This window comes from Pseudomonas sp. LBUM1678, from assembly GCF_059695575.1.
In genome coordinates this window covers 228622-285275 of record NZ_CP166775.1, presented here as the reverse complement: position 1 = coordinate 285275, position 56654 = coordinate 228622, and the positions used below count along the sequence as shown (strand labels likewise).

The 56654-nt window shown below is 59.0% G+C and carries 56 protein-coding genes and 2 pseudogenes (2 of these 58 only partly in view); 39 read left to right on the top strand and 19 right to left on the bottom strand.

Annotated elements, in window-relative coordinates:
* Positions 1 to 1936: the 5' portion of an aminotransferase gene (locus tag ACA070_RS01310; RefSeq protein WP_497449746.1), read on the bottom strand. 977 nt of this gene lie to the left of the window's left edge; only the first 1936 of its 2913 coding nucleotides appear in the window; the start codon lies at positions 1934 to 1936; its stop codon lies off the left edge, out of view.
* A gap of 176 nt (positions 1937 to 2112) precedes the next feature.
* Between ACA070_RS01310 and rfbB the strand changes: the two genes are divergently transcribed.
* Genes rfbB through ACA070_RS01275 form a run of 7 tightly spaced genes read left to right on the top strand, consistent with a single transcriptional unit; the run spans position 2113 to position 9207 of the window.
* The gene (gene rfbB / locus ACA070_RS01305) at positions 2113 to 3195 is read left to right on the top strand and encodes a dTDP-glucose 4,6-dehydratase (RefSeq protein WP_497449745.1); all 1083 of its coding nucleotides are present in this window, start codon (positions 2113 to 2115) and stop codon (positions 3193 to 3195) included.
* The gene (gene rfbA, locus ACA070_RS01300; protein ID WP_497449744.1) at positions 3192 to 4067 is read left to right on the top strand and encodes a glucose-1-phosphate thymidylyltransferase RfbA; all 876 of its coding nucleotides are present in this window, start codon (positions 3192 to 3194) and stop codon (positions 4065 to 4067) included. Before rfbB ends, rfbA begins: the two co-directional genes overlap by 4 nt.
* A complete protein-coding gene (rfbC, locus tag ACA070_RS01295) occupies positions 4064 to 4609 on the top strand; it encodes a dTDP-4-dehydrorhamnose 3,5-epimerase (RefSeq protein ID WP_497449743.1) in 546 nt (181 codons plus the stop codon). The genes rfbA and rfbC overlap by 4 nt, the downstream gene beginning before the upstream one ends.
* On the top strand, positions 4606 to 5475 hold the full coding sequence (gene rfbD, locus ACA070_RS01290) for a dTDP-4-dehydrorhamnose reductase (RefSeq protein WP_497449742.1): 870 nt from the start codon (positions 4606 to 4608) through the stop codon (positions 5473 to 5475). Before rfbC ends, rfbD begins: the two co-directional genes overlap by 4 nt.
* Positions 5476 to 5511: 36 nt before the next feature.
* Positions 5512 to 7320: a sensor histidine kinase gene (locus tag ACA070_RS01285; protein WP_497449741.1), complete on the top strand. Its 1809-nt coding sequence runs from the start codon at positions 5512 to 5514 to the stop codon at positions 7318 to 7320.
* Positions 7317 to 8711: a sigma-54-dependent transcriptional regulator gene (locus ACA070_RS01280; protein WP_497449740.1), complete on the top strand. Its 1395-nt coding sequence runs from the start codon at positions 7317 to 7319 to the stop codon at positions 8709 to 8711. The genes ACA070_RS01285 and ACA070_RS01280 overlap by 4 nt, the downstream gene beginning before the upstream one ends.
* 40 nt (positions 8712 to 8751) lie before the next feature.
* Entirely contained in the window at positions 8752 to 9207 is a 456-nt protein-coding gene (locus tag ACA070_RS01275) for a thioesterase domain-containing protein (RefSeq protein ID WP_497449739.1), read from the top strand.
* Between the two features lie 97 nt (positions 9208 to 9304).
* On the opposite strand, the gene cysQ is transcribed toward ACA070_RS01275, so the two are convergent.
* Together cysQ and nudE are read right to left on the bottom strand one after the other, a co-directional pair.
* Entirely contained in the window at positions 9305 to 10129 is an 825-nt protein-coding gene (gene cysQ / locus ACA070_RS01270) for a 3'(2'),5'-bisphosphate nucleotidase CysQ (RefSeq protein ID WP_497449738.1), read from the bottom strand.
* Positions 10126 to 10692 carry an ADP compounds hydrolase NudE gene (gene nudE, locus ACA070_RS01265; RefSeq protein WP_109627374.1) on the bottom strand — a complete coding sequence of 189 codons (567 nt, stop codon included), beginning with the start codon at positions 10690 to 10692 and terminating at the stop codon, positions 10126 to 10128. The genes cysQ and nudE overlap by 4 nt, the downstream gene beginning before the upstream one ends.
* A 90-nt stretch (positions 10693 to 10782) precedes the next feature.
* Between nudE and yrfG the strand changes: the two genes are divergently transcribed.
* Positions 10783 to 11445: a GMP/IMP nucleotidase gene (gene yrfG, locus ACA070_RS01260; protein ID WP_403104387.1), complete on the top strand. Its 663-nt coding sequence runs from the start codon at positions 10783 to 10785 to the stop codon at positions 11443 to 11445.
* Positions 11446 to 11569: 124 nt separating this feature from the next.
* Here yrfG and lysM read toward each other — a convergent pair whose 3' ends face one another.
* The gene (gene lysM / locus ACA070_RS01255) at positions 11570 to 12019 is read right to left on the bottom strand and encodes a peptidoglycan-binding protein LysM (RefSeq protein WP_438661610.1); all 450 of its coding nucleotides are present in this window, start codon (positions 12017 to 12019) and stop codon (positions 11570 to 11572) included.
* A 137-nt stretch (positions 12020 to 12156) separates the two neighbouring features.
* Between lysM and ACA070_RS01250 the strand changes: the two genes are divergently transcribed.
* From ACA070_RS01250 to ACA070_RS01235, 4 genes are all read left to right on the top strand, one after another.
* Positions 12157 to 13044 (top strand): LysR family transcriptional regulator, encoded by an 888-nt coding sequence (locus tag ACA070_RS01250; protein WP_497449737.1) that lies wholly within the window; start codon positions 12157 to 12159, stop codon positions 13042 to 13044.
* A gap of 94 nt (positions 13045 to 13138) precedes the next feature.
* Positions 13139 to 13978 (top strand): formate dehydrogenase accessory sulfurtransferase FdhD, encoded by an 840-nt coding sequence (fdhD, locus tag ACA070_RS01245; protein ID WP_497449736.1) that lies wholly within the window; start codon positions 13139 to 13141, stop codon positions 13976 to 13978.
* Complete coding sequence (locus tag ACA070_RS01240; protein ID WP_497449735.1) at positions 13975 to 16323, top strand: FdhF/YdeP family oxidoreductase; 2349 nt, start codon at positions 13975 to 13977, stop codon at positions 16321 to 16323. Before fdhD ends, ACA070_RS01240 begins: the two co-directional genes overlap by 4 nt.
* A 351-nt stretch (positions 16324 to 16674) precedes the next feature.
* The gene (locus tag ACA070_RS01235; protein ID WP_109627361.1) at positions 16675 to 17163 is read left to right on the top strand and encodes a glycine zipper domain-containing protein; all 489 of its coding nucleotides are present in this window, start codon (positions 16675 to 16677) and stop codon (positions 17161 to 17163) included.
* Positions 17164 to 17232: 69 nt separating this feature from the next.
* Here the strand turns inward: ACA070_RS01235 and ACA070_RS01230 are convergent, their stop codons facing one another.
* From ACA070_RS01230 to ACA070_RS01220, 3 genes are all read right to left on the bottom strand, one after another.
* Complete coding sequence (locus ACA070_RS01230; protein WP_497269890.1) at positions 17233 to 17664, bottom strand: acyl-CoA thioesterase; 432 nt, start codon at positions 17662 to 17664, stop codon at positions 17233 to 17235.
* Between the two features lie 173 nt (positions 17665 to 17837).
* Positions 17838 to 19064: a 3-hydroxyacyl-CoA dehydrogenase gene (locus ACA070_RS01225; RefSeq protein WP_497449734.1), complete on the bottom strand. Its 1227-nt coding sequence runs from the start codon at positions 19062 to 19064 to the stop codon at positions 17838 to 17840.
* A gap of 151 nt (positions 19065 to 19215) precedes the next feature.
* Positions 19216 to 21150, bottom strand: a complete 1935-nt coding sequence (locus tag ACA070_RS01220) for a RecQ family ATP-dependent DNA helicase (protein WP_497449733.1) — start codon at positions 21148 to 21150, stop codon at positions 19216 to 19218.
* Between the two features lie 233 nt (positions 21151 to 21383).
* On the opposite strand from ACA070_RS01220, the gene ACA070_RS01215 reads away from it, so the two are divergent.
* Positions 21384 to 21560, top strand: coding sequence for a hypothetical protein (locus tag ACA070_RS01215; RefSeq protein ID WP_497449732.1), 177 nt, complete (start codon positions 21384 to 21386; stop codon positions 21558 to 21560).
* An 18-nt stretch (positions 21561 to 21578) separates the two neighbouring features.
* On the opposite strand, the gene ACA070_RS01210 is transcribed toward ACA070_RS01215, so the two are convergent.
* Positions 21579 to 22082, bottom strand: a complete 504-nt coding sequence (locus ACA070_RS01210; protein WP_497449731.1) for a polysaccharide deacetylase — start codon at positions 22080 to 22082, stop codon at positions 21579 to 21581.
* 270 nt (positions 22083 to 22352) lie between these two features.
* Between ACA070_RS01210 and ACA070_RS01205 the strand changes: the two genes are divergently transcribed.
* The 9 genes from ACA070_RS01205 (at position 22353) to ACA070_RS01165 (ending at position 27604) form a co-directional block, all read left to right on the top strand.
* Positions 22353 to 22610, top strand: a complete 258-nt coding sequence (locus ACA070_RS01205; RefSeq protein WP_497449730.1) for a hypothetical protein — start codon at positions 22353 to 22355, stop codon at positions 22608 to 22610.
* A 95-nt stretch (positions 22611 to 22705) separates the two neighbouring features.
* The gene (locus ACA070_RS01200; RefSeq protein ID WP_497449729.1) at positions 22706 to 23833 is read left to right on the top strand and encodes a hypothetical protein; all 1128 of its coding nucleotides are present in this window, start codon (positions 22706 to 22708) and stop codon (positions 23831 to 23833) included.
* A gap of 53 nt (positions 23834 to 23886) precedes the next feature.
* Positions 23887 to 24069 carry an antitoxin PaaA2 family protein gene (locus ACA070_RS01195; RefSeq protein ID WP_497449728.1) on the top strand — a complete coding sequence of 61 codons (183 nt, stop codon included), beginning with the start codon at positions 23887 to 23889 and terminating at the stop codon, positions 24067 to 24069.
* A 332-nt stretch (positions 24070 to 24401) separates the two neighbouring features.
* Positions 24402 to 24698: a hypothetical protein gene (locus tag ACA070_RS01190; RefSeq protein WP_462029035.1), complete on the top strand. Its 297-nt coding sequence runs from the start codon at positions 24402 to 24404 to the stop codon at positions 24696 to 24698.
* A 149-nt stretch (positions 24699 to 24847) separates the two neighbouring features.
* Positions 24848 to 25018, top strand: a complete 171-nt coding sequence (locus tag ACA070_RS01185; RefSeq protein ID WP_497449727.1) for a YhfG family protein — start codon at positions 24848 to 24850, stop codon at positions 25016 to 25018.
* Positions 25018 to 25632, top strand: a complete 615-nt coding sequence (locus tag ACA070_RS01180) for a Fic/DOC family protein (protein ID WP_497449726.1) — start codon at positions 25018 to 25020, stop codon at positions 25630 to 25632. The genes ACA070_RS01185 and ACA070_RS01180 overlap by 1 nt, the downstream gene beginning before the upstream one ends.
* Before the next feature lie 51 nt (positions 25633 to 25683).
* Positions 25684 to 26055, top strand: a complete 372-nt coding sequence (locus ACA070_RS01175) for a DUF1493 family protein (protein WP_497449725.1) — start codon at positions 25684 to 25686, stop codon at positions 26053 to 26055.
* Positions 26056 to 26117: 62 nt separating this feature from the next.
* Entirely contained in the window at positions 26118 to 26606 is a 489-nt protein-coding gene (locus ACA070_RS01170; RefSeq protein WP_497449724.1) for a helix-turn-helix domain-containing protein, read from the top strand.
* A 143-nt stretch (positions 26607 to 26749) separates the two neighbouring features.
* Positions 26750 to 27604 carry an EamA family transporter gene (locus tag ACA070_RS01165; protein WP_497451892.1) on the top strand — a complete coding sequence of 285 codons (855 nt, stop codon included), beginning with the start codon at positions 26750 to 26752 and terminating at the stop codon, positions 27602 to 27604.
* Positions 27605 to 27666: 62 nt separating this feature from the next.
* On the opposite strand, the gene ACA070_RS01160 is transcribed toward ACA070_RS01165, so the two are convergent.
* Positions 27667 to 29208 (bottom strand): phosphoenolpyruvate carboxykinase, encoded by a 1542-nt coding sequence (locus ACA070_RS01160; RefSeq protein WP_497449723.1) that lies wholly within the window; start codon positions 29206 to 29208, stop codon positions 27667 to 27669.
* A gap of 179 nt (positions 29209 to 29387) precedes the next feature.
* A complete protein-coding gene (gene hslO / locus ACA070_RS01155) occupies positions 29388 to 30290 on the bottom strand; it encodes an Hsp33 family molecular chaperone HslO (protein ID WP_497449722.1) in 903 nt (300 codons plus the stop codon).
* Between the two features lie 102 nt (positions 30291 to 30392).
* On the opposite strand from hslO, the pseudogene ACA070_RS01150 reads away from it, so the two are divergent.
* Positions 30393 to 30610 (top strand): annotated as a pseudogene (locus tag ACA070_RS01150) (phosphatase PAP2 family protein); the annotation flags it as partial.
* Positions 30611 to 30783: 173 nt separating this feature from the next.
* Here the strand turns inward: ACA070_RS01150 and ACA070_RS01145 are convergent.
* Entirely contained in the window at positions 30784 to 31191 is a 408-nt protein-coding gene (locus tag ACA070_RS01145) for an RNA-binding S4 domain-containing protein (RefSeq protein ID WP_461983513.1), read from the bottom strand.
* Between the two features lie 116 nt (positions 31192 to 31307).
* On the opposite strand from ACA070_RS01145, the gene rimA reads away from it, so the two are divergent.
* Genes rimA through rimK form a run of 3 tightly spaced genes read left to right on the top strand, consistent with a single transcriptional unit; the run spans position 31308 to position 33486 of the window.
* Positions 31308 to 32087 carry a S6 modification regulatory phosphodiesterase RimA gene (rimA, locus tag ACA070_RS01140; protein ID WP_497449721.1) on the top strand — a complete coding sequence of 260 codons (780 nt, stop codon included), beginning with the start codon at positions 31308 to 31310 and terminating at the stop codon, positions 32085 to 32087.
* Between the two features lie 17 nt (positions 32088 to 32104).
* On the top strand, positions 32105 to 32584 hold the full coding sequence (gene rimB, locus ACA070_RS01135) for a retropepsin-like aspartic endopeptidase RimB (protein WP_010464766.1): 480 nt from the start codon (positions 32105 to 32107) through the stop codon (positions 32582 to 32584).
* Positions 32581 to 33486 carry a 30S ribosomal protein S6--L-glutamate ligase gene (rimK, locus tag ACA070_RS01130; protein WP_007949201.1) on the top strand — a complete coding sequence of 302 codons (906 nt, stop codon included), beginning with the start codon at positions 32581 to 32583 and terminating at the stop codon, positions 33484 to 33486. The genes rimB and rimK overlap by 4 nt, the downstream gene beginning before the upstream one ends.
* 169 nt (positions 33487 to 33655) lie before the next feature.
* On the opposite strand, the gene ACA070_RS01125 is transcribed toward rimK, so the two are convergent.
* A complete protein-coding gene (locus ACA070_RS01125) occupies positions 33656 to 34969 on the bottom strand; it encodes an ATP-binding protein (RefSeq protein ID WP_461978476.1) in 1314 nt (437 codons plus the stop codon).
* A gap of 101 nt (positions 34970 to 35070) precedes the next feature.
* Complete coding sequence (gene ompR, locus ACA070_RS01120) at positions 35071 to 35811, bottom strand: osmolarity response regulator transcription factor OmpR (protein ID WP_462029042.1); 741 nt, start codon at positions 35809 to 35811, stop codon at positions 35071 to 35073.
* A gap of 359 nt (positions 35812 to 36170) precedes the next feature.
* Here ompR and ACA070_RS01115 point away from each other — a divergent pair, with 359 nt between their 5' ends.
* From ACA070_RS01115 to ACA070_RS01075, 9 genes and pseudogenes are all read left to right on the top strand, one after another.
* Positions 36171 to 38495 (top strand): Tex family protein, encoded by a 2325-nt coding sequence (locus tag ACA070_RS01115; RefSeq protein ID WP_497449720.1) that lies wholly within the window; start codon positions 36171 to 36173, stop codon positions 38493 to 38495.
* Positions 38495 to 38878: a PaaI family thioesterase gene (locus ACA070_RS01110; protein WP_008019061.1), complete on the top strand. Its 384-nt coding sequence runs from the start codon at positions 38495 to 38497 to the stop codon at positions 38876 to 38878. The genes ACA070_RS01115 and ACA070_RS01110 overlap by 1 nt, the downstream gene beginning before the upstream one ends.
* 272 nt (positions 38879 to 39150) lie before the next feature.
* Complete coding sequence (gene gshA / locus ACA070_RS01105) at positions 39151 to 40734, top strand: glutamate--cysteine ligase (RefSeq protein WP_497449719.1); 1584 nt, start codon at positions 39151 to 39153, stop codon at positions 40732 to 40734.
* Positions 40735 to 41077: 343 nt separating this feature from the next.
* Complete coding sequence (gene tauA, locus ACA070_RS01100) at positions 41078 to 42055, top strand: taurine ABC transporter substrate-binding protein (RefSeq protein WP_497449718.1); 978 nt, start codon at positions 41078 to 41080, stop codon at positions 42053 to 42055.
* A gap of 16 nt (positions 42056 to 42071) precedes the next feature.
* Positions 42072 to 42866 carry a taurine ABC transporter ATP-binding subunit gene (gene tauB / locus ACA070_RS01095; RefSeq protein WP_497449717.1) on the top strand — a complete coding sequence of 265 codons (795 nt, stop codon included), beginning with the start codon at positions 42072 to 42074 and terminating at the stop codon, positions 42864 to 42866.
* Positions 42863 to 43696 carry a taurine ABC transporter permease TauC gene (gene tauC, locus ACA070_RS01090; protein ID WP_497449716.1) on the top strand — a complete coding sequence of 278 codons (834 nt, stop codon included), beginning with the start codon at positions 42863 to 42865 and terminating at the stop codon, positions 43694 to 43696. The genes tauB and tauC overlap by 4 nt, the downstream gene beginning before the upstream one ends.
* A gap of 134 nt (positions 43697 to 43830) precedes the next feature.
* Positions 43831 to 44667: pseudogene (gene tauD, locus ACA070_RS01085) on the top strand (taurine dioxygenase); the annotation flags it as partial.
* Between the two features lie 142 nt (positions 44668 to 44809).
* A complete protein-coding gene (locus ACA070_RS01080) occupies positions 44810 to 45487 on the top strand; it encodes a hypothetical protein (RefSeq protein WP_497449715.1) in 678 nt (225 codons plus the stop codon).
* A gap of 3 nt (positions 45488 to 45490) precedes the next feature.
* Positions 45491 to 46693 carry a helix-turn-helix domain-containing protein gene (locus tag ACA070_RS01075; RefSeq protein WP_497449714.1) on the top strand — a complete coding sequence of 401 codons (1203 nt, stop codon included), beginning with the start codon at positions 45491 to 45493 and terminating at the stop codon, positions 46691 to 46693.
* A 95-nt stretch (positions 46694 to 46788) separates the two neighbouring features.
* Here ACA070_RS01075 and mgrA read toward each other — a convergent pair whose 3' ends face one another.
* The 4 genes from mgrA to ACA070_RS01055 form a co-directional block, all read right to left on the bottom strand.
* A complete protein-coding gene (gene mgrA, locus ACA070_RS01070; RefSeq protein ID WP_102593420.1) occupies positions 46789 to 47826 on the bottom strand; it encodes an L-glyceraldehyde 3-phosphate reductase in 1038 nt (345 codons plus the stop codon).
* Positions 47827 to 47962: 136 nt separating this feature from the next.
* Positions 47963 to 48364, bottom strand: a complete 402-nt coding sequence (locus ACA070_RS01065) for a type II toxin-antitoxin system HicB family antitoxin (RefSeq protein ID WP_497449713.1) — start codon at positions 48362 to 48364, stop codon at positions 47963 to 47965.
* 57 nt (positions 48365 to 48421) lie between these two features.
* Entirely contained in the window at positions 48422 to 48604 is a 183-nt protein-coding gene (locus ACA070_RS01060; RefSeq protein ID WP_497449712.1) for a type II toxin-antitoxin system HicA family toxin, read from the bottom strand.
* A gap of 129 nt (positions 48605 to 48733) precedes the next feature.
* Entirely contained in the window at positions 48734 to 49624 is an 891-nt protein-coding gene (locus tag ACA070_RS01055; RefSeq protein ID WP_497449711.1) for a LysR family transcriptional regulator, read from the bottom strand.
* Between the two features lie 130 nt (positions 49625 to 49754).
* Between ACA070_RS01055 and ACA070_RS01050 the strand changes: the two genes are divergently transcribed.
* Positions 49755 to 50495, top strand: a complete 741-nt coding sequence (locus tag ACA070_RS01050) for an SDR family oxidoreductase (protein WP_497449710.1) — start codon at positions 49755 to 49757, stop codon at positions 50493 to 50495.
* A 152-nt stretch (positions 50496 to 50647) separates the two neighbouring features.
* A complete protein-coding gene (locus ACA070_RS01045; RefSeq protein ID WP_497449709.1) occupies positions 50648 to 50908 on the top strand; it encodes a hypothetical protein in 261 nt (86 codons plus the stop codon).
* A gap of 18 nt (positions 50909 to 50926) precedes the next feature.
* Here the strand turns inward: ACA070_RS01045 and betT are convergent, their stop codons facing one another.
* Both betT and epsC read right to left on the bottom strand, forming a co-directional pair.
* On the bottom strand, positions 50927 to 52882 hold the full coding sequence (gene betT, locus ACA070_RS01040; protein WP_461959415.1) for a choline transporter BetT: 1956 nt from the start codon (positions 52880 to 52882) through the stop codon (positions 50927 to 50929).
* Between the two features lie 537 nt (positions 52883 to 53419).
* Complete coding sequence (gene epsC, locus ACA070_RS01035; RefSeq protein WP_438661639.1) at positions 53420 to 54346, bottom strand: serine O-acetyltransferase EpsC; 927 nt, start codon at positions 54344 to 54346, stop codon at positions 53420 to 53422.
* A gap of 190 nt (positions 54347 to 54536) precedes the next feature.
* On the opposite strand from epsC, the gene ACA070_RS01030 reads away from it, so the two are divergent.
* Entirely contained in the window at positions 54537 to 55535 is a 999-nt protein-coding gene (locus ACA070_RS01030) for a D-cysteine desulfhydrase (protein WP_497449708.1), read from the top strand.
* 349 nt (positions 55536 to 55884) lie between these two features.
* Positions 55885 to 56654, top strand: the 5' portion of a protein-coding gene (gene tcyJ, locus ACA070_RS01025) for a cystine ABC transporter substrate-binding protein (protein ID WP_010464802.1). 31 nt of this gene lie beyond the right edge of the window; 770 of the gene's 801 nt are visible here — the first part of the coding sequence; the start codon lies at positions 55885 to 55887; its stop codon lies off the right edge, out of view.

Here is a 56654-nt window from a genome sequence, read left to right as displayed (position 1 = left end):
TGACCAGAAACACCCGGTCCATGCCTTCCGGCGACAACTTCAGCAAGCGCTCGGAAAACTCAGCCACCGCCGCGTAGTTGAAGCGTGAATTGGTGTTGAGCAACGACCACTGACGACGGGCCACCGCCGCCATGCGCGGATGACCGTGGCCAAGCACTGCGACGTTGTTGAGCATGTCGAGGTAGGAGCGGCCCTGCATGTCGATCAGGTGATTGCGCCAGCCGCGTTCGATGCGTGGCGGGTCGACGTAATAGTGCTTCTGGGTGCGCGCGAAACTGGCGTCGCGACGCGCCAGCAATGTCTGCGAATCGAGCTCTGCTTCCGCATCGCAGGCTAGCCCCAGCAATGCCGCCGGTGACGGGCACAACGCTTGCCAGGCTGCAGCGCGAGACGGCGTGCAAAACAACGGTGCATTGAACGTAGCGCCTCGGCACAACTGCACAATCAACGGCCCACTGACCACACCCAGCACCTGACCTTTGACCAGCGCCGCACCGGTATGCAGCGACGGCGTCACGCCCCACAACCGCACGCTCAGTTGCGGACCGTCCAGTTGCAGCACACCCGCCGCCGGCTGATGAACCACGCCGGCAAACGGCGATTCGACCGCCGTGCCGTTTGGCACCCGCAGCTCCACGTGCAAGGGGCACGTGTCGGGCTCGGTGGCGCTGTCCGGTTGGGTGCGGGACAAACGATATTGACCATATCGACTGGCCGCCAGACCGTGAGCCGCCGCTGCTTCAGTCAGCAGGCGCTGATCAATCCCCTCTTGCTCCCAGTTACCCGCTTCGAAATGCGGGCTCAGCACGCCCAGATCGATCAAGGCAAATTCACGTCCCACCAGGCTCGGCAGCAACGGCGCGAAACCTTCGCTGCCGATGCCTGGCAGTGTCTGGCCGACGGACGTCAGAATCGCCGCTTCCATCAATTCCAGCGGCACCGACGTGGCAACGCGGAAGATCTCCCACTCATGGGTCAGGTTGTCGCGGCTGTACTCATTGCCCGGATCAATGCTGACCTGCTGTTCGCCACTGAGCACCAGCACCGCCGCTCGCGCGACGATCAGCGGCCAGAGCGCCAGCAGCTCTTCATGAGTGAGCGGATTGACCGCGTGATAAGCCCGGACCGCCGGCAAGATATAAAAAGGATCGCCATCGGCGTGATGCAGCAACGCCGCGCAGGTAACCGACAGATCGGTAATGCGCCAGGTGCGGATCAAGTCGCCGAAATCGATCACGCCCTGCAACTGCCACTCGCGCTGCGAGTCGCGCTGCCAGACCACGTTGTCGTCGGTGATGTCCATGTGAATCGCCTGCACCGGCAGCTTGGCCACCAGCGGCTGCAAATGACGCTCGGCCCGTTCGGCCGCCTCGGCGATCAACCGGCGCTGCGCGTCGTCCTTGATCACTGGCAACAAATGGCCGATCAGCGCGTTGGCGTGGCGGGCGTCCCACTGCAGCGTGCGCTCAAGGCCCGGATGCTCGAAGGCGGCCAGCGCCCGGTCCATTTCGCCGCAGAGCCGACCGAAACCGGCCACCACCGAACCGGGCAGGTGATCGAGGTGGGTCAGCGACTGGCCTTCGATGTAATCGAGCAGGCGCATGTGTACGGCCTGACCACCGACTTCCAGCGTGAGCAGATCAGCGCCGTTTTTTGCAGGGATCACTCGCGGCACATGAACGCCGGAATGTTCACCCAATTGCTTGAGCCCGGCATGCTGGGCTTGCAGCTCCAGCGCCGAATAGTCGCCCCGGCAGATTTTCAGGACGAAACGCCCCTGATCGCTGTCGACCCGAAAGTTGAGATCCTGCTGGCTGCCCAGGGCGTGCAACGTTCCACTGAACCCGTAATGCCCCTCCAGCAGCTCTAGCGCTTGCTCCGCAGACACTTGCGGGCTGGGCAAACTGGCGCGGTGAATCAACGTGGCGAGCGGCATACAACAACCCCTGAAATTTTATTAGGCGCTTATATCGCCACTGCATCGGTCGATAATCAACCCCCCGTCGGCGCCGCAAAAGCCAAATACGACCAACAACCCTCTTGCACCACCCTGCTCCTGCCGACAAGCTATGCACATTCGCTTTATCGTCTTACAGAAAAAGGCTGGCCAACATGCGTATTCTCATCACCGGCGGTGCCGGTTTCATTGGCTCTGCCCTGATTCGCCACCTGATTCGGCATACTGAGCATGAAGTGCTCAACCTGGACAAACTGACCTACGCCGGCAATCTCGAGTCGCTGACCAGCATTGCCACCGACACCCGCTACGAGTTCGTCCAAACCGACATCGTCGATCAGGCAGCCGTAAGCGCAGTACTGGCACGTTTCCAGCCTCACGCGATCATGCACCTGGCGGCGGAATCCCATGTCGACCGTTCCATTGACGGTCCGTCGGATTTCATCCAGACCAATATCGTCGGTACCTACAGTCTTCTGGAGGCGACTCGCGCTTACTGGCAGACGCTGGCCGAGTCGGAAAAAAGCGCCTTCCGCTTCCATCACATCTCCACCGACGAGGTCTACGGCGACCTGCACGGCGTCGATGATCTGTTTACCGAAACCACGCCCTACGCGCCGAGCTCGCCGTATTCCGCGAGCAAAGCGGCGTCCGACCATTTGGTCCGCGCATGGCAGCGCACCTACGGCCTGCCGGTATTGCTGACCAATTGCTCGAACAACTACGGGCCGTTCCACTTCCCCGAAAAACTGATCCCGCTGGTGATCCTCAACGCCTTGGCCGGCAAGCCGCTGCCGGTTTACGGAAACGGCCTGCAAGTACGCGACTGGCTGTTTGTCGAAGATCACGCCCGGGCGCTGCTCAAAGTGGTCACCGAAGGTGTGGTCGGCGAGACCTACAACATTGGCGGTCACAACGAGCAAAAGAACATCGACGTGGTGCGGGGCATCTGCGCGCTGCTCGAAGAACTGGCGCCGAACAAGCCTGAAGGCGTGGCGCAATTCGCCGACCTCATTACCTTCGTCCAGGACCGTCCGGGCCACGACCTGCGTTACGCGATCGACGCCAGCAAGATCGAGCGCGAACTGGGCTGGGTGCCTGAAGAAACTTTCGAAACCGGCCTGCGCAAAACCGTTCAGTGGTATCTGGATAACCTTGAGTGGTGCCGCCGCGTTCAGGACGGCAGCTATCAGGGCGAACGCCTGGGCGCCATCAATACCAAGGAGCTGCTCGCATGATGAAAGGTATCGTTTTGGCCGGTGGCTCCGGCACGCGCCTGCACCCGATCACCCTCGGCGTCTCCAAACAGCTGCTGCCTGTATACGACAAACCGATGATCTACTACCCGATCTCGGTCCTGATGCTGGCCGGCATCAAAGACATCTTGCTGATTTCCACGCCACAGGATTTGCCGCAGTACCGCAACCTGCTGGGTGACGGCAGTCAGTTCGGGGTCAATTTCAGCTACGCCGAGCAGCCGTCGCCGGATGGTTTGGCCCAAGCCTTTTTGATCGGTGAAGAGTTTATTGGCGATGACCCGGTGTGCCTGATCCTGGGTGACAACATTTTCCATGGTCAGCACTTTGGCGACCAATTGAAGAACGCCGCAAAACGCCCCTCCGGTGCCACCGTGTTCGGCTATTGGGTCAAGGATCCGGAGCGCTTTGGCGTGATTGATTTCGACAGCGAAGGCCGCGCCCTGTCGATCGAAGAGAAGCCGAAAAAGCCGAAATCCAGCTATGCCGTGACCGGCCTGTATTTCTACGACAACGATGTGATCGACATCGCCAAAGCCGTGAAGCTCTCACCGCGCGGCGAGCTGGAGATCACCGACGTCAATAACGCTTACCTGCAACGCGGCAATCTGCAGGTCGAACGGTTCGGGCGCGGTTTTGCCTGGCTCGACACCGGCACCCACGACAGCTTGCTTGAAGCCTCGCAATACGTGCAGACCATCGAACACCGCCAAGGCCTGAAAGTCGCTTGCCTTGAAGAAATCGCCTACGAAAATGGCTGGATCAGCCGCGAGCTGTTGCTGGAGCGCGCCAGCTATTTCGGCAAGACCGGTTATGGTCAGTATCTGTTCATGCTGGCCGGGGAAGAACAATGAATGTGATTGAAACCACTCTGCCCGGAGTACTGATCATCGAACCCAAGGTGTTCGGTGACGAGCGCGGCTTTTTCTATGAAAGTTTCAATGCCAAGGCGTTTGCAGAAGCGACAGGCCTGAACACGCAATTCGTTCAGGACAACCATTCCCGTTCACAGAAAGGCGTGCTGCGCGGCCTGCACTATCAGCTGGAAAATACACAGGGGAAACTGGTGCGGGTAACCGCCGGTGAGGTGCTCGACGTCGCGGTGGACATCCGTCGCAGCTCGCCGCATTTCGGTCAGTGGGAAGCGGTGCGACTGTCCGCAGAAAACTGCCGCCAACTCTGGGTGCCGGAAGGGTTTGCCCATGGGTTCGTGGTGCTCAGCGATTTTGCCGAGTTTCTCTACAAGACCACTGACTATTACACGCCGTCCGCCGAGCGTTGCATTCGCTGGGACGATCTGACCCTCGCTATCGACTGGCAACTGGATGAAGCGCCCAAGCTGTCGGCCAAGGATCAGAACGGCAAAAGCCTGAAAGAGGCTGACCTGTTTCCATGAGAATTCTTATCAGCGGTCAGCACGGTCAGGTTTCGCGTGAACTACAGCTTCGCTTGGCTGCTGTTGGCGAGTTGGTGGTATTGGGGCGCGATCAACTCGATCTGGCTCAACCACAACAGATTCGCCAGCAGGTGCAACGCGTTCGCCCGGACCTGATCATCAACGCGGCGGCTCACACCGCGGTCGATCAAGCTGAAAGCGAGCCGGAACTGGCGTTTGCCATCAATGCGACCGGCCCTGGCATTCTGGCCGAAGAAGCGCTGGCGCTGGGCATCCCGCTGATTCACTACTCCACCGATTACGTGTTCGACGGCAGCAAGACTGAGCCGTACAACGAAGCCGATGCGCCCAACCCGCTCGGTGTTTATGGCAAGAGCAAACTGGCCGGCGAGCAAGCGATCACTGAGGTACAAGGCCAGCACCTGATCCTGCGCACCAGTTGGGTCTACTCGACCCACGGCCGTAATTTCCTGCTGACCATGCAGCGCCTGCTGCAAGAAAAACCAGAGATGCGCATTGTTGCTGACCAGATCGGCGCGCCGACCTGGGCCGGTACGATCGCCAGCAGCACCCTGGCACTGATCGAACGCTGGCAAGCGGGACAGGCTGGTGCGTGGGGTACTTATCACCTGACCGCCCAAGGTGAAACCTCCTGGTTCGGTTTCGCCCATGCCATTGGCGAAGCGCTGCGGGAACAGGGCAAGCCTTGCGCAAACCTGCTGCCGATCCCCTCCAGCGACTATCCGACACCGGCCGCCCGGCCACTGAACTCGCGTCTGGATTGCAGTCGCCTGCAACGCGAATGGAGCGTCAGTCAGCCTGACTGGCAAACCGCGCTGCGCGAGTGTCTTGCCGAGCAAGCCTAGGCATAATGCGCCTGTACCCACAGGCGCCCGATGCTCATGACTCCGACTCTCCCCCGCAGACCCCGCTGGCGCAGCCTCGCACTGCTTGCGCTGTGCCTGGCGCCGTTGCTGTGGCCGCTGGAGCATCTGGCCGAGCGTTATTACCGCAGCGAACTGGCCGGCCAAAACCGTCAGACCCTCGACCTTTACGTCGCCAACCTGCTGGGCACGCTGCACCGTTATGAAGTATTGCCACAGATCCTCGGCGATCTTCCGGCCCTGCGCGCAGCGCTCGGGGCGCCGGACGACAGCGTCACCCAGGGCAATGCCAATCGCCTGCTGAAAAACATCAGCGCCCAGACCGGTGCCGAAGTCATGTACCTGATGGACACCACGGGCAAGACCCTGGCGGCGTCGAACTGGGACAAACACGACAGTTTTGTCGGCCGCAATTTTTCCTTCCGACCGTATTTCAGCGAAGCCATGGCCGGACGGCTCGGGCGCTTTTTCGGCTTGGGGACGACCTCGGCCAAACGCGGCTACTTCTTCGCCGCCGCCGTGCGCACCGGCGAGAAAATCATCGGCGTGCTGGTGGTCAAGGTCGACCTCGACCACACCGAAAGCCTGTGGGGCAAAACCCCGGAACAACTGCTGCTGACCGACCATAACGGCGTGGTCATCCTCACGTCGCGCCCTGAGTGGCGGTTCCGTTCGACCCGGCCCTTGAGCGAAGCTGAAAGCACAGCGATTACCGCGATCCAACCGTACCCGACCCGCGATCCAAAGCCGTTGGAGCTCAATCCCAACGCCTGGCTGACCCAAACCCAGCAGATCGCCGAAACCGGCTGGAACGTCAGCATTCTCGCCCCACGCACCCTGATCGACCGACCGGTGCGCACCGTCGTCGCCATCGGCGGCGCGACGTTGCTGGTGTTGATGTTGCTGCTCGGCCTGATGATGCAGCGCCGCCGCCATTACCTCGAACGCATCGCCTTCGAAGCCAAGGCCCGCCGCGAACTGGAAGGCCGGGTCGCCGAGCGGACCAGCGACCTCGAAGGCCTCAACCGTCGACTGAAACAGGAAGTGCTGGAGCGCGAACACGCCCAGCAGGAACTGGTGCGCGCCCAGGACGATCTGGTGCAGGCTGGCAAATTGTCGGCACTGGGGACGATGTCCGCGAGCATCAGCCACGAATTGAATCAACCGCTCGCGGCCATTCGCAGCTACGCGGAAAACGCCGAAGTGCTGCTCGATCATCAGCGCACCGACGACGCCCGCGGCAACCTCAAGCTGATCAGCGAACTGACCGGGCGCATGGCGTCGATCATCGCCCACTTGCGTGCCTTCGCCCGGCGCGATCGCCATGCGCCGGAAAGCGTCGCCCTGCAACCGGCGCTGGATGACGCGCTGGCGTTACTCGCCAAGCGTCGGCGCAGCATGGAGGTCGAACTGATCCGCGATTTGCCGGCGGCCACGTTGTGGGTCGAGGCTGGGGAAACCCGTCTGCGCCAGGTGCTCGGCAACTTGTTGGCCAACGCCCTCGACGCGCTGACCGAAAAAGGCCCGCCGCGTAAACTCTGGTTGAGTGCCCAATCCACCGCGGACGGCGTCACTCTGTACATTCGCGACAACGGCCCCGGCTTTTGCATGGAAGCCCTTGGTCGCGCCAGCGAGCCCTTCTACACCACCAAGACCCGCACCCAGGGACTTGGCCTGGGGCTGGCTATTTGCGAAACCCTGATGCGCGCCTTCGGCGGTGAACTGTCGTTCGCCAACCACAAGGAAGGTGGCGCCCTGATTACCCTGAAGCTGCGCCCCGGCGCACCGGGTGTGAGCCTGCAACCGTCCGAGGACCGAAGTGCATGACCATCGATAACCGCGTCCAGGTCGTGCTGATCGACGACGATCCCCATCTGCGTCAGGCCTTGAGCCAGACGCTGGACCTGGCTGGCCTGAAAATCCTGCCACTGGCCGAAGCCAAGGGCCTGGCCGGACAACTGGAGCGCGACTGGCCAGGCGTGGTGGTCAGCGACATTCGCATGCCGGGCATGGACGGCCTCGAACTGCTCACCGAACTGCATGCCCAGGACCCGGAGCTGCCGGTGCTGCTGATCACCGGCCACGGCGATGTGCCGCTGGCCGTCCAGGCCATGCGCGCCGGGGCTTATGACTTTCTGGAAAAACCCTTCGCCAGCGACGCGCTGCTCGACAGCGTACGCCGCGCCTTGGACTTGCGCCGCTTGGTGCTGGACAACCGCAGCCTGCGTCTGGCCCTGAGCGATCGCAATGAACTGAGCACCCGACTGGTCGGGCAATCGGCGTCGATGCTGCGCTTGCGCGAGCAAATTGGCGCACTGGCGGCGACCAAGGCCGACGTGCTGATCCTCGGCGAAACCGGTGCCGGCAAAGAAGTCGTGGCCCGGGCGCTGCATGATTTGTCGAGCCGCCGTAATGGCCCGTTCGTGGCGATCAACGCCGGGGCACTGGCCGAATCGGTGGTGGAAAGCGAGCTGTTCGGTCACGAGCCGGGCGCATTCACGGGTGCGCAAAAACGCCGCATCGGCAAGTTCGAATTCGCCAACGGCGGCACGTTGTTCCTCGATGAAATCGAAAGCATGAGCCTGGATGTACAGGTGAAATTGCTGCGCTTGCTGCAGGAGCGTGTGGTCGAGCGGTTGGGTGGCAATCAGCTGATCCCGTTGGACATCCGCATCATCGCCGCGACCAAGGAAGACCTGCGCCAATCCGCCGATCAAGGGCGCTTCCGTGCCGACTTGTATTACCGCTTGAACGTCGCGCCGCTGCGCATTCCGCCGCTGCGCGAGCGCGGCGAAGATGCGCTGATGCTGTTCCAGCATTTCGCCGACGAAGCCAGCGCCCGCCACGGTTTGCCGCCCCATGAACTGCAACCGGGGCAACGCGCCCTGCTGCTGCGCCACACCTGGCCGGGCAACGTGCGGGAACTGCAAAACGCTGCCGAACGCTTTGCCCTGGGCCTGGAGCTGGCGTTGGATAACAACACGCCGGAGGGCCCTGCCGGCATGACGGTCGACGTGTTCAGCGGCGGCTTGAGCGAACAAGTGGAAAACTTCGAGAAATCGTTGATTGCCGCCGAACTGACGCGGCCTCACAGCTCCGTGCGCAGCCTCGCCGAAGCCCTCGGCATTCCGCGCAAGACCTTGCATGACAAACTGCGAAAACACGGCCTCAACTTCGCCGACGGTGGCGCCAGCAGCCACACCGACGAACTCGATTGAGCTACCGTCCAGTCATCATCTTCAAACAAGGGACCCGTGAATGAGCCGCGACCGTCGTCATCTGGAATCAGTCCTCCATCACGATATTCCGCTGACGCGGGACATGGGGCTCAAAGTACTCGACTGGCACGACCAGCAACTGCGCCTGCACTTGCCGCTGGAAGCCAACGTCAATCACAAAAGCACCATGTTCGGCGGCAGTCTGTATTGCGGCGCGGTGCTGGCCGGTTGGGGCTGGCTGCATTTGCGCTTGCGTGAAGAAGGGGTTGAAGGCGGGCACATCGTCATTCATGAAGGGCACATCACTTATCCGCTGCCGGTGACCATGGACGCGATTGCGATTTGTCAGGCACCGAGTGCGGTGGTGTGGAAGAAATTTCTGGCGACGTATCAGCGGTACGGGCGGGCGCGGTTGTCGCTGCATTCGCGGATCGTCAATGCCGATAGCGATAACGATGCGGTAAGGTTTACCGGGCAGTACGTCCTCCACCGGTAAATCAAAAGAACGCAGCCTCGTTTCACTCGACAGCTGCTACAGGGCGCGCTTCTCTGTAGCAGCTGTCGAGTGAAACGAGGCTGCGATTTTTCGACCATTACTCCCGGGCCAGCTCCAGCAGTTTTTCGCGCCAAGCAGCCTTCGCCGGCAACGCCAAAAAAAATTCATTCAGCAACGATTCCCGCGCCGGATAACAAAACGGCTTCCCGCTCAAATCCAGCACCTCACCACCCGCCCCTTCCAGAACACCCTGGGCTGCCGCTGTGTCCCACTGAGAAGTCGGCGCCAGGCGCGGATAGCAATCCGCCGCGCCCTCTGCCAACAGGCAAAATTTCAATGAACTGCCGATATTCGCCAGTTGCAGCTCACCCAGACTGGCGCTCAATCCGGCCAGCAAACGCTCCTGCTCGGGGCTTGAATGCCGACGGCTGGCGACGACGGTAAATTCGCCCGGAGCCGGGACATTGCGAACCTGAATCGGCAACGCCTCGGCACCTTTATCACCCCGCCACGCGCCCAGACCGGCACCACCGACATAAAACCGCCCGTTGGTCGGCATCGACACCACGCCAAACACCACCCGGCCTTGCTCGATCAGCGCAATGTTGACGGTGAACTCTTCGCTGCCGGAAATGAACTCCTTGGTCCCGTCCAACGGATCGACCAGCCACCAGCGCTGCCAGCCGGCACGCACGCTCAAGGGAATGTTGGCGTCTTCTTCAGACAGCACCGGAATGCTCGGGTCCAGCGCCGTCAGCCCGTCCAGAATCAGATGGTGGGCTGCGAGGTCCGCCGCCGTGACCGGGGAATCATCAGACTTCGCAGTAACCGCCACGCCCGTGCGCCAGAACGGCAGGATCGCTTCGCCAGCCTTCAACGCCAGTTCAATCACCGGCGCCATCAACGGATGCGGGAAATTCATGGCAGAAATACCCCACGCTGAGTCAGCAGATCACGGGCCAGGTACAGCGCCGCCAAGGCACGGCCCTCAGTGAATCGCGGGTTTTGCGCCAGGGCCGACAATTCGCGCAGGTTGATCTTGTCCACGCCCATCGGCTCGGGCTCGTCGCCTTCCAGGCTTTCTTCGTACAGATCGGTGGCCAACACCACCTGGATCTTCTGGCTCATGTAACCGGGCGACAACGACAACTCGGTCAGATGCTCCAACTGCCGCGCGCCATACCCGGCCTCTTCCTTGAGCTCGCGCTCGGCCGCCGCCAGCACGTCTTCGCCCGGCTCGATCAAGCCCTTGGGTAACGAAAGCTCATAGGCATCGGTGCCGCCGCAATACTCTTCGACCAGCACGGCGTGATCCGCATCGAGCATCGCCACGATCATCACCGCGCCATACCCCGCGCCTTTGCCGACCAAACGCTCGTAGGTGCGCTCCACGCCATTGGAAAAGCGCAGCTTCAGCTCCTCAACGCAGAATAAACGGCTGGTGGCGACAATCTCGCGGGCGAGTACGGTGGGTTTCTGGCGCATGAAAAGCTCCTTGGCGTGAACGCGTTACTATACCCGGCCTATCCTGATTGTTGACCTCGGATATCTTTATTACCGCTGGAGAAGTTTTTTATGTCCCTGCTGCCCTGGCGCGACATCGACACCGTTCTGCTGGATATGGACGGCACGCTGCTGGACCTGCACTACGACAACCATTTCTGGATGGAGCACCTGCCTCAGCGTTACGCCGAGTTACACGGGGTAAGCCGGGCCATGGCCGAAATGGAGTTGCAGCCGCTGTTCGAACGCAACGCCGGTCAGTTGCAGTGGTATTGCCTGGATTTCTGGAGCGCCGAGCTGAAGCTGCCGGTGCGTGAGCTGAAACTGGAAACTGCACACCTGATCGCCCTGCGCCCGGATGCGGACACGTTTCTGGCGGCGATCAAGCAGGCGGGCAAGCGTGTGGTGATGATCACCAATGCGCACCGTGATTCGCTGTCATTGAAACTGGAAAGGATTGAACTGGCGCCTTACTTCGAGCGGTTGATCAGCTCGCATGACTACGGCTTTCCCAAGGAAAATCCGCAGTTCTGGGAGGCGTTGCAGGCCGATATAGGTTTTGATCCCGCACGCAGTCTGTTTATCGACGATACGTTGCCGATCCTGCGCAGTGCGCGCAGTTTTGGCGTGGCGCATCTGTTGGCGGTGAGCGAGCCGGACAGTCGCAAAGGGCCGAAGGACACGGCGGAGTTTGCGGCGGTGGGGGATTATCGGGAGTTGATTGCCGGGCTTTAGACCTTATCGCCTGCTTCGCGGGCAAGCCACGCTCCTACAGGTCCGTGTCGTGCGCGAATATCGCGTACACCAAAACCTGTAGGAGCGAGGCTTGCCCGCGAAGGCCATCACACGGTCTTGAGGATTACTCAGGAATCCGCAACGACTGTCCCGGATAGATCTTGTTCGGATCCTTGAGCATCGGTTTGTTGGCTTCGAAGATTTTCTGATACTTGTTCGGATCGCCATACACACGCTTGGAAATGGCACTCAGCGTGTCACCCTTCTCAACCGTGACAAACTTCGCGGGTGTGGCCACCGGCCCGGTCACCGTGATCTGATCATCAACACCGCTGATACCGGCCACGTTACCCAGAGCAAGAAGGATTTTTTCCTTCTCTTCCTGACTGGCGGCTTCGCCCGTGGCAATGATTTTTTCACCCTCGACCTTTACCTGGATCTTGGAAGTGTCGATCCCCGTCAGGGCGTCCTTTACGTGCTTGGTCAGCGCCTCGCTGTTGGCTTCGGCCTTGTCCGGCGTCAGCGCATCGAGAATTTTTTCACCGGCTTCTTTTAGAAAACTGAAAAGGCTCATCGTTTGCTCTCCTTGGGTTTTAGGTTCCAGACGCAAAAGCCTAGACCAAGCTTGCAACCCCCGGTTCCAACCCGACCAATGACGTTGATCCGGCCCAAGCGCTAGAATCCCCTCCCTCACCGCGCCCTGGAGCGAAGATGGACATCAAGCAGCTGAAATTCCTCATCGCCCTCGACGAAACCCGGCACTTCGGCCAGGCCGCGGCGCGCTGTCACATCACCCAGCCAACCCTGTCCATGCGCCTGCGCAGCCTCGAAGAAGAGCTCGACCTGCCGCTGGTCAATCGCGGCCAGCGCTTCGAAGGGTTCACCGCGCCGGGCGAGCGCGTGTTGGCGTGGGCGCGTACGGTGCTGGCGGCTTACGACGGCTTGCAGGCCGAGGCCGCTGCCTGCCGCGGCAATCTGGTCGGGACACTCAGGCTGGGCGTAGTGCCACTGTCGAGTTTCGACCCGCTGCCTCTGATGCAACGCCTGCATGCCGAGCACCCGAATCTGCGCTTTGAACTCTCGGCCCTGAGTTCCGAACAAATCCTCGAACAACTGGCGAACAATCGCCTGGACCTCGGCGTGTCGTACCTTGAGCGTCTGGACAGCGAACGTTTCGATTCCCTGGCCTTCAGCGAAACCCGCATGGGCCTGCTCTACGATCAGCGCTTTTTTACGTTCGGCGAGGCGCCACTGAGCTGGGAGTCGCTGATCGAACTGCCGCTGGGCATGCTCACCAGCGGCATGCATTTTCGCCAGTCCATTGACCATAACTTCCACAGCCGTGGCCTGACACCACAACCGCTTCTGCAAACCGATGCCGTCCACCAATTGTTACAAGCGGTTCACGGCGGTCTCTGCTGCGCCGTAATGCCTTTAGAGGGAGGCCTGGAAAACCTGACCGATCACTTGCGTCTGCAACCCATTGAAAACGCCAAGACCCTTGCCCGGCTGGGGCTGATCATGCGCCGCAGTGCCCCGAGATCAGCATTGGCAGAAGCCTGTTTTTCGATTTATCAACAATCGCCGACGGCCTCTTGATCGACGCCATCTATCAGCGGATCAGTAATAGCGATTAGACGTGACAACTTGACGCGCATAGGCTTAAAGCTGACTAAACCGTCGGTGATGCCTCATGAACACCAAGCGCCCTGTTTGCGCGGCGCCAGCCACTGAAACGTCCGCGCCCGCCGCCAGCCAGACGTACAGTTACAGCGACCTTCAATACACCGAATCGGCCAGCACCGCGCTCGCCGAGGAAGTCGCGTTGGCGATTGCTTATAACGGCATCAGTCAGGCTGTGATGCTGGTAACGCCGACGGACCTGGAAGACTTTATTGTCGGGTTCAGCCTCGGCAGCGGCATCATCGAAGACGCCTCCGACATCTATGACCTGCAACTCAGCGGCTCTGGCTCGGCGCAATACGCGCAAGTAACCATCGGCAACCGCGCGTTCTGGAACCTCAAGCAGCAGCGTCGACAAATGGCCGGCACCAGCGGTTGCGGGCTCTGTGGCGTGGAGGCCGTTGAACAGGCATTGCCAGACCTCAAGGTGTTGGCCGGCGCACCCTTGCCTCCCGCCGAGTGGCTCGATGGTTTGCGTCAGCGCATCGGTGCATTCCAGCCACTCGGTCAGCACTCCGGTGCGGTGCATGCGGCGGTGTTCATGAACGGTCAGGGCGAATTGCTGCTGGGCCGCGAAGACATCGGCCGGCACAACGCCCTCGATAAACTGATTGGCGGGTTGATTCGCCAGAACATCTCTACTGAAGGCGGCCTGGCGATTGTCACCAGCCGTTGCAGCCTTGAATTGATCCAGAAAGTGTTGCGCGCAGGCATCCAGACCCTCGTCAGCCTGTCGTCGCCCACGGGCCTTGCCGTGCAATGGGCCCGTCGCCATAACCTTAACCTAATCCATCTGCCCCAGAAGAATGCGCCGCGGGTCTACAGCCCGGCATTGGAGAATCAAGCGTGAGTCAACATCGTCAAGCCGACCAGAAACCCGTCCCCCGCTACAAGCCCTACAAAGGCCCGGCCGGTGGTTGGGGCGCACTGGCCAGCGTTGCCCGGGCCTGGTTGACCAGTGACAACGCGCTGAAAAACCTGCGCATGATGCTCAAAACCAACAAGAACGGCGGCTTCGACTGCCCCGGTTGCGCCTGGGGCGATTCCAACGAAGCCGGCATGGTGGCGTTCTGCGAGAACGGCGCCAAAGCGGTGAACTGGGAAGCGACCAAGCGGCGTGTCGACGGCGCATTCTTCGCCAAGCACAGCGTCAGCTCATTGCTGGAGCAGAGCGACTATTGGCTCGAGTATCAGGGCCGTCTGACCGAGCCGATGAGCTACGACGCCGAAACCGATCGCTACAAGCCGATCAGCTGGGAAGCGGCGTTCGCGCTGATCGGTAAACACTTGCAAGGGCTGTCGAGCCCCAATCAAGCCGAGTTCTATACCTCGGGCCGCGCCAGCAACGAAGCGGCGTACTTGTATCAGCTGTTCGTGCGCGCCTACGGCACCAACAATTTCCCTGACTGCTCTAACATGTGCCACGAGGCCAGCGGCGTGGCGCTGGCGCAAAGTGTCGGCGTCGGCAAAGGCACCGTAACTTTCGATGATTTCGAACACGCCGATGCGATTTTTGTCTGGGGACAGAACCCGGGCACCAACCATCCACGGATGCTCGAACCGCTGCGCGAAGCGGTGAAACGCGGCGCCCAAGTGGTGTGCGTCAACCCGCTCAAAGAGCGCGGCCTGGAACGCTTCCAGCACCCGCAGCACCCGATCGAAATGCTCACCAACGGCGACAAGCCGACCAACACGGCGTATTTCCGACCAGCGCTGGGCGGCGACATGGCGGTGCTGCGCGGCATGGCGAAATTCCTGCTGCATTGGGAGCGCGAAGCGCAGCAGACTGGTCAGCCTTCGGTGTTCGATCACGACTTCCTCAATGAACACAGCGCCAACGTGCTGGAATACCTGGGCGCCATCGACGACACGCCGTGGGCGCAGATCGTCGAGCAGTCCGGCCTGACCCTGGTGGAAATCGAGCAAGCGGCGCTCATGTACGCCAAAGGCAAGAACGTGATCATGTGCTGGGCCATGGGCATCACCCAGCATCGCCACTCGGTAGCGACCATCCAGGAAATCGCCAATCTGATGCTGCTGCGCGGCAACATCGGCCGGCCGGGCGCCGGTCTGTGCCCGGTGCGCGGCCACAGTAACGTGCAGGGCGACCGCACGATGGGCATCAACGAACGTCCGCCGGTGGCGTTCCTCGATTCCCTGGAGCGACGCTTCCAGTTCAAGGTGCCGCGTGAAAACGGTCACAACGTAGTCGAGGCGATCCACGCCATGGCCGACGGCCGCGCGAGAGTGTTCATCGGCCTGGGCGGCAACTTCGCCCAAGCGACCCCGGACAGCACCCGCACCTTCCAGGCCCTGAGCAATTGCGACCTGACCGTGCAGATCAGCACCAAGCTCAACCGCAGCCATTTGGCCCACGGTAAAGCCGCGCTGATCTTGCCGTGCCTGGGCCGAACCGACATCGACATCCAGACCGAAGGCCCGCAAGCGGTGACCGTCGAAGACTCGTTCAGCATGGTCCACGCCTCCAACGGCCAGTTGCAGGCACTGTCGAACCAGATGCGCTCCGAGCCGTCGATCATCGCCGGCATCGCCGCCGCCACCCTGGGCAGTAAACCGGTGGACTGGAACTGGCTGGTGGCCGATTACAGCCGTATCCGCGACCTGATTGCCGACACCATTCCGGGCTTCCGCGACTTCAATGAGAGGGTCAAGCACCCGGGCGGTTTCTACCTCGGCAACAGCGCCGGTGCGCGCAAGTGGAACACCCCATCGGGGCGCGCCAATTTCCGGCCGAACGTGCTGCCAAAAGACCTGGTACACGAACGCACCCGCGCCACGGGCGTGTTGCCGGATCTGATCATGCAGTCGATGCGTTCTCACGATCAGTACAACACCACGATTTATGGGCTTGATGACCGTTATCGTGGCGTGAAAGGTCAGCGGGATGTGTTGTTCGTCAATGAAGCCGACATCATTCGCCTGGGCTTCAAGCCTGGGCAAAAGGCTGACATCGTTACGATCTGGGATGATGGGCGTGAGCGTCGAGTGAAGGGTTTCACGTTGCTGGCGTTTGATATTCCTGCGGGGCAGGCTGCAGCGTATTACCCGGAAGTGAATCCGCTGGTGCCGCTGGAAAGCACCGGGGATGGCAGCCATACGCCGACGTCGAAGTTTGTGGCGATCCGGTTGGAAATGGCGAGTGAGACTGGGTTGATTTTGGCCAAGTCGGCTTAATGCGTCGCCTTGACTGACGCCATCGTCGGAACGCCGCCCGGAGCAAGCTCGCTCCCACAGTGGATTTGTGTTCGACGCAGATCAAGTGTGGGAGCGAGCCTGCTCGCGATGACGGTAGACCATTCAACGCATCTTCCGGACAAGTAACTTTCCCATCGCCCACAAAAAAGGCCGTTTTTTCACAAAAACGGCCTGTCCGAAGTAGCTAAAGACCGGCGAAAAACACTTAAGTTCCGCCCAAAAAACAGCAACTTATAGAAATGTGCTCAAGTCGTGTTACTCGTCGGATTTCGATTGTCACGACCATGACACAGCCTCAGGATCGCGCCGTCATCCCCTTGAGGTTCCTCTATGAAGTTCTCCTCGATTCTCTTGTTGTCCCTTGGCCTGGTCAGTGGCTTCGCTTCTGCCGGAGGCACCACCGAAGCAGGTGTGGGCGGCGCATTGGGCGGGGTTCTTGGCTCAGTCGTCGGTCAATCGTTAGGCGGCAACACAGGCTCCACCATTGGCGCGGCCCTGGGCGGCGCGGGTGGTAGCGCAGTCGGCGCAGACAAACGCAGCCGTGGCGAAGCCGCCATTGGCGGTGCGTTGGGCGCAGCAGGCGGTAACGTGGTCGGCCGCAGCATGGGCGGCACCACCGGCAGCCTGATCGGCTCCGCAGCAGGCGGCGGCGCTGGTGGCGCGCTGGGTAACTACATGGGCAACAAGAGCGACGAGGACGATGATCGTCGCTCCTATCGCGGCGGCCGTGATGATCGTCGCTACTACCGCGACGGCCACCCTGGCCGTGGTCATGCCTATGGTCATCGCAAACATCACAAGCACAATCGTCATCATTGAGGCCTGAACGGGCATTGCTGACAGCTAGATAAAAAATCGCAGCCCAAAAGCTGCGATTTTTTTTGTCCGTCAAACCACCAACCGCTCCAATGCACCGCGCAACCCGGCAGGAATCGCCACCGGCTGATTCGACGCCCTATCCACAAACACATGCACGAAGCGCCCCGCCGCGCAGGCTTCATCCTCCCCGGCCTTGAACACCGCCAGCTCGTATTGCACCGAGCTGTTGCCCAACTTGCCCACCCGCAGACCGATCTCGATCCGGTCGGGAAAGGCGATGGAGGCAAAGTAATCGCAAGACGAGCTCACCACAAAACCCACCACCTCGCCGTCATGGATATCCAGGCCACCGACTTCGATCAGGTAGGTGTTCACCGCTGTGTCGAAAAAGCTGTAGTAGGTGACATTGTTGACGTGACCGTAGGCGTCGTTGTCGTGCCAGCGGGTGGTGATGGGCTGGAAGTGGGGGTAGTCGGTGCGTTGGGGCATCGGGTTGGACATCGTGTCGATTCCTGGAGTTGGATTGCCAGTCTAAGGCGAATACCGCGTTATCGTTCTTCGCGAACAAGCCCGCTCCCACAGGTCATTCGCTATAGACACAGAGTGCGTGCGCGACCTAGATCCTTGTGGGAGCGGGCTTGCTCGCGAAAAGGCCTTCAAAAGCGCTGCATCAATCACCTGTCAGAAAAGCCCTTACCCGCCGCCTCCAACTCACCAATCAACCGCGCCGGCTTCCAGTGATCACCCTGGCGGGTTTCCAGCGCCATCAAACGCTGATGAATATCCGCCAGCCCTTGCTGATCCGCCCACGCCATCGGCCCGCCCTTGTCCGCTGGGAAACCATAACCGTTGAGGTACACCAGATCGATGTCATGTGCCGACCCGGCGATACCTTCCTGAAGGATCTTCGCCCCTTCATTGACCAGTGCCAGCAGACAGCGCTCGAGAATCTCCTCAGGGCTTATCTCGCGGCGCTGAAACCCAAGCCCTTCGCTGACCTGCAGCACTAGCGCATCGACTTCCGGATCGTGCTCAGCCTGCCGACTGCCCGGTTCGTAGTGGTAATAGCCGTTGCCACTCTTCTGACCAAAACGCCCCAATTCGCAGAGACGGTTATCCACTTGAACCTCTGGCACATCTTGCCCAATACCCGACAGCTCCCGAGCCCGCCAACCCAGGTCGACACCAACCACGTCGTACATGCGAAACGGCCCCATGGCAAAACCGAATCCTTGCAGCGCCGCATCCACTTGATAGGGATAAGCCCCCTCGAGCAGCATCTTGCGCGCTTCGAGTACGTAGGTATTGAGCATGCGGTTGCCGATGAAACCATTGCAGTTACCCGCCACCACGCTGACCTTGCCCATGCGCTGGCCCAACTCCAGCGCCGCATCGAGCACCGCCGGGGATGTCTGTGCACCGCGGACGATTTCCAGCAACTTCATGATGTGGGCCGGACTGAAGAAGTGCAGGCCCAGGACCTGGGCCGGACGGCGAGTCGCCGCAGCGATGGCGTCGATATCCAGCGCTGAAGTGTTGCTGGCCAGAATGGCTTCGGGTTTGAGCAGGCCGTCCAGTTCACGGAAGATCTTTTGCTTGAGCTCCAGGTTTTCGTAAACCGCTTCGATCACCAGATCAACATCGCGGATCGCCGCATAATCAGCCGCCGCCGTGACCCGTGCGATGCGCGCGTCCGCCTCGACCTGATCGATCCGGCCCTGTCGCACATTGTGCGCGTAGGTGTCTGCCACGGTGGCCAGCGCCTGTTCCAGCATCTGCGGATTGTTATCGACCCACTGCACCGGAACGCCGGCATTGGCCAGGCACATGACAATGCCACGGCCCATGGTGCCCGCGCCGATGACAGCGGCGCGCTGAATGTTGAACAGTGTCTGGCTCATGGTTGTTCTCTTGTTGGCGATCCAAAGACAGCCCTCACCATAGTCAGCCGCCGGGCATTTTTGAAATTTATTCCTGTGATGAGGGACATTCAGCGGATGGATCTACCCGCGAATACACCAAAGATCCCTGTGTGAGCGGCGGTGCGACGATTCAACTGGGCAGATGCGCTTCAGCCCATTCCCGCACGTCGGCGTACGGATAATTTTCCAGCGCAGCAAACCCCGGAATCGAACGCGCCTTTAGCTTGGTAAACAGCGGCACGCTGATCCCGCACAGAAACCGGGTCACTCGCTCAGCCGACGGGACATTGCCGGTGTGCTGTTCATGCCTGTGGATAAAATCACCACACAGCGCTTCGAAGTTTTTATCCACAAGCGCCGGTAATTCCGGCGGCGTTGGCAACCGCGCCACGTGCCCATGACACACCGAACAATGCCCGCACTGACGCGGCGCATTTTCGTCGCCGAAGTACTCGGCCAGGCGATAACCCAGACAATGATCGGTGGCAAACAGATCCAGCATCGCGTGAATCCGGGCGATCTCGGTGCGTTCATGCTGAGTGAAATAAGCGTGCAGTTCTGTACTCAGTGCCTGACTGTCGACATTCGTTTGCAGCAAGCTGTAAACCTCAGTCATCTGCTTGCTTTCCAGCTCGACCCAGCCTTTTTCCTGGAAATAATCCAGCGCCTTGACCACCCGGTTGCGCTCAGCTTGATGCTGCTCATACAGCGCGTCGAAATTCACCGTGGCCCAGGTCCGCGCACGGTTGGAGGTCTGGATGATTGCCGCGACAAAGTCTTTGCGCTCGCCCTCGAAGCGGGCCAGCAGGGCTTCCGGTTCTTGCAAATACTTGAAGCGGTATTCGGCGTAATAAGCGTAACGCGGGGCGATCAGACCACGCAGTTCGAGTTGCACCAGCAAGGTCTTGAGCGGCAATTGGCGAATGTTGCTCTGGTCCGCCAAAGGCCCCAACAGAAACTCCCACTGCCCCTCCGGCGCAGCAGCTTGCATCTCATCGAGCACACAGCGAATGCCCTCCAGCTCCGGCGTATCGCCGTAGACGAAGTTTTCCAGCACGTTAAGGCTGTCGCGGTTGGCCAGCACCAGGCAGTCGGACGGCTGCCCGTCACGCCCGGCGCGGCCGATTTCCTGGCTGTAGTTCTCGATGGATTTGGGCAGGTCGAAATGCACGACGTTGCGGATGTCGCTTTTATCGATGCCCATGCCGAAGGCGATGGTCGCGACAATGCAATTGGACTGGCCGCCCATGAAACGCTTTTGAATGGCTTCGCGCTGTTCGTGGGGTAAACCGGCGTGATAGGCCTCAGCCTGAATGCCATTGCGGCCCAAGTGTTCGGCGATGTGCTCGGCGGTTTTCTGCAACGTGACGTAAACGATGCTCGGTTGGCCGGGGCGTTCGCTCATCCATTCGACCAAACGTCGGCGCTTGTCCTGACCGCGTACCGGCTCGACTAGCAGATTCAGGTTCGGCCTGTAGAAACCTGTGGTCACTACGTCTTCCGGGGCGATGGCGAATTTGGCCTCCATGTCCGCGATCACCTTGGGCGTCGCGGTGGCCGTCAGCAGCAGCGCCTGCGGAATGTTGAACTGGCGCTGATAGTCGGGAAGCTTGAGGTAGTCGGGGCGGAAGTTGTGGCCCCACTCCGAGATGCAGTGCGCCTCGTCCACCACCAACAGAGAGATCGGCACCTGCTGCAAGAAATTGCGGAATCGCTCGTTCTTCAGGCGCTCTACAGAGATCATCAAAATCTTCAGCTCGCCGGACTTGGCCCGCGCCATCACATCGCTTGCGTCATCACGACTCTGGGCCGAATCGATACTGCCCGCCGCAATGCCATGCCGTTGCAGGAACGCCAACTGATCCTGCATCAACGCCAGCAGCGGCGAGACCACCAGCGTCAGGTGCGGCAGCAATAGGGCCGGTAACTGATAGCAAAGGGACTTGCCTGAGCCTGTGGGGAAAATCGCCGCCGCCGAGCGCCCGGCCAACACCGCGCTGACCGCCGCCTCCTGGCCGGGCCGAAACTGTGGATAACCGAAAACCTGTTCCAGGGTGTTGTGCATAAGCTGTCACTCCGTTGACCGCTGCGAAGCCCAAAGCCTAGCCGGCAAACGCAGCGAGTCGAGAAAAGGTCGGGGACCAAAACGATACGGGATGATACAGCCTCGCTCCAGGGTCCTTTGCCACAGGATGAAACAAACGAAACACTTTGTTCCTCGCGCAGCCCCTGGATCTGACGTTAAGGTCTTCTCGCACAACCACCGTCCGCGCACTTCACATCACGGCAGGACGCCTGATGAGCGCGGCATTTGAACAAGGAACGACCATGCCTCAAAAATCGTTTTTCGCGATCGCCCTGATCCTGTCATCCATGCTGCTGAACGGGTGCGACAGGATTCCCGAAGAACCACCCTTGCTCGCTACGTGCGACACCTTGGAATGCGCAGCCCAACAAGCCTGGCGAACATCCTGACGACTACGCCATAAGTGGCTACGGCACCATCACCGCCACCCGCAGTTGTTCGTTCAAGATCTGCTCCTGAAACACCCGGCTCTTGCTCGCCCAAACCGCATGAGCCGGGCTGATTTCACCTGTGAACGCGGCCGCCAACTGACGCAAATCAGCGACACTTCGCACGCGGGGGCAGAAGGGTTCGCCGTCGCAGTTCTGACTGGCGCTGCGGTAGGTGGCCAACAACCGATCCCACAGACCGTCACGCACTTGCCTGACCGACTTGAGCTTCACATCCTGCACGCCCAGTCGCTGTTTCAGACCTTGTTCGTCAAGCATTTCGCTGGCCAGCAATGCCTTGCCGAACATCAACACCTCGGCGCGGGACGCGGTGTCCACGTTCGCCTGGCTGGTCAGGGCCTCCGGCCAACCGGTGCGATCCACATTGGCGTGGATCATCGGGTTGCTCGCGTCAGCCGCGCCCGTCAAACGGCAAACACCCGCCCACAGCAACAAAATCGAGGCCATACGTAGCCATTGCATACTTAATTCCCTTTAAGCGTTGGACAGACGTTTTCGAAACGTCCTACAGATTCTGGCGCGCACCATACAGAGGATTGATGCGCTGCGCCTGACAAACACGTAGGAAATTCGACTTCTAGGGGTATTGCTGAAAAAAGCCTCGGGGTACGCGTAGGCAAAAGGCCACAACGCAGGTAAATCCCCTACAAACCCTGTCCATTTGCGCTGTATTGCGACGCCGGGAAGTACGCCTCTATAGTTTGCGCCGCCGCTGAAAACAGGACGGACCTCATGCAAGACCGCTATCGCCCGCTCAAAACCAGCTACAGCGAAACGCCCGTGTTGGTCATCGACACCGCCGCCAGCACTGGCGCCGTCCTCGACGCCGCTCACCAACGCTTGCGCGCCGCCAGCGACCTGCTCGAAACACTTTATTGCCTGTGCTTCAAACAGGCTGATGTGAAAGATATCCCCCATATAGTGACTGCACTTTATTTGTTAACGCAGGATGGTTGCGAACTTCTCGAAGTTGCAAGGCAACGCATATAATATTAAAATCACAAATATAGAAACAACTAACCCCTTCAACATCCAAACAACACACACTAGTCTGCAAGCTCTTAAATCACACTAGAGCACTACAAATGACTACATTAACTATTTTCTTTTGCGGCACCGGTTCGACCAAGTTCGACGACACTCATGAAAACTTTTGGGACGGTGAACTGGTCTCCACGCTTGCCTCTCACCATACCGGCCGCGAGTTCGCCGAATGGATCGTGGTCGACGGTCCCGGCAGCGGTAACCTGCAAGCCGACGACCTCTTTACCAAGTCCAAGGACTACGGCCTCAGTGGCTCACTGTTCGGCAAAGGCTGGGCGGAGAACGTTCAACACGCGATCAACATCATCAAAGGCAAATGCGACTGGCAGCGTGAGCAACTGACCGAAGCGGAATACAACCGTCTGAAAGCTGCCGGCATTCCAATCGAAGATGTGAAAGTTGAAGGCTCGTGGTTCTGGCGCAAATACAACTATGGCGATCGCAGCGTGACACAACAAAAATTACAGGAGCAAATTATCAAGACGTTCCGCAAAGACGGCGTTATTCCCACCCAAGTCAATCTGGTGGGTTGGAGCCGCGGCGGCGTCAGTTGCCACATGCTGGCCAACGCCATGCTCAAGGACACTGCACTTAAAAACATTCCGGTGAATATCTTTGCCCTTGATCCGGTACCGGGCACCGGTAACTTTCAGGATGACAAAGTCAAACTCGGGGCCAACGTCAAAGAGTATGTAGGTTTCTATGCCCGGGACGAACGCTCGAAAGGTTTCAGCTGCGTCATCCCGCAAACCGCCACTGGCACCAAAACCCACATCTACCCCATGGCCGGCCGCCACGCCACCCTGGCTGGCAACGCGTCCCCTACTGGCACCAACGGCCCGAAAGCCCTGGCCGAGCCAGGCCGGATCGTCCGCCACCTCGCCGAAGTCTGCCTCAAGCGTTGGGGCGTGCAGCTGAACAAACCGTTGAACCTGACCCAAGCCGACCTGGAAAACCTCAGCAACGCCATGGCCCGCGACGAAGCGAAGTACAAACTGATGCACAAACACTCCTACACCTATTTCACCGAACTGGATCAAGGCGAACGTTACGTTTCGCTGGGCAGCAAAGGGGTCAACTTCTCGGCGGTGAAAGGCACGATCTACGCGCCCGCGACCGGGTTGAGCACTAGCCTGCTGGATGTTGCTGCGTATAAGCACATTGGTTGAGTGATGGGTGCGGGGGTCGGCAGTTCAACTGTAAACAATCAGAGGTGAAACCGATGAAGGAAAAAGCATTACCTGAATGCTGTGATGCTCCCATCGACAAGGCTGCCTACGAGGCGTGGTTCATCAGGCTGGTTCAGGCCAGCATTGATGATCCACGGCCGAGCATTTCCGATGAGGACGCAAGGAAGCTGATGGCGGAAAAACACGAGAAAATACGTCGCGGAATAATCCTATAGAAAGGGCCTATCCGAGGTTCGGCCCGATCCTACAAGCGGGGACTCTTTGTCGCCTATCGCTGCCTGGTGGCTCGTATCTATAGTCGTGAATGTCGCTGCCAAATCAGCGACTCGGGCTTGGTCACCCGAATGGAGCACAGATACGCTTCCGTTGTATGCTGCCGACACCTCAAGTGTCTGCATATTTTATGGTGGCTGTGTTTGGGACGTCTTCGGGCGTGCCGGCAAATGTGTGCTCTCTCACCGGTTGACCAACCCGAACACAGTCCGCCTCCCATCGCTTGGTCACGATGGTGGCGACACCTTTTTTGATTCATTTGAGAGTTTGCACAATGAACGCATTTAATGAGCTCAACGAACGCTACCGTCCACTACAAACCAACCTCACCGATTCCCCGCCCCTGATCATCGACACAGAGGCGAACCCTCAAGACATTCTCGAAGCCGCCCTCCAGCGCATCCGAGCCTCCAGTGACCTCCTCAAAACCCTGCACTGCGTTTGCTTCAAACATGGCGACGTCGAAGACATCCCCCATATCACCCACGCGCTCTTCCTCTTAGCCCAAGACGGCTGCGACCTGCTCCAAGTCGCCCAACAACGCATGATGGACTGGAAAGCACCTGCCTGACGCCGCTGAGTACTAACTGGCAAGCCACGACTCCATGGGCTCGGGCTTGCCAGTGATGGACGCACCGCCTGATCCCAACATCAAAAATACCGACCTATTTGCCAAGTCGTTTGAGCTACACTTGAGCATTGCACCGAGAGGCAGATGTCATGAGCGAACTGACGTTTCAGCAAAAACAGGATTATTACGACAAAGTCCGCCGGTCAAACTACTTGGCGAGCCTACGCCTTGAAGGCTTTGATACCACGCGTGCCGATGCTGAAAAACCGCTACCCTCACGGGAATCGGTTCTTAGCAAATATCGTCAGAATCCACGTTAATGGTAGATAAATACGGGGTCGGCCAAGACCCCTATTGTTATCCCGATAGCGGGATATTGCGTAACCTGCTCAATATCCAGGATGAAGAGCTCCTACAAAAAGCTGAGCGAGAACTTTCAGAAATCGCCGTCAGCAATTTTCGTCTCCTCCCCCCTCCATACGACTTCAGCCTTCTACAGCATATTCATAAGACCCTTTTTTGTGATGTCTATGAATGGGCTGGACTGCTGAGAACAGTGAACATTCAGAAAGGCGATACGCTTTTTTGTACGGCAGAACGAATCATCCCAGAAGCCGAAAAAATCTTCCGTGTCATGGAACACGCTGCTTGGTTCACAGGCACCAGTAAAGCTGAGTTAATCATCAAGATTGCTGAAGCGTACGGTGACCTAAATGTTATCCACCCTTTCCGTGAAGGAAACGGTCGAACTCAACGCATTCTGTTTGAACAAATCATCATCAACGCAGGATTTGCCGTCGATTGGTGGCTTATCAAAGATGCCGCTTGGATACCCGCAAATATTGATGCAGTCATGTGCGACTACCGTGGTTTAGAAGCTATCTTCGAGCGTTGCATTGGTGATCCGTTGGACAATTCGTCGCCGCACTATTGAACATTCTCAACCATTAGGGCCTCCGTCATAAACATATCGGATATACCCGCCATGAACCTCGCCCCCAACTTCCCCGACGATCACACCATGCACCTGCTCATGCAGTTGCTGCACGAAGAACTCGGCCTGCCCGAACGCAAAACCATCAGCCTCAATACGTCGATCAACTTCGACCTGGGCTGCAACGGCGCTGATGCACGGCATTTGATGGAATTGCTGGAAGAACAGTTCGGGATCGACCTCGTAAACTACGACGCCTATCGCTACTTTCAGCCGGAAGGGTTTGATGTGCACCTCAAGCGAAGGGCAAAGGGTCGCGGCGACAAAGTCCCACTGACTATCGGCATGCTTTATCAAGCGGTCAAGACGCAGCGCTGGGATACACAGGAAATGGAAAGTAAAAACAGCAGAAGCGGCGACTGAAAAGGCCCATAACTGCAATTATTCTGGCGCTATCACCTCAGAAGTGAAGGAATATTAGCTGTATGGCTAGAAAAACAGCGCCACTTCTACCACGGACTAAACGACTGCTTGCCGATCTCGGCGACCGCCTGAAACTGGCTCGTTTACGTCGAAGGCTGACCGCCAAAATGGTGGCAGAGCGAGCGGGTATGTCTGTCATGACTTTACGCTCACTGGAGTCGGGTGCTGCTGGAGTGACAATGGGTGCGTATCTGTCAGTGATGCAGGTATTGAGTCTGGAGCAAGACTTGAACAAGGTTGGCGAATCCGATGAGATGGGACGTCGATTACAGGACGCTCAGTTAAGTCGAGCCCCAAGTCCAAAGATCAAAAAAAACAGGCTCGAACAAAGCACCACTACCGCCAAGGTAAGCAAACCATTCGTCTCTCAGACAGGTAGTGTTATTCGTGGGTCAGATTACAGCGGGTTTGACCCGGACGACTTCCCACTGAATACCCACGCTTTCTCCGCTTTATTTACGGAAAAAAAGAAGCCTGAATCCAACACATAACGAGGCATGTAGATTGGGGCGCGTGCAAGACTTTAATACTGAGAAACCGCTCCCCTCGATTTCACCCGCTATCGCCACTTCCAACCCAAAGGTTACGATGCGCTCCCCAAACACACCTATAAGGACATAGCGTGGACGTATTGATGGGTTTGCTCGCCGCCTTGCTTTGGGGCGGCACGGATTTTCTGGTGGGTTTGAACGCCCGCGCGGTCGGCGTTAAACGCGCGGTGTACTTCGGTCAGGCGCTGGGCTTCAGCATCATGAGTCTGTTGCTGATCGCTTTTCCTGCCTTCATTCTTAAATCGATGTCGGCATCGCTCGATGTCTGGTTGATCGGCATGGTCGCCGCTGTGTTGACCGTGTCCGGAGCCCTTGCCTTGTCCAAGGCGTTCGCTCTCGGCAAGGCCTCTATCGTCGCGCCGTTGGTGACGTCCTATGGCGTGGTCACCACGTTGCTGTCCTGGGCGGGCGGAGAACAGATCAGCCTGATTCAACTGCTGTGCATCGCGCTGTGCGTGATCGGGGTCGTCCTTTCCAGCATCCACTCTGACCCGAAACTTCCACACACCACTCAGGCCAGCAGTTCGATTGCCTATGCTCTGCTGGCGGCTGTTTTTTATGGCACCAGTTTCTGGCTGCAAGGCCGCTTCGTTCTTCCGGTACTGGGTCCGGTGACGATGCTTTGGCTGGCCTATCTGGTTGGGCTGATCGTGCTGGTTGTCATGGTGTTGAAGATCAAGGATGGCTTGAAAATTCCGCCGTTGAAAAACTGCATGACGTTAACGGGCGCCAGCCTGATGAACCTCGGTGGGTTCTCTTCATTTGCCTGGGGCGCGGTGGCGGGATCGGTTTCCGTGGTGACGGTGATCAGCACACTGTCCGGCGGCATTGCGGCGATTTTGGGTTACGTGTTTTTCAAGGAGCGACTGGCGAAGGTGCAGGTGCTGGGTGTTGTTTTGGTTCTGACAGGGGCGTTAGTCCTGCATCTGAAAACCTGAAACTGACGCCCACAAAAAAGCCGCCCTCAAAGGGCGGCTTTTTAATTCGCTAAATCCAAGCCTTACAGCTTAGGCCCAGCAGCCTTGATCGCGTCGCTCACTTCAAACTTCTTGAAGTTCTCAACAAACAACCCGGCCAATGCCTTGGCCGCTTCATCATAAGCAGCCTTGTCAGCCCAGGTGTTACGCGGGTTCAACAGGCCAGTCTCAACGCCCGGCACTGTCAACGGCACGTCCAGGTTGATGGTGTCGAGGTGTTCGGTTTCAGCACCGATCAACGCGCCGCTCTGGATCGCTGCAATCACGCCACGAGTGGTCGGGATGTTGAAGCGTTTGCCAACGCCGTAGCCACCGCCGGTCCAGCCAGTGTTGACCAGGTAAACCTTGGAGCCGAAACCGCGGATGCGCTTGATCAGCAGTTCTGCGTATTCGCCGGCCGGACGCGGGAAGAACGGTGCGCCGAAGCAGGTGGAGAAGGTCGACTTGATGCCGCTGCCAGAACCCATTTCAGTCGAGCCCACCAGAGCGGTGTAGCCGGACAGGAAGTGGTAGGCCGCTTGTTCTTCGCTGAGGATCGACACTGGCGGCAGGACGCCGGTCAGGTCGCAGGTCAGGAAGATCACAGCGTTTGGCTCGCCACCGAGGTTTTTCTCGGAGCGCTTGGCAACGTGCTCCAGCGGGTAGGCGGCGCGGCTGTTCTGGGTCAGGCTGACATCGGCGTAGTCGGCGTGCTTGGCGTCATCGATAACGACGTTTTCCAGGACTGCGCCGTGCTTGATGGCTTTCCAGATAACCGGCTCGTTCTTCTCGGACAAGTCGATGCACTTGGCGTAGCAGCCGCCTTCGATGTTGAAGACAACGCCTTCGCCCCAGCCGTGCTCGTCGTCACCGATCAGGTAACGGCTTTCGTCGGCGGACAGGGTGGTTTTACCGGTGCCGGACAGACCGAAGAACAGGGTCACGTCGCCCGCTTCACCGATGTTGGCAGCGCAGTGCATTGGCAGCACGTCGGCGGCCGGCAGCAGGAAGTTCTGCACCGAGAACATGGCTTTTTTCATTTCACCGGCGTAGCGCATGCCGGCGATCAGCACTTTTTTCTGTGCGAAGTTGAGGATCACGCAACCATCGGAGTTGGTGCCGTCACGCTCTGGAACGCATTCGAAATTGGCGACGTTGAGCACCTGCCACTCATCACGGCCAGCCGGGTTGTACTGGGCCGGGTTGATGAACAGGCAACGACCGAACAGGTTCTGCCAGGCAGTCTGCGTGGTCATTTTCACGGCCAGGTAGTGATCGGCAGACGCACCTACATGAACGTGGGAAACGAAATGCTCTTGCGCGTTGTTGAAGGCCTCGACGCGGTCCCACAGGGCATCGAACTTGTCGGCCGGGAACTTGCGGTTGATCGGGCCCCAGGCAATGGCGGCCTGAGTGGACGGCTCTTCAACGATGAAACGATCGACTGGCGAGCGGCCGGTACGGTGACCGGTGCGAACAACCAGCGCGCCAGTGTCGGCAAGCTCGCCTTCACCGCGATTCAGGGCTTCTTTGACCAGATCATCAACACTCAGATCGGTGTACACGGCGTTATTGGCTTGCGTCATGAGGTTCCCCGTCGGCCAGTGGCCGAGTGCTCCAAACGTTTTGTAGTAGAAATTCGTACACTACTACCGCGAAAAAAGTGGGCCGGATTATGCCAGAAAAGCCCAAAAATAGTAGGGCCCTCCCGTCAGAACGGCGTTATTCCGGCGCGGAGCAGTGAATTTACCTGCGCTGAACCGTTTTAGTGACGGGTATCTGACGGCGTATCGACACCCGCTCCAGCGAACAACTGGCTGATATCGGCGGCATCAAACAGGTAGCGCTGGTTGCAGAATTGGCAATCGATCTCGATGTTGCCGCCGTGCTCGATGACCAGCGCTTGCGCGTCTTCCATACCCAAACTGACCAGAGCATTGCCTGAACGTTCTCGCGAGCAACTGCAACGGAAACGCAGTTTCTGCACGTCGAACAGACGCACCTGCTCTTCGTGGTAGAGGCGATGGAGCACGGTTTCGTTGTCCAGGCTCAGCAATTCGTCGGCGGTCAGCGTACCGCCCAGCGCGGTGATGTGCTGCCAGCTGGCGGCGCGTTCTTCTTCGTCCTTCAAACGATCGGCAGGCAGTTGCTGCAGCAACAAGCCACGGGCGCGACGGCCATCGGCGTACAGCCAGAAACGAGTGCCAACCTGTTGCGACATGACGAAGTAATTAGTGAAGCACTCCGACAGGGTTTCGCCATCCAGATCAACAATGCCCTGGTAACGCTGGCCTTGTATCGGGTCGATGGTCAACGCCAGCACGCCGTTGGGCATCAGGTCGGCGAGGGTCGCGTCGGGGGCGATACGGTCGGCTTCATAACGGGCCAGGCCACGGATCTCGCGCTCGCTGGAACACTCGATCATCAGCAGTGGAATCGGGCCGTCGGATCGGGCCTGAAGAATCAGCAAGCCATCGAACTTCAAGGTGCCGACCAGCAACGATGCGGCCGCCATCAGCTCGCCGAGCAGTTGCGCGACCGGCTCCGGATACGGGTGTTTGGCGAGGACTTCGGCGTAACTCCGTTCCAACGAAACCAGCTCGCCGCGGGTGTCGCTGTCATCGAAGATGAAGCGTTGGGTGTAGTCGGTATCCGGTAGATCGGTCATAGGTCTGGGTTCTGAAGTAATGACAAATGGTTACAAAACGTGAAAATTGCGCCTTTGCAGCACCCCACTGGGTGCGCGATGTTCAGCCATGGGAGGCATTTTATGAACAATCCGGGTTTGTTCCAAGCAAGGTGGACCTGCGCCGGTTGGCTTTGTGCAATTTTGTGCCTCTGACGCTGCTGGCCTTCTGGTTATGGCCTACGGGTCAGATGCTGTGTTTGATTTTCGACGAGTGGTTATTTCAACTGCTGAATGCGCCGCTGGGCAGTTACCCGATATGGCTACGCATCTGGGCGATTGCAAGTCTGCGCCCGTTCGAAGTGGGGAGTTTCGCGGATGAGTGTGGTGCGTAGCGGCTGATTCCGGGTTGCTGCCGGCGAGTGCTGCGCACTCGATCGCGAGCAGGCTCACTCCCACAAAGGACTGCGCAATACCTGTGGGAGCGTGGCTTGCCCGCGAAAGCGTCGGCCCAGACGCCACAGAAGCAACAGCATCACTCGTCGTTACTGCTCCCACGAAACTTGAACAAATCCCGCCGCTGTTTCTTGCTCGGCTTGCCATCGGTACTCACGCCCAACGCGCCGGCCTTGCGCATGGCCGCGGCCGCTTCGCGCTTGGCGACGCTGGCATCCGTTTCTGCATACAAGGCCTGAGCCTCTGGCGCACCACGGCGCACAATCGATAACGCCTGAACCACCACCGTGCGTTCCTCGAACCCTGTACGAATCTGAAACTCGTCACCGACCCTCGGCTCCTTGCCCGGTTTGCAGCGCTCACCCCGGCAATGCACCTTGCCACTTTCAATCGCCGCCTTGGCCAAGGCGCGTGTTTTATAAAAACGCGCAGCCCACAACCACTTATCGAGACGGACCTTGTCGTCCTCTTCCTGTTTTTGTGCCATATGAATTCCTCTTTCGGCCAGTAGTCGGAACTGTACTACCGTTTCTGTCGGGCGCAAGAACTCGGCCCTCCCGATAGACTGTGATCTTGGCCGGCTCACCGGCATGGAGTGATCGAGTGACTATATTTCCGTCTTCATTGACCTCGCCGCAGGGCGGTTGCCAGGGCTGTCAGCAAAGCGAGCCGCTGGGCTTCGATTTTTCTTTTGCCTACCAACCGATCGTCGATCTGCGCGATCAGTCGATTTTTGCTCATGAAGCCTTGGTACGCGGCGTTGCCGGGGAAGGCGCACTGTCGGTGCTCGACCAGGTTACCGAGGAGAATCGCTACCGTTTCGACCAGCTCTGCCGGACCCGCGCCATTGAAGGGGCGGCCAATCTAAACATGCAGACACACTTGTCGATCAACTTCATGCCCAACGCCGTGTACCGCCCGGAGCTGTGCATTCGCAGCACCCTGGAGGCCGCGACAAAACACAACTTCCCCATCAACCGTCTGATTTTCGAAACCCTGGAAAGCCAGCACGTAGATAACTATCGCCATTTGACTAATATTCTGCGTGAATACCGCGAATTCGGCTTCAAGACCGCCATCGACGATTTCGGCGCGGGCTACTCGGGGCTCAATCTGCTGGCTGATTTCCAACCGGACCTGATCAAACTCGACATGGCACTGATCCGCGATGTCGACCGCGATCGTGTTCGTCAGGCTATCGTTCGAGGGATTGTCACAATCTGTGCGGAGTTGAACGTTACAGTCATCGCCGAAGGCATCGAAAGCGCCGGAGAACGGGATTTCCTGGCGGACTGTGGAATATTTCTGATGCAGGGTTACTGGTTCGCCAAGCCTGCATTCAAAGCGTTGGCCCAGGTAACGCCTGAGGCCTGGACGCGTTAATCGCCGGTTTTTTCCTATTGAAGACATTTGACCATTTGACCGTTATCGGTCTGCGCGAGTGGGTGGCGCTCCCGGATCTGGGGGTCGCGGGCCTGCGCGCAAAAATCGATACCGGTGCCAGTACCTCAAGCCTGCATGCCACCGACATCGAGCCGTTCGAGCGCGACGGTGAAAGCTGGGTACGCTTCACCGCGCACCTGGGCACGGTGGTGCAGTTGCGTCATCGACGCTGCGAGGCGCCACTGGTGACGCGCAAAACCATTAAAAGCTCCAACGGTCACGCGCAGATGCGCTACGTGGTCAGCACCACACTGGCCCTGGGTGATCGGGTATGGCGGGTCGAATTCACCCTCGCCTGCCGCAAGTCCATGCGTTATCGCCTGCTACTCGGTTCCAAAGCCCTGATCGACGGCCAACTGGTGGTCAATCCGGGCATCAAGTACGTACAAGACAAGCCGGTGTTCCCGGTATCTACCTCCTCCACAGGTGTTGCATGAAGATCGCTGTGCTGTCGCGGAACCCGCGTCTGTATTCCACTCGTCGTCTGGTCGAAGCCGGTACCGAGCGTGGCCATGAAATGGTGGTGATCGACACCCTGCGCGCCTATATGAACATTGCCAGCCACAAGCCGCAGATCCACTACCGCGGCAAGCCGCTGGAGGGTTTCGACGCGGTGATCCCGCGGATCGGCGCCTCTGTGACGTTTTATGGCTGCGCGGTGTTGCGCCAGTTCGAAATGATGGGGGTTTTCCCGCTCAATGAATCGGTGGCCATCGCCCGTTCGCGGGACAAGTTGCGGTCGCTGCAATTGCTCTCGCGCCGGGGGATCGGCCTGCCGGTGACCGGGTTTGCGCACTCCCCGGATGACATTCCCGACCTGATCGACATGGTCAACGGCGCACCGCTGGTGATCAAGGTGCTGGAAGGTACGCAAGGCATCGGTGTGGTGCTGTGTGAAACGGCGACGGCGGCAGAGTCAGTGATTGAAGCCTTCATGGGCCTGAAGCAGAACATCATGGTTCAGGAATACATCAAGGAAGCCGGTGGCGCGGACATTCGCTGCTTCGTGGTCGGTGACAAGGTGATCGCGGCGATGAAGCGCCAGGCCAAGCCTGGGGAGTTCCGCTCCAACCTGCATCGGGGTGGCAGCGCCAGCCTGATCAAGATCACCCCGGAAGAACGCATGACCGCGTTGCGCGCGGCGAAGGTCATGGGTCTGGCGGTGGCGGGTGTGGATATCCTGCGTTCCAATCACGGGCCGCTGGTGATGGAAGTGAACTCGTCGCCGGGACTGGAAGGGATTGAGACCACCACCGGGAAGAACGTGGCGGGGATTATCATTGAGCATCTTGAGAAGAATGGTGGGCCGAATATGACCCGGACCAAAGGCAAAGGTTAACGCTTAGTCCGTTCCCCTGTGGCGAGGGAGCTTGCTCCCGCTCGGCTGCGCAGCAGCCGCAAAACCAGGCAACCGAGTTCTATCTGGAAAAACTCGGTTGTCGGCATTGGGAGTCCTTCGGCCTCCAGCGGGAGCAAGCTCCCTCGCCACAGTGACCGCGCTGGATTTGTTAGACAGCGTCTCGCGGCAGCATCAACCCAAGCGGCAACCGCACCCGCGCTTCCAGCCCGCCACCAGAACGGTTACGCAGCTCAACATTTCCCCCATGCATCGAAGCAATCCGCTTCACGATCGCCAAGCCCAACCCTGTCCCCTTCCCGCCCCGGGCACGATCACCCCGAGTGAATGGGTTAAAGATCGCTTCCAATTCGGAAGGATCAATCCCCGCCCCACGGTCCATGACGCTCAGCACCACATACGGCGCGCTGGTATCGCCAGACACATAAGCCGCCACCTCAACCCCGCTGCCAGCGTGATGCAAAGCATTGCCGATCAAATTATTCAGCAACCGCTTCATCGATACCCGACGCAGGGGAAACGGCTGGATCGGTTCCAGGCGCAGCCGCACTTTTTCTTCGTTCTGGTTGTACGGCGCAGCGACTTCACGAACCAGATCGCTCAGGTCCACTTCCTCGACGGACTCGTCACGACCATCGCGAATAAACGCCAGGAACTGGTCGAGGATTGCGTCCATGTCTTCGATGTCGCGCACCATCGCGTCGGTGAGGTCGTTGTGGTCGCCCATCAACTCCAGGGACAACCGCAAACGGGTCAAAGGCGTGCGCAGGTCGTGTGATACCCCGGCCAGCATCAGCTCGCGCTCGCGACCGGCCTGCTCAACGTCTTCAGCCATCTGATTGAAGGCGCGGTACACCTCGGTCATCTCGCTCGGGGTGTCGCTGATCGGCAGGCGCACGCTGCGACCCTGGCCAAGTTGCCTTGCGGCATACACCAGACGTTTCAGCGGTTGATTGAGCTGGCTGACGAAGATCCACGCCGAGGCGGTGGACAGCAAACCGATAGCGAGGAACCAGCCGAGCACGTTCCAGATTTTCTGGCCGCGCAACGGATGCGGATAAAGCGGCACTTTCAGCCAGCCATCGCCCAGGCTAGGTGCCCGAACCCACAGGGCCGGCGGCGAGTGCATGCGTAATCGCACTTCGGTGTCCGCACCCAGTTCGGCCTGCATCTGCCGCTGATAGATCTCGCTGTAGGGCCAGTGTTGTTCGCCTTCCGGCACACCTGCGCCCACGACCCGGATCAGGGTGGCGGCATCAGCGATTTTCTCTCGGTTTTTTTCATCGGCAGCCCAATAGGCGCGCAGCGTCAGGGCGACGCCGTGGCTGTATTGGCGATCCACCAGCACGTCTTCGTTCATCAACAGATAAACCAGGGTCAGCGCCTTGGAGAACAGGACGACGATCAGCACCAGCCACAGGGTGCGGGAGAAGAAACTCTGGGGGAACCAAACGGGGGTTTTCATGGATAACCGCTACACACTTGCAGGAGCGAGCGATGCTCGCATATTGCGGATCGCGAGTCTGCGGACAATCGTCCGCAAGACCCGCTCCTACAAATCGCCGATCACTTGGAGGCGGCGCCATCCGGAACGAACACGTAACCCACGCCCCAGACCGTCTGGATGTAACGCGGTTTGGATGGATCAGGTTCGATCATCCGGCGCAGACGGGAGATCTGCACGTCGATGGAACGCTCCAGGGCATCCCATTCGCGGCCACGGGCCAGGTTCATCAGTTTGTCGCGAGTCAGTGGCTGACGCGCGTTCATGACCAAGGCCTTGAGCACCGCGAATTCACCGGTGGTGAGCATGTGCACTTCGTCGCCGCGCTTGAGTTCGCGGGTGGCCAGGGACAGCTCGTAGTCACCGAAGGTCACGCTTTCGTCTTCGCTGCCCGGTGCTCCCGGCACAGGCGTCGACTGACGGCGCAGGACCGCTTTGACACGGGCCATCAGCTCGTCCGGGTTGAACGGTTTGGCCAGGTAATCGTCGGCGCCCAGTTCCAGGCCCTTGATGCGGCTCAGCTCATCGCCCTTGGCGGTCAGCATGATGATCGGGATCTGATTGTTCGCCGTGCGCAGGCGGCGGCAGGCGGTCAGACCGTCTTCGCCGGGCAGCATCAGGTCGAGAACGACCAGGTTGAACACTTCACGCGCCAGCAGGCGATCCATTTGTTCGGTGTTCGGTACGGCGCGGGCACGGTAGCCCTTGCTGACGAAGAAACGCTCCAGCAGGCTGCTCAGCCCTGGATCGTCGTCAACAATAAGAATTTTTTCGCCTTCAGCATTGTTTGCAGTGCTGCTCATTAGATGCTCCTTTGATCTCGGCGCGCATTATGGCGTAGCTGCCGTTATACGCACCGTGTGCATTGTTAGCAGATTTTTCCTTCACCGCCAGAAATCCGGCCTTCGCGCTACCGCCTGCGATGCCCCTGAATGATAGAACGCTGGTTATAATGCGCGGCCTTTTGTGTCAGGCAACGTCTGATCATGCTGCAGGTGGCCGCTTTTTATTTTCATGGTGCCGGCAGTCATTGTTCGATTTCACGGGTCAACGGGATACCTGTTGATCCAGGTAGCGGCGCACGCCAGGCCGCTCAACCAGACTCGCCGAGCCTTTATCTCTGCGGCTGCGAGCCTGCTTTCACAATTTGTCAGGTGGTTTTATGGACAGCATCAACAGCCGCATCGCCGAGGAACTCGGTGTACGCCCACAACAGGTCGAAGCGGCCGTCGCGCTACTCGATGAAGGCTCTACCGTTCCCTTCATCGCCCGCTACCGGAAAGAAGTGACCGGCAGCCTCGATGACATCCAGTTGCGTCATCTGGAAGAACGTCTGCGCTACCTGCGAGAACTCGACGAACGGCGTATCAGCATCCTTGCCAGTATTGAAGAACAAGGCAAGCTGACCCCGCAACTCGAACGCGACATCAAACTCGCCGACACCAAGACCCGCCTCGAAGACTTGTACCTGCCGTACAAGCAGAAGCGCCGCACCAAGGGCCAGATTGCCCTGGAAGCCGGCCTCGGCGAACTGGCGGACGGCCTGTTCAATGACCCGAGCCTGACGCCGGACGCTGAAGCCGCACGCTTCGTCGACGCCGAAAAAGGCGTGGCCGATGTGAAGGCCGCCCTCGAAGGCGCCAAATACATCCTGATGGAACGCTTCGCCGAAGACGCCGGTTTGCTGGACAAACTGCGCAGCTACCTCAAGCAGGAAGCGACCCTCAGTGCCCGCGTCATCGCCGGCAAGGAAGAGGAAGGCGCCAAGTTCCGCGATTATTTCGAACACGACGAACCGCTGAAAAGCATGCCGTCGCACCGCGCACTGGCGATTTTCCGTGGCCGCAACGAAGGCATTCTGAGTTCCGCGCTGAAAGTCGGCGACGAGCTGCCGGGCACCATGCACCCGTGCGAAGGCATGATCGGCCAGCAATTCGGTATCCAGAACCAGAACCGCGCCGCCGACAAATGGCTGGGCGAAGTGGTGCGCTGGACCTGGAAGGTCAAGCTCTACACCCACCTCGAAACCGACCTGCTGGGCGAGCTGCGCGACGGCGCGGAAACCGAAGCGATCAACGTGTTCGCCCATAACCTGCACGACTTGCTCTTGTCGGCCCCGGCCGGCCCGCGCGCCACCTTGGGTCTCGACCCGGGCCTGCGCACCGGCTGCAAGGTCGCCGTGGTCGATTCCACCGGCAAGCTGCTGGATCACGCCACGGTTTACCCGCACGTGCCGCACAACAAGTGGGATCAAACGATCGCGATTCTTGCCGCCCTGTGCGCCAAGCACTCGGTTGACCTGATCGCCATCGGCAACGGCACCGCCAGCCGTGAAACCGATAAGCTCGCCGCTGAGCTGATCAAAAAATACCCGGCGATGAAGATGACCAAGGTCATGGTCTCCGAGGCCGGCGCATCGGTTTACTCGGCGTCGGAACTGGCTTCCAAGGAATTCCCGGACCTCGACGTGTCGATCCGTGGCGCGGTGTCGATTGCCCGGCGCCTGCAGGATCCATTGGCCGAACTGGTGAAGATCGATCCGAAATCCATCGGTGTCGGTCAGTACCAGCACGACGTGTCGCAGCTGAAACTGGCGCGCGGCCTGGACGCCGTGGTCGAAGACTGCGTGAACGCCGTGGGCGTCGACGTCAACACCGCTTCCGTGGCGCTGCTGGCCCGCATCTCCGGCCTCAATGCGACCCTGGCGCAGAACATCGTCAGCCACCGCGACGAGCACGGCGCATTCAAGACTCGTGCAGCGTTGAAGAAAGTCGCTCGTCTGGGCGAAAAAACCTTCGAACAGGCCGCTGGTTTCCTGCGCGTCATGAACGGCGACAACCCGCTGGATTCGTCGGCGGTTCACCCGGAAGCCTATCCGCTGGTGCAGCGCATTGCCGCTGAAACCGACCGCGACATTCGCTCGTTGATTGGCGACGCGAGCTTCCTCAAGCGCCTTGATCCGAAGAAGTACACCGACGAAACGTTCGGTCTGCCAACGGTCACCGACATCCTGCAAGAACTGGAAAAACCGGGCCGCGACCCGCGTCCGGAGTTCAAGACCGCCGAGTTCCAGGAAGGCGTCGAAGAGCTCAAGGACCTGCAACTGGGGATGATCCTCGAAGGCGTCGTCACCAACGTGACCAACTTCGGCGCGTTTGTTGATATCGGCGTGCATCAGGACGGTTTGGTGCACATCTCCGCGCTTTCGGAGAAGTTCATCAAGGATCCGCGCGAAGCGGTGAAGGCCGGTGACGTGGTGAAAGTGAAGGTCATGGAAGTCGACATTCCGCGCAAACGCGTGGGCTTGTCGATGCGCATGAGCGACACCCCGGGCGAGAAAATCGACGGGGCTCGTGGTGCACGTCCGGGTTCGGCTCCGCGCCAGTCCCAGAACACCGCACCGCGCAAGGAAACCACGGCAGCGGCCCCGACCAACAACGCCATGGCTTCGCTGTTCGCCAACGCTAAGCAGTTGAAGAAACGCTGATGGAGATTCCCGCCGGGCTGACCGAAAGCGCGTTTTTCAAGCTGCTGGGGTGTCGCTTGCACAGCCTGGAAACCGGGGTGGCGCAAGTCGCCCTGGCGCTTGAGCCAGAACTGCGCAATCGCGGCGGCAAGCTGCACGGCGGGGCTTTATTCAGTCTGGTGGACATTGCCATGGGGCTGGCCTGCTCCAGCACCCACGGCTTTGACCAGCAGAGCGCGACCATCGAATGCAAGATCAACTACATTCGCGCCGTTTCTGACGGTGAAGTGATGTGCACGGCACGGGTCATTCACCCGGGCCGCCGCACGCTGGTGGTCGAAGCAGACGTGATGCAAGGCGACAAACTGGTCGCAAAAGCACAAGGCACGTTCGCTGTCCTGTAGCTAGATGTCATCGATTTGAGTTAATTTCAGCGCATAGCAACCTGTGGGAGCGAGCCTGCTCGCGATGAGGGAGTGTCAGTCAACATATTCGTCGTCTGACACACCGCCATCGCGAGCAGGCTCGCTCCCACAGGGATTGTGCAGTTCTTGACTGACCGGCATAAGCCCTACGCGGCTCAAAAACCAGGCGAAAACGCCAGTTTTAACTTCACCCTTGTAGACCGTCTTGCCCACCCCCATATTGGGGCGACTGACGCGTGAAGGAATCCAACTTGAGCGAACTTCTCAACCGCCGCCTGGCTCTGCTCGGCGAGCGCGCTAACCTCTCTCTGCTCGAACAGTGCCTTCACGGCATCGAACGTGAATGCCTGCGCGTGACCAGCGAAGGTCGCCTGGCGCAAACGCCGCACCCGGAAGAATTGGGTTCCGCGCTGACCAATGAACAAATCACCACCGACTATTCCGAGTCGTTGCTGGAATTCATTACCCCGGCCCTGCCAGACCCGGCCGATACGCTGGCGAGCCTGGACAAGATTCACCGTTTTGCCTACAGCAAGCTCGGCAACGAGTTTCTGTGGAGTCCATCGATGCCGTGCCCGTTGCCGGCCGAGGAAGACATCCCGATTGCCTATTACGGCACGTCCAACATCGGCCAGCTCAAGTACGTCTATCGCAAGGGCCTGGCCCTGCGTTACGGCAAGACCATGCAGTGCATCGCCGGGATTCACTACAACTTTTCCCTGCCGGAAAAGCTCTGGCCGCTACTTAAAGAGGCTGAAGGCTTTGTCGGCACCGACCGCGACTATCAGTCGTCGGCCTACATCGCGCTGATCCGCAACTTCCGTCGCTACAGCTGGCTGCTGATGTACCTGTTCGGTGCCTCCCCGGCCCTGGACGCCGGTTTCCTGCGCGGTCGTTCGCACCAGTTGGAACAACTGGACCCGGACACCTTGTACCTGCCGTACGCCACCAGCCTGCGCATGAGCGACTTGGGTTACCAGAGCAACGCCCAGGCCGGTCTGACCCCGTGCTACAACGACTTGGCGAGCTACACCGACAGCCTGCGCAAAGCGGTCGCCACGCCGTATGCGCCGTACGTCGAAATCGGCACGCATCAGGACGGTGAGTGGGTTCAGCTCAACACCAACATCCTGCAGATCGAAAACGAGTACTACTCCAACATCCGCCCGAAACGCGTGACCTACACCGGCGAACGGCCGATCCAGGCGCTGGTGGCTCGCGGCATTCAGTACGTCGAAGTGCGCTGCCTCGACATCAACCCGTTCCTGCCGATGGGCATCGACCTGCCGGAGTCGCGCTTCCTCGACGCGTTCCTGCTGTATTGCGCGCTGAACGACAGCCCGCTGCTGACCAATACCTCGTGCAGCAATGCGACCTCGAACTTCCTCAGCGTGGTCAAGGAAGGTCGTCGTCCGGGCCTGCAATTGCAACGCGACGGTCAACCGGTCGACCTGAAGGAATGGGCCGCCGAATTGCTGGAAAAAATAGCTCCGCTCGCGGCGCTGCTTGATCAAAGCCACGGCGGCGATGCCCACAGCAAGGCACTGGATTCGCAGCTGGCCAAGGTCAAGGACCCGTCCCTGACGCCATCGGCCCAGGTGCTGGCGGCGATGGCCGAGCACAAGGAGAGCTTTGCCCAGTTCTCCCTGCGTCAGAGCCAGGCGCATGCGGAGTTTTTCCGCAGCGAACCGTTGAACGGCGAAGACCAGGCGAAGTTTGAAGCACGCGCGCGCTCCTCGCTGGCTGAGCAAGTGGAGCTGGAACAGAACGAAGTCGGCGATTTCGATGTGTTTGTCGGGTCGTATCAGGCGAGCATTCTGGCGATCAGCAACTGATTTCAAGTCCACCCCTCACCCTAACCCTAACCCTCTCCCAGGGGTAGAGGGGACTGACCGAGGCGTCTCACGTCATACATCGACCTGAAAGCCCGAGTCGAACTCAGGGTCTGAAAAGCATGAAGATCGGCCCCCTTTCCCCCTCTCCCCCGTGGGGAGAGGGCTGGGGTGAGGGGTCGATCCACCTGACGGCACACAATCGCCAAATCTCCACTACCCTCTCACCCATTCCTTAGAATTTTCCGCTCATAAGCTCATTCGAAAAAGTTATTTATTTTCGGATTCTTAGATCATTTAGTCTCCTTTCACGCCGACTCTCGGTCGCCTGACAAGGAGCTTCTCAATGAAACTGACTTTTCCCCTTCGCCTCCTGGCGGCCGCGTCTCTGGCTGCGGCGAGTTTCCTGGCCCAGGCGGCTGACGTGACCGTCGCCTACCAGACCACCGTTGACCCGGCGAAAGTCGCCCAGGCCGACGGCGCTTACGAAAAAGCCACCAACGCCAAGATCGACTGGCGCAAATTCGACAATGGCGCCGACATCATCGCCGCCATCGCTTCCGGCGACGTGCAGATCGGCTACCTCGGTTCCAGCCCACTGACAGCAGCCATCACCCGCAAGGTCCCGGTCGAAACCTTCCTCATTGCCACGCAGATTGGCGCCGCCGAAGCCCTGGTCGCCCGCGACGGTTCCGGGATCAAGACCCCGCAGGACCTGATCGGCAAGAAAATCGCTGTGCCGTTCGTTTCCACCGGCCACTACAGCCTGCTGGCCGCGCTGAAACACTGGAACATCGATCCGTCAAAAGTCACCGTCCTCAACCTCGCGCCGCCAGCCATCATCGCTGCGTGGAAACGCGGTGACATCGATGCCACTTACGTGTGGGACCCAGCCCTCGGTGTCGCCAAGGAAAACGGCAAAGTGCTGATCACCTCCGGCGAACTGGCCAAGTTCGGTGCGCCGACCTTCGATGCCTGGATCGTGCGTAAAGACTTCGCCGAGAAGCACCCGGAAATCGTCACCGCGTTCGCCAAAGTGACCCTGGATGCCTACGCCGATTACCGCAAAGACCCGAAAGCCTGGCTCGCCAATCAATCCAACGTCGACAAGCTGGTGAAACTCTCCGGCGCCAAGGCCAGCGACATTCCGTTGCTGCTGCAAGGCAACGTCTTCCCGCTGGCGGCTGATCAGGTGATCACCCTCGGTGCGCCGACCACCAAGGCGATTACCGACACCGCTGTGTTCCTCAAGGAACAAGGCAAGGTCGAGGCTGTGCTGCCGGACTACGCGCCGTACGTCAGCGCCAAGTTCATCACCCACTGATCGGGAGTTAACCGCGATGGCTTTGCTACAGCTGGAGCGCATCAGCGCACAGTACCCCGGTAGCCCGGAACCGGTACTGGCGGATATTTCCCTGAGCTTGGGGCCCCAGCAGCTGCTGGTGGCCCTCGGCCCGTCCGGCAGTGGCAAGACTTCGCTGTTGAACCTGATTGCCGGTTTCGTCGAACCCAGCGCCGGGCGCATCACCCTGGACGGCGTGCCGGTCAAAGGCCCAAGCGCCGAACGCGGCGTGGTGTTCCAGGACGACGCCTTGCTGCCTTGGCAGGACGTGTTGGCCAACGTCGGTTTCGGTCTGGAACTGGCCGGTGTGTCCCGGGACAAGCGCGAAAGCCGTGCCCGGGAAATGCTCGCGCTGGTGGACCTTTCAGGTTTTGAAAACCGCCGAATCTGGCAGCTCTCGGGCGGCCAGAAACAGCGTGTCGGGCTGGCCCGGGCCCTCGCCGCCGACCCTCGTGTTCTGCTGATGGACGAACCCTTCGGCGCCCTCGACGCCTTCACACGCGAACAAATGCAGGAGCTGCTGCTGCAAGTCTGGCAGCGCACCGCCAAGCCCGTATTTCTGATTACCCACGACATCGAAGAAGCGGTGTTTCTCGCCACGGATTTGATCCTGCTGGCGCCGAACCCAGGGCAAATCGTCGAGCGCCTGAGCCTGGATTTCGGTCAGCGTTACGCGGCCGGTGAGTCGGCACGCTCGATCAAATCCGACCCGCGCTTCATCGAAACCCGCGAACACGTGCTCGCCAAAGTGTTCTCCCAACGCAGTACCGCACAGCGGCAGGAGCGCGCATGAGCAGCTATCAAATTCCCGCCGTTGCGGTGAAACCAGGTTCGACGGTCATTCCGGTCCGTCGCAGTTTGAGCACTCGGTGGATCAGCGTGCTGACGCTGCTCGCGCTGGTGTTCATTTGGTGGGCCGTCACCGCCACTGGAATGATCGAGCCGCTGTTCCTGCCGCCACCGTCTGCCGTGCTGCAAAAGGGTTGGCTGCTGGTGACCACCGGCTACATGGATTCAACGTTGTGGCAGCACTTGGGCGCCAGCCTCAGCCGGATCGGCCTGGGCCTCGGTTTCGCGGTGCTGACCGCCGTGCCCGTCGGCATCGCCATCGGCCACAACCGCATCGCGCGCGGCATTCTCGATCCGCTGATCGAGTTCTACCGCCCGATTCCACCGCTGGCGTATCTGCCGCTGATAGTGATCTGGTGCGGCATCGGTGAGTTGTCGAAAGTCTTGCTGATCTATCTCGCGATCTTTGCCCCGATCGCCATCGCCACCGCGACCGGCGTGCGCACGGTTGACCCGGCCAAGTTGCGTGCCGCCCAGTCGCTCGGCGCGACCCGGGCGCAGTTGATTCGCCATGTGATTCTGCCGAGCGCCTTGCCGGATATTTTGACCGGCGTGCGCATCGGTCTGGGCGTGGGTTGGTCGACGCTGGTCGCCGCCGAATTGATCGCCGCCACCAGCGGTTTGGGTTTTATGGTGCAGTCGGCCGCGCAGTTCCTGGTCACCGATGTGGTGGTGCTGGGGATTCTGGTGATTGCACTGATCGCCTTCGCCATGGAAATGGGCCTGCGCGCGCTTCAACGCAAACTGGTGCCGTGGCACGGCCAGGCTCACTAACACTGCCCATGTGGGAGCGAGCTTGCTCGCGATGACGGTTGCACATTCAACATCTGTGTCACGTGACAGTCCGCCATCGCGAGCAAGCTCGCTCCCACAAAAAAACTCGGCACCCCGGATTGAAGAGAAAGACCATGAGCAACCTGACACTCGTCCCCCTCAGCTCCGCCCTCGGCGCGCAAATCAGCGGCATCGACGTCAGCCAGCCGCTGAACCTGGAACAGCGCGACGCCATCGAACAAGCGTTGCTCAAGCATCAAGTGTTGTTCTTCCGCGACCAGCCGATCACGCCGCAGCAGCAGGCACGCTTCGCCGCAAATTTCGGCGATCTGCACATCCATCCGATCTACCCGAATGTGCCGGAACAACCGGAAGTGCTGATCCTCGACACCGCTGTCACCGATGTGCGCGACAACGCGATCTGGCACACCGACGTGACCTTCCTGCCGACCCCGGCCATGGGCGCGGTGCTGAGCGCCAAGCTGCTACCGGAATTTGGCGGCGACACGTTGTGGGCCAGCGGCATTGCGGCGTACGAAGCGCTGTCCGCGCCGATGAAAAGCTTGCTCGAAGGACTGGCGGCGACTCACGACTTCACCCGTTCGTTTCCGCTGGAGCGTTATGGCAACACGCCTGAGGCCCTGGCCCAGTGGGAAGAAGCGCGCCGCAAGAATCCACCGTTGTCGCACCCGGTGATTCGCACACACCCGGTGAGCGGGCGCCGGTCGTTATTCGTCAACGAGGGCTTCACGTCGAAGATCAATGAACTGTCGGAAACCGAGAGTGAAGCGATTCTAAAGTTTTTGTTTGCCCATGCGACACGGCCGGAATTCACCATTCGCTGGCGTTGGCAGAAAGACGATGTGGCGTTCTGGGATAACCGCGTGACACAGCATTACGCCGTGGATGATTACCGGCCGGCGCGGCGGGTGATGCAGCGGGCGACGGTGTTGGGGGATGTGCCGTTTTTTTCGGTGACGCCGAGCTTGGAAGAAACAATCGAAACTGACGCTACCACTTGTCTGCATAGCTGTATAAAAAAACAGGCAACCCTTCCATAACGAATAAAAATGAAGTAAAAATCCGCTTACCGAATAGTGAGTGGTGGCAGGCATGATCACAAAGGAAGAAATCCAAGGCTTCATTCGCGCGCAAGTCGATAGAGATTTTTTTGACGAACTTGGCATTCTTATTCCTCAAACATTTCAAAAAGCACTGAAGGAAACAGAAGAGCTCCTGATTCATACCCCTCCAGCAGATCTGCGGGGTCATTTACGACATTCGCTTGTTCAAGACGCATTAGCGGGAATGAAACGCTGGAATCCAATCATCAAAACAACCGACCCCAAAGGACACAATTACGTCCTATTGGAGCTGGGAAATTTGCGTATCACATCTGTTGTCCTACCCTGGCAAAAAGAAATTCGCACGGCAAAACACCGAAGCGAACTGAAAACGCTGAACGAATCTTTAGCATCCACACAGTTGGACTGGATTGATGGTTTGACGCAGACAGTCACCGAACAATTGATTCATGCGCTTGTCGTTGTCAATGCACCCCCATCGGGCTCAGAGGATCAGTCAGAGCCGCGGGCGATCATGATGGCCGTGCCTTATTTCAACGGCAAAGGCTTCCATATGAATTGCACGTTTGAAGACCTTCTTCAGAGCTACTCTGATAATGAAGCTGTTGATCAGAAACCGATTGAATTGGTGAAATTGCGAGATAAGATGCGCCGCGCTGAAGAAATCGAAGACAACACTGATGAAGAGCAATATTCCAAGAGGTGAACCATGAGAACTGGAGTCGCGGGCTTTCAGTCTGAGCGCCTCAAGCAGTTACGGCTCACGTTTGGTATCACCCAAACAGCTTTGGCCGAAATGGTGGGGCGTGCCTCGGGAAACATCTCTAAATGGGAGAACGGGCTTCAGGTACCTGAAGCCGATGCTTTCCAACGGTTATGCGAGGTTTTTGGCGTAAGTGAAAACTGGCTGCTAGAGGAACAAATCGTAACAAGTGAAACCACGCCATTTTTCTTTCGTTCTCAGGTGAGCACCACCACCAGCGCAAGAGATATAGCGGAAGTCCGCTTGGAGTGGCTTCAAGACATTTCCTACAAGCTTCAGGAAAGCCTTGAATTTGTCACAGTTAACGTTCCTCACTTGATGGAAAATAATTGCCAACTGATTTCTGACCAGGAAATCGAGCGGATGGCCACTGAATGCCGTCAAGCATGGGGCCTAGGAATTGCCCCCATACCCAATGTCGTTCAAGTGCTGGAGAACGCTGGAATCGTGTGCGCTCGAACCACGTTAGGTCACCTGAAAATGGATGGCGTATCAAATTGGTATGAGTTGGACCAGCGTCCTTATGTACTCCTTGTCGCAGACAAGGCTAACGGCATACGAAATCGATTCGATGCTGCCCATGAACTGGGGCATATAGTTCTCCACCGGCATATATCCAAAGAGCAATACGAATCAAATTACACGCTGCTTGAATCGCAGGCTCACCGGTTTGCTAGCGCCTTTCTGATGCCAGCGGAAAGTTTTTTAAGGGAGATTCGTTGGCCTACTTTGGATACGTTGTTGGCACTTAAACCGCGCTGGAAGATCTCTGTCGCAGCGATGGTTCGTCGATGTCTAGATCTTGAAATCATCAACGACACCACGACGACAAGACTGTGGAAAGCCAGGTCAGCAAGAGGCTGGGTCAAGGGCGAGCCCATGGACGGCGATTTTGACTTTGAAAGGCCTCAGTTAATCGCGCGTGGCGTGAAAATGCTTGTCGAGAATAAGGTCCTTTCCCGATCCCAGGTCAGACAGCTACTTGGGCTACCACTGCCAATCCTTGAAAACCTTTGTAGCTTGGATAAGGGATACTTCAATCTCCCAGACCAGTCACAAGTGATTGACATGCAACTCAGAAAGAGATCTGCAAGAGATACATTTTTCAGCGAAACCGCAGAAATACTCGGTTTTCCAAATAAAAAATAGCTACCTCTCGCGCCTCTTAAACACAATCACAGACAAGCTACCCCATCTGTGAAGGGGGAGCTTATCTGCGATTTTACTTTGGCCTTCGAACAGTTTTATTCAGCCGTCGAAGGCTTCTCCCAAAGATTGATCCCGCCTTCCTGGGCAAACCGGTCAATCTCCGCCAGCTCCTCAGCGCTAAAGCTCAAATTCTTCAACGCACCGACGTTCTCGATAATCTGCTCCGGCCGGCTCGCACCGATCAACGCCGAGGTCACGCGCGGATCGCGCAGCGTCCACGCCAACGCCAGTTGCGCCAGGCTCTGACCGCGACGCTTGGCGATTTCGTTGAGCCCACGCACATGGGCAATGTTGGCTTCGGACAGATGCGATTCCTGCAACGAACCACCGCCCGGGCGATTGACCCGCGCATCTTTCGGAATGCCATTGAGGTATTTGTCAGTCAACAAACCCTGCGCAAGCGGCGTGAAAGCAATCACGCCGGTGCCAAGTTCGTCGGTGACATCCAACAGATCCTTTTCAACCCAACGATTGAGCAGGTTGTATGCCGGCTGGTGAATCAGCAACGGCACTTTCCACTCTTTCAACAGCGCCGCCATCTCACGGGTTTTCACCCCGGAGTACGACGAGATACCGATGTACAGCGCCTTACCCTGTTGCACGGCGGTGGCGAGCGCGCTGGCAGTTTCTTCCAGCGGTGTGTCCGGGTCGAAGCGATGGGAATAAAAGATGTCCACGTAGTCCAGGCCCAAACGCTGCAGGCTCTGGTCAAGGCTGGCCAGCACGTATTTGCGCGAGCCGCCGCCCTGACCGTAAGGCCCGGGCCACATGTCCCAACCGGCCTTGCTCGAGATGATCAACTCGTCGCGGTACTGCTTGAAATCTTCACGCAGCAAACGACCGAAGTTGATCTCGGCGCTACCGTACGGCGGGCCGTAGTTGTTGGCCAAGTCGAAGTGGTTGATGCCCAGATCAAATGCGGTACGCAGCAATGAACGCTGAGTGTCGATCGGCGTGCTGTCGCCGAAGTTGTGCCACAGGCCAAGGGACAGTGCCGGCAGCACCAGACCGCTGCGGCCCACGCGGCGATAAGGGATAGAGTCATAGCGGTTTTCGGCAGCGGTGTAAGTCATCGAATCCTCTCTTGTCTGTCTTGAAGTTGGTATCGACTGCTTCGCAAGTTGCCCAGCATACGCCCAGACAAACGCCGATAAACCTCGGACTCGAGAAAATGCTGAAACGTTTCACAGATTTTTAATCCTTCAACGTTTAAGCCGACAACTCACGTAGCGCTGCAGCCGCCAAAAAGCCAGACCTTGAGCTGTACCGCTGATCCCGCCTGACCGTTTGGTCGATACGTTCAAGCAACTGCTCCGGCAATGTCGCATTGAAACGCACTGACTTGCCAAAGTACGGTGTGATATCGAACTCGACCACACCCCACACACCACCCGCGTAATCAGGGTTATCAATATGAGCATCGATCTCGCGTATTGGCGGAAGCGGATCGCCATCTGCAACCAGGCCTTCGTAGTGCAATGACAATGCTTCTTTCACGTTTTCAAATGCCTGAGCCACAGTAGCGCCTGCGGAGAAGCAACCCGGCACGTCCGGGATAATTACTCCGTATTCTGAGTCGGCATCCTTGTGCAGAACGACCGGGAATTTCATTTCGGTAAGTCCTTCCTGTGATGTGGCCTTCGAGGCTCTCGTTTTCGATCCCAGGCCTCATTTCAGACCCGCCTGTTTCAATATGCTGTTGATCGTGCCTTTTGGAAGATCCGAGTCAGGGTGTTTTATCGTCACCCTTCCAGGCTTGCACGGATGCTTGTACTGGTAGTGGCCAACTCTCACGGCTACCAGATACCAACCATCCTCCTCGATCATCCTGATCATTTCTCGACTTCGCATCACCTTCGTCCTTGTGGGCAGCTTCTGCTGCGAACATTACGCGACGAACGTCTTTTTTATACACACCATACACACTCTGATAAATATTGGCGGTTCTGGCGCAACCGGATTTTGCTCCCGGACCAGCGGCTACCGTGCATCCGAAAACACCTCCCCCAACCAATCCACAAACACCCGAACCCGTGGCGACATGTGTCGGTTGTGGGGATACAGCACCGAAACCGGCATTGGGGGGGGTGGAGTGTCGATCAGGACTTCCTGTATCAGGCCTTGGGCAATCTGCGTTTCCATTCGGTAATGCGGACACTGGATCAGGCCGAGCCCGGCAATCGCCGACGCCGCGTAAATTTCCGCACCGAACACTGAAACAGCGCCGTCGATAGCGACTTCTTTGAGCTGGCCATCGACCATGAATTCGAAGGGGAATAACTTGGCGGTGGTGCGCGAGACGTAGTTCACCGCCCGGTGGTGTTGCAGGTCATCAAGGCTTTTCGGTTCGCCGTATTTGCGCAGGTACGCGGGGCTGGCGCAGGTGATCTGGCGCAGGTTGGCGATGCGTTTTCCAATCAGCGCCGAATCACTCAACGTGCCGGCGCGCAGCACGCAGTCGACGCCTTCGGCGATCAAATCGACAAAACGGTCCGCCTCGCTGATGGACAGTTCGATGTCCGGGTAACGCGCCATGAACTGCGGCAATGCCGGGATCACAAAATGCCTGGCCAGGGTGCCGTGCAGGTCGACGCGCAGCCGGCCTTTGGGTGCGCAGCCGCGGAATGCCAGTTCGGCTTCTTCCAGTTCCGCCAGTAACTGCACACAACGCAGGTAGTACGCCTCGCCATCCAGGGTCGGGCGTACCTTGCGCGTGCTGCGTTCGAGCAAACGCGTACCGAGCCATGCTTCGAATTGATTAAGGGTATGGGTCAACGTCGCTCGCGGCAGGTTCAGGTCCTCGGCGGCAAGTGTGAAGCTGCTGCGCTCGTAGATCCGCACGAACACCTTCATCGCTTTGACTTGATCCACGACGTTGCTCCTGAATCTCGATTGTTGGCGATTATTGAACAGTCAAGGCAACTTTCGTGCATTTATCGGCCTGAGTAAACATGTGAATCTGGCTTCACCTCAAGCAAACACCTTCAAAGGAATCACCGCCATGACCACTCAAACTTCAAAAGTTGCCATCGTGACCGGCGCCTCCCGTGGCATCGGCGCGGTGATCGCCAGACAACTGGCCAGCGAAGGTTTCGCCGTCGCCATCAACTACGCCAGCAGCGCCACCGAAGCCTCGAAGCTCGTTGTTGAATTGCGCCAGGCGGGCCATCAAGCCATAGCGATCAAGGCCGACGTGGCCAATGCCGACGACGTGCGCCGGATGTTCGACGAGACCGAAACGCAACTGGGCAAAGTCGATGTGCTGATCAACAACGCCGGCACTCTCAAAGTGATGCCGCTGGCGCAACACACGGATGAGCTGTTCGACCAGACCTTCAACATCCATGCGCGCGGCACCTTCAACACCTTGCGTGAAGCGGCGACGCGTTTGAACAGCGGCGGGCGGATCGTCAATTTCTCCAGCAGCACCGTCGGCCTCAACCTGCCGGGTTACGCGGTGTACATCGCCAGCAAGGCGGCGGTGGAGTCACTGACTCAGGTGTTCGCCAAGGAAATGCGCGGGCGCAACATTACCGTCAACGCAGTGGCGCCGGGGCCGGTGGCGACCGAGTTGTTTTTGCACGGCAAGAGCGAAGAGCAGATCCAGAGCTTCGCCAAGATGCCTCCGCTGGAGCGTCTGGGTCAGCCGGAGGATATTGCCCGTGTGGTGTCGTTTCTGGTTGGGCCGGATTCGGCTTGGGTTAACGGACAGATTCTGCGGGTCAATGGTGGATTGGTTTAAGCTGGTTTGCAGGCAGGCCAGACGCCTTCGCGGGCAAGCCTCGCTCCTACAGGTCGTGCGCCAATTTGAAATGGTGCATGACCTGTAGGAGCGAGGCTTGCCCGCGAAGGCGGTCTTGAGGGCGACACACATCTGAAGGGAGGACACGCATCATGCACACCACGATCATCATCACCTTCGGCCTGATCCTGCTGGCGCTGATGCTGTTCATCGGCGAGAAAATCGGCTTCAGCCGCCAGACCCTGGCCTACAGCTTTGTGGTGCTGTGGCTGGCGCTGACGTTGATCAACGGCGCGGTCGGCATGGTCAATGCCGGCCAGCCGTTGAGCACGGAATTGGCTGTCGGCAGCGCCGTGTTCGGTGTACCGGTGGCGGCGCTGGTGCTGTTCATGGTGCTGAGCACCGAAACGTGAGCGGCACCGCCCCGGTGATCAACGCACCAGATGCAAGAACTGCAAATGCCGTTCGTACTGATCAAGGATGTCGTTGATGATCTGCTCCTTGGTGTAACCCACCAGATCGTAGTCCTGACTGCCCTCGCTCAAATGCACTTCGGCCCGGTAATAACGACGGTTGTTGAGTTCCTTGGAACCCATGCCGCCACGGGCAAACGATGGTGTGAAGTAGCCACGCATTTGCACCTGATAGATGAACGGATGCTCTTCGCCGTGACCGATTTCCAGGCTGACGTTGTCGTTGGCCGGATCCGGTTGAGTGACCACGTTCAAACCCTTCTCGACGAACACCGCCGAGACCTCCTCAATCGCCGGGCGCACCGTGGTATCGAGGAAGCGGTAAACCTCATCGCGAGACGGGAAATGCACGGCCTGAGTCAGTCGTTGACGCCAGCCACCACGCCGCGAACCGGACACCGGTGCCAGGGAATGCAGCTGCGCGATCTGCTTCTGCGACTCCAGATAGAACGCCTTGTGCAGCCCCCACATCATCAGCAGCAAGATCAGCGAGAACGGCAACGAGGTCAGCACCACCGCTGACTTCAGCGCATCAATACTGCCGGAGAACAGCAGCGCACTGGTCACCAGCGCGGTCATCGCGCCCCAGAATACCCGCAGCCATTTCGGCCCGTCTTCATCGGGATTACCGCCCTTGGCGGACAGCGTCGACAGCACCACAGTGCCGGAGTCGGCCGAGGTAACGAAGAACACGAAGCTGATGAACACCGTCACCGCGATCACGGTTTTGCTCCACGGGTAGGTTTCCAGCAGCAGGTAGAGGGTCATCGACGGGTTGTCGATGGCCGACATACCGAGCGCGGTCATGCCGTGGTTGAGCACTTGGTCGATGGCGCTGTTGCCGAAGATCGACATCCACGCCAGGGTGAAACCGAGCGGAATCAGCAGCACGCCGAAGACGAATTCACGGATGGTCCGGCCACGGGAAATCCGCGCGATGAACAGGCCCACGAACGGCGACCATGCAATCCACCAGGCCCAATAGAACACGGTCCAGCCACCCAGCCAGTCACTGGGTTTGTCGTAGGCGTACAGGTCGAAACTTTTCATCGGCAACGCGCCGAGGTAGTCACCAATGTTCTGGATCAAGGTGTTGAGCAGGTGCTGCGTGGGCCCGGCAAACAACACAAACAACAGCAGTGCACAGGCCAACAGCATGTTGATGTCGGACATCACGCGCACGCCTTTGTCGACGCCGGACACCGCAACGATGATCGCCGCGCCCATCATCAGCGTGATCAGCCCGACCTGAATCCACTGGGTGTGAGCGATGCCGAACAGGTAGTCCAGACCCGAGTTGAGGTGCAACACCCCGAAGCCCATGTCGGCGCCGAGGCCGAACACGGTGGCGATGATGCCAAAGCCGTCCACTGCATAACCAATCGGGCCGTTGATGCGCTTGCCGATCAGCGGATAGAGCGCCGAACGCAGGGCCAGCGGCAGGTTGTGGCGGTAGGCGAAATAGGCCAGGGCCATGCCGACGAAAGCGAACACGCCCCAACCGTGCAGGCCCCAGTGCAGAAACAGAATCTGCATCGCCTGACGCGCCGCATCCGCCGTGCCGGCCTCGCCTTGCGGCGGTTGCGCCAAATGGGTCAGCGGTTCGGACACACAAAAGAAGAACAGCGTGATGCTGATCCCGGCGGCGAACAGCATGCCGGCCCAGGACAGGTAACTGAATTCGGGCTCGTCGTGGTCGGCACCGAGCTTGATCTTGCCGTAGCCGGACAAGGCGGTGACCACCACGAAGACCAGATACAGCGTCATCGCGAGCATGTAATACCAGCCGACCGTATTGGCCGCCCAGTTTTGCGCTTCCAGCAGCCAGGCGCCGGCCTGTTCAGGCATGGCGATGACGACGATGCCAAACAGCAGAATGAAGGTCGCCGCGAAGTAAAACACCGGCGGATTCATGCGGACCTGGCCGCTCGGAGGGAGGGACGATGCACTCATGAACGGTGCACCTCGAAGGGGTGAAACTGGGCAATCAGTGACGGACTCGGCAAGGCAAGCCTCCTGTTGTGAACGGGCAGCAAACCGGCGGTTTAACTTGAATGAGCGTTCAAGTTAAACATGAATAGGGTGCTAAGGACTAATCGCAGAGCTCGGCGGTACTCTGTGGCGAGGGAGCTTGCTCCCGTTGTGCCGCGCAGCGGCACCCGGTTTTTTGCAAAGGTACGGCTGCTTCGCACCCGAGCGGGAGCAAGCTCCCTCGCCACAAAATCTTGTGCCTTTACGCTAGCTCAAGGATGGGTATGACGGGGGATTTGGAGGATTCGTTCAGAGGGAAATTAGCTGGATGCCAGTATTTGGGTTCGGCTTGAAACCAATCGCGAGCAAGCTCGCTCCCACAGGTTTTGTGTCGTTCACAAAATTGTCGTTCGACACAATACCTGTGGGAGCGTGGCTTGCCCGCGATGGCGTCAGCAAGGCCACTAAAGATTCCAGGCCTTATTTCTGCGTCCCATCATCATGCTGCAAATTCGCCTGTGTCAGGTTGCACCCGGCCGGCACGCTGCGAGTCAGCCAGACGTTGCCGCCAATGGTCGAGCCCTTGCCGATAGTAATCCGCCCCAAAATCGTCGCCCCGGCATAAATCACCACATCATCCTCGACAATCGGATGCCGTGGATGGCCCTTCTGCAACTGCCCGTCCTCATCCGACGGGAAGCGCTTGGCGCCCAGCGTCACGGCCTGATAAATCCGCACACGCTCACCAATGATCGCCGTCTCGCCGATGACCACACCCGTCCCGTGATCGATGAAGAAGCTGCGACCGATCTGCGCCCCTGGATGAATGTCGATACCGGTGGCCGAGTGGGCGATTTCCGCGCTGATCCGTGCCAGCAGCGGCAGCCCCGCGCGGTACAAATGGTGCGCCAGGCGATGGTGAATCACCGCCAGAATGCCCGGATAGCAGAGCAATACTTCATCGACGCTGCGAGCCGCCGGGTCGCCGTGATAGGCCGCCAGTACATCGGTGTCCAGCAAGCTGCGCAGCCCCGGCAATGCGAGGGCAAAGTCCTGAATGATCGCAATGGTCTTGGCCTCGACTTCGGTGTCGGCCTCGGCGCTGTGGCGAGCGGCGTAACGCAGTTCGAGTCGCGCCTGCGCCAGCAACGCATTCAACGCGACGTCCAGCGTGTGGCCGACGTAGAAGTCTTCACTCTCCTCACGCAAATCCACCGGCCCCAGACGCATCGGGAACAGGGCACCGCACAACGCTTCAAGAATCTCCGCCATGGCTGCCCGGGAAGGCAACTCGCGACCGCCCTGCTCGCCGCTGGCGCGGCCGTTTTGTGCGCGCCACTGGTCGCGCGCTGTACGCAGTTGGCTGACGATGGTTTGCAATTGCCAATGGCTGGAACGCTCGCTCACGGTAAAAACTCCTCACGGGCGGCCGGACTGCCTGGCCGCGCTGACGGCGATTACTTTACGGCAAGGTCTGGAAGCCGAATTAAGAACCAATTGTGCTGTGTTCTGCACTTTCGGATATAAGCGATTGCCGGTTGCCCACGCATATAGGCGTGCCTATAGTCCTGACATCTCCCTTGGCCAGTACGGACCCATGATCAAACAACAGCTTGCCCGCTTTAACCGCCTCGAACTCCTCGGCCACCCTACCTCGCTTGAAAAACTCGAACGTCTGTCGACCTGGCTCGGCCGCGATGTGTACGTCAAACGCGATGATCTGACACCGCTGGCCATGGGCGGCAACAAGCTGCGCAAACTCGAATACTTGGCCGCCGATGCCTTGGCCCAGGGCGCCGACACATTGATCACCGCTGGCGCGCTTCAGTCCAACCACGTGCGTCAGACCGCGGCCATTGCCGCCAAACTTGGCCTGGGTTGTATAGCGTTGCTGGAAAACCCGCTGGGCACCGACGACTCCAACTATCTCGGCAACGGCAATCGGCTGTTGCTCGACCTGTTCGATGCCAAGGTCGAGCTGGTGGAAAACCTCGACAACGCCGACGAGCAACTGCAAGCCCTGGCCGATCGTCTACGCAACAACGGCAAGAAACCATACCTGGTGCCGATTGGTGGCTCCAATGCGCTAGGCGCCTTGGGTTATGTGCGCGCCGGGCTGGAACTGGCCGAACAGATCAAGGACACCGGTCTGGAGTTTGCCGCCGTGGTTCTGGCCTCGGGCAGCGCCGGTACCCACAGTGGTTTGGCACTGGCATTGAGTGAAGTACTGCCGGATTTGCCAGTGATTGGCGTCACGGTTTCCCGCAGCGAGGAAGATCAGCGGCCGAAAGTCCAGGGCCTGGCCGAGCGCACTGCCGAGTTGCTGGGCGTGAAACTGCCGGCAACTTTCAAGATCGAACTGTGGGACGAATATTTCGGTCCACGCTATGGCGAGCCGAATGCCGGGACACTCTCGGCGGTGAAGCTGCTGGCGGGTCAGGAAGGTTTGTTGCTGGATCCGGTGTACACCGGCAAGGCCATGGCCGGGTTGCTCGACGGCATCGGCCGTCAGCGCTTCAACGACGGCCCGATCATCTTCCTGCATACCGGTGGGGCGCCGGCGTTGTTTGCCTACAAAGACTCGCTGACCAGCTGAAGTATTCCTGTGGCGAGGGAGCTTGCTCCCGCTGGGGTGCGCAGCACCCCAAAACCTGCGACGCGGTGTTTCACTTGAATCGCGGTAATTGGATTTACGACTGCTGCGCAGCCGAGCGGGAGCAAGCTCCCTCGCCACAGGGGATCGCGTGAATCTCATATTCAATTAAAGAATAACAAAAACAATATTTAGTATTTTCCTATCTAAAAGCGCCATCATATAGTCACGCCGCAGGCGAATTTGCAGCGAGACGCATACGCTGCTTTAGGGCAGGATATTGCAGTCGTCCAAATCCCGATTTTGCCAACATTCCTAAAAGCGTCTTCATAAGAAAACACAGGGGCTTGTCATGAATTTTTCCGCACTACGTCGAAATCTGCTGGTCGGTTCGCTGGGCCTGGCGCTGAGCGCCGGTCTGCTGGGGCAAGCGGTTGCCGGTGAGCAGCTGCAAAAAATCAAGGACGCAGGCGTGATCAACGTCGGTCTGGAAGGCACTTACCCACCCTTCAGCTTCGTCGACGCCGACGGCAAACTGGCCGGTTTCGAAGTCGAGTTCTCCGAAGCCCTGGCCAAAGAGCTGGGCGTGAAGGTCAAACTGCAACCGACCAAATGGGACGGCATCCTCGCGGCGCTGGAATCCAAACGTCTGGACGCGGTGATCAACCAGGTGACCATCTCCGAAGAGCGCAAGAAGAAGTATGACTTCTCCGAGCCGTACACCGTTTCCGGGATTCAGGCGCTGGTGCTGACCAAGAAGGCTGCGGAGCTGAACATCAAGTCTGCCGCCGATCTGGCCGGCAAAAAAGTCGGTGTAGGCCTGGGCACCAACTACGAGCAGTGGCTCAAGGACAATCAGCCTAAAGCCATTATCAAGACCTATGACGATGATCCGACCAAGTTCCAGGATCTGCGTGTCGGCCGCATCGACGCCATTCTGATCGATCGCCTCGCCGCGCTCGAATACGCTAAAAAGGCCAAGGACACTACCGCCGCCGGCGAAGCGTTCTCCCGTCAGGAAGCCGGTATTGCCCTGCGCAAAGGCGAGCCTGAGTTGCTGGCTGCGGTGAACAAAGCCATCGACAAGCTGCGTGCCGACGGTACGCTGAAAAAGCTTTCGGA

Coding starts and splice junctions, on each gene's coding strand:
- rfbB (WP_497449745.1), top strand. CDS start 2,113: ATGCGTATTCTCATCACCGGCGGTGCCGGTTTCATTGGCTCTGCCCTG.
- rfbA (WP_497449744.1), top strand. CDS start 3,192: ATGATGAAAGGTATCGTTTTGGCCGGTGGCTCCGGCACGCGCCTGCAC.
- rfbC (WP_497449743.1), top strand. CDS start 4,064: ATGAATGTGATTGAAACCACTCTGCCCGGAGTACTGATCATCGAACCC.
- rfbD (WP_497449742.1), top strand. CDS start 4,606: ATGAGAATTCTTATCAGCGGTCAGCACGGTCAGGTTTCGCGTGAACTA.
- ACA070_RS01285 (WP_497449741.1), top strand. CDS start 5,512: ATGACTCCGACTCTCCCCCGCAGACCCCGCTGGCGCAGCCTCGCACTG.
- ACA070_RS01280 (WP_497449740.1), top strand. CDS start 7,317: ATGACCATCGATAACCGCGTCCAGGTCGTGCTGATCGACGACGATCCC.
- ACA070_RS01275 (WP_497449739.1), top strand. CDS start 8,752: ATGAGCCGCGACCGTCGTCATCTGGAATCAGTCCTCCATCACGATATT.
- cysQ (WP_497449738.1), bottom strand. CDS start 10,129: ATGAATTTCCCGCATCCGTTGATGGCGCCGGTGATTGAACTGGCGTTG.
- nudE (WP_109627374.1), bottom strand. CDS start 10,692: ATGCGCCAGAAACCCACCGTACTCGCCCGCGAGATTGTCGCCACCAGC.
- yrfG (WP_403104387.1), top strand. CDS start 10,783: ATGTCCCTGCTGCCCTGGCGCGACATCGACACCGTTCTGCTGGATATG.
- lysM (WP_438661610.1), bottom strand. CDS start 12,019: ATGAGCCTTTTCAGTTTTCTAAAAGAAGCCGGTGAAAAAATTCTCGAT.
- ACA070_RS01250 (WP_497449737.1), top strand. CDS start 12,157: ATGGACATCAAGCAGCTGAAATTCCTCATCGCCCTCGACGAAACCCGG.
- fdhD (WP_497449736.1), top strand. CDS start 13,139: ATGAACACCAAGCGCCCTGTTTGCGCGGCGCCAGCCACTGAAACGTCC.
- ACA070_RS01235 (WP_109627361.1), top strand. CDS start 16,675: ATGAAGTTCTCCTCGATTCTCTTGTTGTCCCTTGGCCTGGTCAGTGGC.
- ACA070_RS01230 (WP_497269890.1), bottom strand. CDS start 17,664: ATGTCCAACCCGATGCCCCAACGCACCGACTACCCCCACTTCCAGCCC.
- ACA070_RS01225 (WP_497449734.1), bottom strand. CDS start 19,064: ATGAGCCAGACACTGTTCAACATTCAGCGCGCCGCTGTCATCGGCGCG.
- ACA070_RS01220 (WP_497449733.1), bottom strand. CDS start 21,150: ATGCACAACACCCTGGAACAGGTTTTCGGTTATCCACAGTTTCGGCCC.
- ACA070_RS01215 (WP_497449732.1), top strand. CDS start 21,384: ATGAGCGCGGCATTTGAACAAGGAACGACCATGCCTCAAAAATCGTTT.
- ACA070_RS01210 (WP_497449731.1), bottom strand. CDS start 22,082: ATGCAATGGCTACGTATGGCCTCGATTTTGTTGCTGTGGGCGGGTGTT.
- ACA070_RS01205 (WP_497449730.1), top strand. CDS start 22,353: ATGCAAGACCGCTATCGCCCGCTCAAAACCAGCTACAGCGAAACGCCC.
- ACA070_RS01200 (WP_497449729.1), top strand. CDS start 22,706: ATGACTACATTAACTATTTTCTTTTGCGGCACCGGTTCGACCAAGTTC.
- ACA070_RS01195 (WP_497449728.1), top strand. CDS start 23,887: ATGAAGGAAAAAGCATTACCTGAATGCTGTGATGCTCCCATCGACAAG.
- ACA070_RS01190 (WP_462029035.1), top strand. CDS start 24,402: ATGAACGCATTTAATGAGCTCAACGAACGCTACCGTCCACTACAAACC.
- ACA070_RS01185 (WP_497449727.1), top strand. CDS start 24,848: ATGAGCGAACTGACGTTTCAGCAAAAACAGGATTATTACGACAAAGTC.
- ACA070_RS01180 (WP_497449726.1), top strand. CDS start 25,018: ATGGTAGATAAATACGGGGTCGGCCAAGACCCCTATTGTTATCCCGAT.
- ACA070_RS01175 (WP_497449725.1), top strand. CDS start 25,684: ATGAACCTCGCCCCCAACTTCCCCGACGATCACACCATGCACCTGCTC.
- ACA070_RS01170 (WP_497449724.1), top strand. CDS start 26,118: ATGGCTAGAAAAACAGCGCCACTTCTACCACGGACTAAACGACTGCTT.
- ACA070_RS01165 (WP_497451892.1), top strand. CDS start 26,750: ATGGGTTTGCTCGCCGCCTTGCTTTGGGGCGGCACGGATTTTCTGGTG.
- ACA070_RS01160 (WP_497449723.1), bottom strand. CDS start 29,208: ATGACGCAAGCCAATAACGCCGTGTACACCGATCTGAGTGTTGATGAT.
- hslO (WP_497449722.1), bottom strand. CDS start 30,290: ATGACCGATCTACCGGATACCGACTACACCCAACGCTTCATCTTCGAT.
- ACA070_RS01145 (WP_461983513.1), bottom strand. CDS start 31,191: ATGGCACAAAAACAGGAAGAGGACGACAAGGTCCGTCTCGATAAGTGG.
- rimK (WP_007949201.1), top strand. CDS start 32,581: ATGAAGATCGCTGTGCTGTCGCGGAACCCGCGTCTGTATTCCACTCGT.
- ACA070_RS01125 (WP_461978476.1), bottom strand. CDS start 34,969: ATGAAAACCCCCGTTTGGTTCCCCCAGAGTTTCTTCTCCCGCACCCTG.
- ompR (WP_462029042.1), bottom strand. CDS start 35,811: ATGAGCAGCACTGCAAACAATGCTGAAGGCGAAAAAATTCTTATTGTT.
- ACA070_RS01115 (WP_497449720.1), top strand. CDS start 36,171: ATGGACAGCATCAACAGCCGCATCGCCGAGGAACTCGGTGTACGCCCA.
- ACA070_RS01110 (WP_008019061.1), top strand. CDS start 38,495: ATGGAGATTCCCGCCGGGCTGACCGAAAGCGCGTTTTTCAAGCTGCTG.
- tauA (WP_497449718.1), top strand. CDS start 41,078: ATGAAACTGACTTTTCCCCTTCGCCTCCTGGCGGCCGCGTCTCTGGCT.
- tauB (WP_497449717.1), top strand. CDS start 42,072: ATGGCTTTGCTACAGCTGGAGCGCATCAGCGCACAGTACCCCGGTAGC.
- tauC (WP_497449716.1), top strand. CDS start 42,863: ATGAGCAGCTATCAAATTCCCGCCGTTGCGGTGAAACCAGGTTCGACG.
- ACA070_RS01080 (WP_497449715.1), top strand. CDS start 44,810: ATGATCACAAAGGAAGAAATCCAAGGCTTCATTCGCGCGCAAGTCGAT.
- ACA070_RS01075 (WP_497449714.1), top strand. CDS start 45,491: ATGAGAACTGGAGTCGCGGGCTTTCAGTCTGAGCGCCTCAAGCAGTTA.
- mgrA (WP_102593420.1), bottom strand. CDS start 47,826: ATGACTTACACCGCTGCCGAAAACCGCTATGACTCTATCCCTTATCGC.
- ACA070_RS01065 (WP_497449713.1), bottom strand. CDS start 48,364: ATGAAATTCCCGGTCGTTCTGCACAAGGATGCCGACTCAGAATACGGA.
- ACA070_RS01060 (WP_497449712.1), bottom strand. CDS start 48,604: ATGCGAAGTCGAGAAATGATCAGGATGATCGAGGAGGATGGTTGGTAT.
- ACA070_RS01050 (WP_497449710.1), top strand. CDS start 49,755: ATGACCACTCAAACTTCAAAAGTTGCCATCGTGACCGGCGCCTCCCGT.
- ACA070_RS01045 (WP_497449709.1), top strand. CDS start 50,648: ATGCACACCACGATCATCATCACCTTCGGCCTGATCCTGCTGGCGCTG.
- betT (WP_461959415.1), bottom strand. CDS start 52,882: ATGAATCCGCCGGTGTTTTACTTCGCGGCGACCTTCATTCTGCTGTTT.
- ACA070_RS01030 (WP_497449708.1), top strand. CDS start 54,537: ATGATCAAACAACAGCTTGCCCGCTTTAACCGCCTCGAACTCCTCGGC.